Below are 54,356 nucleotides of genomic sequence, written 5' to 3'. Positions count from 1 at the left end.
CAGCGGACAGTCGCCGTCCTCGTACAACACCATCCCGATGCGCAGTTCATCGGCCCAGCGGCGATAGTGGCTGTCGTTCAGCCAGGCCGCGGTGCCGGCTGCGGCGAACAAGTAGCGGCGGCCATCACGCCGGTCATGCCGGGCAATGCGGGCGATGAGCTGCTGCTCGTGCTTCGGCTCGATGCGCGCCGGCAGCGCCTCGTCCATCACGGTCACCCACAGCTTCGACAGCAGCTCCGCGCGCAGGTCTTCGCCCTGGCCGCCGGCGATGAGGTCGTCGTGGTGCACGGCGTAGGCGCTGGCGATGTCGCTGGAGCGCGGCCTCGCCTGCAACAGGTTGGGCAGGTCCTCGACGGCGAAGTAGACCGCATCGGCGGTGCCGGGGAACCGGCAGGCGACGTGCAGGCGCATGGGATCGCGGTCGAGCTTGTCGAGCGCGTTCGCGTCGCCGGCATCGACGGCGAGCTTGAGCAGCTCGGAGATCAGCCGCAGCCCGCAGGTGCGCGCGCGGCCGAGCCGGTCCGGACCGCCGGCGCCGGTCCGCGCCTCGTCGAGCAGCTTGCGCGTCGCGACGAAGAGCCCGTCGATCAGCGCCGGCAGTTGCTCCGCCGGCTCGGCGTCCGCGCTGCCGCCGAGCGGGTCGCCGCCCCAGAGCCGCGTCATCTGCTCCGGGCAGTCGTCCCTGAGGATGGCGCGGATGCGCTCGCGCACGCGCCGGGCAAGCTCCAGCGAGGCACCCGAGCGGCGCATCCGCGGTGCCGACTCGGCGCCCGGCGCGCAGACCGGCGCCGGCGAGCGCAAGACATCGTCCAGCCAAGGCTGGAGCCGATGCATGGCAATGGCGCGGCAGAGCGGATCGGCGCTGGCCCGCTTCACGAGCAGGCCGATGGCGAGGCCGTCCACCTCCAGCACGCCGCCGCTGTGACCCCGGGCGTTCTCGGGCATCACGATGTACTCGTGCGCGTCGTGGTCGTAGCCGGCAACGCCGAAGCTCGGCGGGCTGACGCGTCGGTAAGTGTGCGGGTCGATGGCGCGCAACACCGCGGCGCGCCCCGTAAAGTCGAGATTCGCGCGCGTCAGCAGATTCGGCGGCGAGACGCCCGCAACGGCACTCGCCAGCTCCAGGATCGCCGCGTCCAGCTCTCGATGGCGCTGCAAGACCCTGGCCGCGACATCGTCGTCGACGCCGTCGATGAGCCGCACGTAGACCGGCGCGTCGGGCTGCATGCCCTCGAAGGCGTGCTTGACGGTCAGGATGTGTGCCGGGCCGAGCAGCAGACCCGAGCACAGGAAGCCGTTGCGGTCCGGGCGCTGCCATAGGCTCACGATCTGCGGTGCTGTCGCCATCGCCTCAGCGCCGCTTCGCCCGCCTCAGCCAGCCGCGCTCCCGCGGCGCTGGCTTGCTCCATGTCGCCGTCACCTTGACGGCGGCGTTGGCCTCGCCCTTGGCGACGAAGGGCACGCCGGTCTCGCCTTTGAAGCCCATCGTGATCTCCATGGTCCACTCCGCGGCGCCGGCGACCGCGAGCGAGCGGCGCACCGGGGCGGTGAGCACGGCGACCAAGCCGCTGATGCGCTCGCCCATGTCCGCGCCGTCGGCTGCGCTCAAGCCGCCCTTGCTGGTGTTCTCCCAGCGGCCGTCGCCGCCGGCCTCGATGTCGAGATCCGTCACCTCGACCAGGATGGGCTGCCCATCCACCTCGATCTGCTTCAGTGCCATGGTTGTCGCTGCTCCCGCCGTCTGCGCGTTGTCGCAGCGAGAGTATAGGGCACACCCGGGAGACGGTCGCAGCCCGAGCACGGATCGGCGGGACTTCGCGACGTGCCGAGTCAGGGTTGACGACTAGCAAGGCAGAGCCTCAGACCGACCAGGGCAAGGTGGCGTCGTCCTGCACAGCCCACTCGTTGTCGCAAGTGAAGCAAGGGCCAAGGCGGGCTCCCTTGGTCCTTGGTCCTTGGCCCTTTGTCCCTCAAAGCGCCTTGTCGTCGTAAAACTTGACTCACCTGCAAGCATTTGGCGCCGTCGAGCAAACTAGGACGACGGCAGCCAGCCGAGGCCGTGTGCCCGATCGGCTGGCTCGGCGTCGCCGAACAGCCTGTTCGCATTCCCACTGGCAAGCTGTTCCGCGACCTCCGGCGGCAACTGCGCGAGCCACGCGCGGATCTCCGCCGCCACGGCATCGAAGCCCTGCCAGCGCTTGGTCCAGTAGGTATCGACGCCCACCAGCACGCGGTCGGCGTGCGCGATGAAGAAGTCGCGCCAGAGCGGCTTGAGCCGGCCGCGAGCATCGACGAAGCGGCCGTCGCGCACGGAGGTATCGACATATAGGTTCGGATGCTGCGCCAACGCGGGCGCCAGCGCGTCCGGATGCGGCTTGGTGCCGAGGTGCGCCCACAGCACCGTCAGCCCGGGCTGGCGCGCAAAGAGGGCGTCAATCACTTCCACATCGCCGTGCACCTGGAGCAGCAGCCCGCGCTCGGCGGCGAGGTCCGCGAGCGCCATCAGCACGGCGCTCTCGGCATCCTTCGCGAAGATGTGCAGCTCGCCGATGCCGCGGTAGAGGCCGCCGGCGTCGAGCATGTCCCGCACCCGCGCCGGCAGCTCGGCGTCGTGCATCCAGTTGACCTTGGGGTCGGGGCCGCGGTAGACGTTGAGAAACGGAATGATCCGCGCGGGCGCCGCCGCGTGGAGCCGCTCTACTGCCCGGTTCGGCAGGCCGGAGACGACGGCCCGGGTGACGCCGTTGCGGTCTAGGATGCCGATGATCTCGATCGGTGACAGCGCCGCGGCATCGATGCCGGTGTAGTGCAGATGCGCATCGAAGATCGGCAGCACGGACTCGTCGGCGTGCAGCCAGGTGCCGCCGGCGCCGAGTGCGGCGAGCAGCAGGCACGCGAGGCGCCGGCGCAAGGCCAGCCAGTGGATCGCATCAGGCAATGTGACCTCCAAGTAATGCCGCAGCGTGTCGAGGGCGCAGAGAGACCCCGGTTGTGCCACGGCGGAGCGCCCGCGACAATCCTTCCATTCCACGCAAGCCCCACCGCACAACCGACACGATCCGGAGCAAGCCATGATCTTCAAACAACTGCTGGAGGCGGACTCCTGCACCTATACCTACCTCATCGGCTGCGAGGAGACGCGCCAGGCGATCCTCATCGACCCCGTGCTCGATACCGTCGAGCGCGACCTGCAACTGCTAAAAGACTTGGGCCTGAGCTTGCTGGCGACGCTGGAGACGCACGTCCATGCCGACCATCTCACCAGCGCCAAGCGCCTCAAGGGCCGCACCGGCTGCAAGACGGCCTACCCGAAGATGCTCGGCCTGCCCTGCGCCGACCTCGGCGTGCAGGAGGGCGAGCCCTTCCAGGTGGGCTCCGTCAGCCTGCATCCGCTGTTCACGCCCGGGCACACGGATCACCACCACGCCTACCTCATCGACACGCCGGTGCAGAAGCTCCTGTTCACCGGCGATGCGCTGCTGATCGAGGCCTGCGGGCGCACGGATTTTCAGTCTGGCAGCGCGGGCGACTTGTACAACAGCATCCATAACAAGCTCTTCTCGCTGCCCGATGAGACACTGGTCTACCCGGGCCACGACTATGAGCAGCGCTTCGTCACCAGCATCGCGCAGGAGAAGGCGCGCAACCCGCGCTTGGGCGGCGGACGCACCAAGGAGGACTTCGTGGCGCTGATGAACGGGCTCGACCTGCCCTACCCGCGCAAGATCGACTTCGCCGTGCCCGGCAACGAGGCCTGCGGCGAATGTCCGGCCAATGTGCCGGAGCAGTTCCGCGGGCCTTGTGCCGCGAGCGACCAAGGCTGACGTGGCAGGCCGCACGCGCTGCGCCGATCGCGTGACGCGTGGATGGCGTTTGCTAATGGGTCCAGGCGTCGAACAGCACCTGCGCCGCCGCTTGGCGCGTGAACATAGGGGCTCCTGATCGTCGTGTGCGATAGGGCAGAGCTTAGTCGATCGCGTGCACGGGCGCTTCAGGGCGCAGAGCGCCCGCAGATGCGTGACACCGCTGGAGCGGTGTCACGAGGGCCATCGCGCTGGCACGAGCGCCGGGGTGCTAGCACAAGCGCCGCCGCGGTGGGGGGCGCTCTGCGCCCCGCACGGGCGGCCGCCGGAGGCTCGGGCGGGCGCTTGGGCAACTGGCGGGCGGGCCGGCTGGAAGCCGGCCCCACTGCTGCTGCTACTCGAGCACCAGCTTGCGCCCGAAGGGCGGCTCCATGGGCTCGGCGCTCGCGGGCACGGCCCAGAGCACCGGGAAGGGCGGGCAGTAGTCCACGCGGCCGTCCAGGTCGGTCAGGAACACGGCCATGTCCGGGCCGTGGCGCGCGGCCTCGGTGAGCAGCGGCGTGAAGTCGGTGCCGCCGCCGCCGTGGAATTCGATGTCGCGCAGGTTGGAGCGGCCGGGCTCGAAGAACCGCACGTCGCGCACCTTGTCGTCGCCGATGACGACCAGCACGCGCGCCTCCAAGCGCCGGCTGATGGACTGAAGCTCCGCGGCGAAGCGGTGCATCAGCGCGTCGTCCACGGAGCCCGACACGTCCACGAGCACCGCGAGCCGCGCGACGGCGCGGGACGACGCCCGCCCCGGCTCCCAGGGCATGCGCATGCCGCCGCCCTGCCCATCCCGACCGCCGACCCGGCCGCGATTGGCCAGATACGAGCGCGACGGCCGCGACCACGACAGCTCCGGCTGCATGGACAGCCCGCGGGCGAGTTGCGTGCGGAGCAATTGCTCCCAGGGCGTGCGGACCTTCGGCAGGTCCGCGAGCAGCGCGCGCAGCATGGAGTGCACGCCGTCGCCGGCGTGGGCGCGGGTGATGCGCTCGCGCCAGTCGCGGGCGTGCTCGGCCTCTGCCTCCGGGTGCTCGGCGTCGGCGGCCGGCAGCAGGTCGCGGATGATGGCGCCGGCGATGTGCCGCGCCCGGGCCGCCCGCGGGCCGTCTTCCTTGGCCTCGGTGCCGCCCTGCTCGGACTCGCCGCTGCGCCGGCTGCGGCCCTGGTCGTGGTCGCGCTGGCCCTTGCCGCCGCGGCGGGTGCCGCTGCCGCCGCTGCCGGCGGCGCGATCGTCCACGGCGCGATAGAGCCGCTCCACGTCCCAGTCCAGCAGCGCCTTGTCCGGCGACTCCAGGCGCATCAGCGAGCCGGCCAGCAGCTCCTCCAGCAGCACCGAGCCCTCCGGGAGCCGAAGCCAGGTCAGGTGCGACAGCGTGCTGTTGACGATGGCGTCCGCGCAGATGTTGAACAGCTCCGGGTCGACGTCGCCGATGAGCCGTTGCAGCTCGGCTTGGCGCTGCGGGTGGCGGAGCGCCACGTGCAGCACCTGATGCGCGACGACGCCGGTCTGCACCGAGAGCGGCAGTGCCTCGAAGCCCGGGCCGTAGTAGATGGTTGCGCCGTCGTTGGCGGCGATGAGTCGGCCGTCGCTTTCGGACTCGGCATCGACGTGCCGGATCCAGAGCGCGAGCCCGCCCGTGGACGGCGCGTACTCCACCATCCGCTGCACGGCGCGGGTGCCGCGGTGCTCGTAGACGGCGCTGCGGCGGGGGGCGTGCTCGGCTTGCCCGGACATGGCGGTTGGTGCGGCCTGATGACCGGCGCGGCTCAAGCCGCCGCCCGCGCCTCGCTGTAGCGCCGATAGGCCGGGCTCGCCAGCACGGCGCCCTCCAGCCCGCGCTCCAACGCACGCTGGAACAACAGCTCCATGCCCAGCGTCTGCACCTCGCGGATCGGCAGCGGCGCGTCGCTCTGCACGTCCGGGAGCTGGTCCAGGATGGCCAGCGCGCGCGCCATGCGCGGCGCGTCCGTCGCCATGGCGACCAGCGCGTAGAGCATGCCGTAGAGGCCGTCCAGGCTCGTCGGCAGGAGCGCCGCGGTGGCCTCGCCGGGCTCGGCGTCCAGCAGCGCGAGCACGTCCGTGCCGGCCTGGATCTCCCGCAGCACGCCGAAGAATTCCGCCGCATTGGGCGCCCCGATACGCCCCTGCACGAAGACGCGCTTGCCGGCCTCGGACAACAGGTCCGACTTCAGCACGCTCGACACGTCCTCCCAGCCGCGCGGGCTCGCGCCGACCAGATGATCATTCGCGAGCTGGCTCGCGGTGTCGTCGAGCTTGTCCGGGCGGACCTTCAGATACGCCATCACCTCCGGTGCCAGGTCATTGGCCAGGGCGTAGGCCAGAAAGGCGTCGATGACCGACTGCACGTTGAAGTGGAACATGCGGTCCGCCAGCGCCGTGCCCATGTCGTGGCTCACGGCGCCGTGGAAGGCCGCATTGCCCGCGACGACGATCTGCCAGCCGTCCGGCAGCCGGTAGTTGCCGACGCGCCGGTCCAGGATCAGCGAGTAGGCCGAAATCTGCAGCCGCTGATCGGCCGCCGTCAGCTCGTCCAGGAACAGGATGCCGTCCGGCGAGCCGGCCTCGGGCAGGAACTCCGGCGGGAACCAGACTGTCTTGGCCTGGCGCTCGTCGGCAAAGATCGCCCCGCGGATGTCTACGGGCTCGATCGTCGTGAGCCGCAGATCGATCAACGGCACGTCGAAGTGCGCCGCCACCTGCCGCACGATGGACGACTTGCCCACCCCGCGGGTGCCCCAGAGCATGGACGCCCGCCGACGCAGCACCGGGTCCGCGAACTGCTCGATGAGCGCGTCCTTCACCGCCGCGATGGAGACGGGCGGGATGTTCATCGGGTTGCCTTGCAAGCGTCGCTCCTATGGGTTTGGTTGTCTTGCAGGACCAGGCCAATGCCTGGTTATCGACCCAGCGTACCGGATTTTGGACGGCAGAAGGGCCAAGGGCCAAGGCAGCCATCCTCGGCCCTCGGCCCTCGGCCCCAAGTGTACTTGCGTCCACGAGCGGGTTGCTCGACACGGCACACCCCGCCCGCGCCGGTGTAAGGCTTCGCTAGCCCTCGGCCTCGGCCGCCGCCGGCCGCTCCAAGCCCGCGAATCGCTCTGCGCCGCCCGGCTCGGGCGGCGCCGCCTTTTTCTCCGTCACGCGCTCGACCCAGGCCCGCTGCATCAGCGCCCGCGGCAGCGGCGGAAACTCGAAGCGGGGCATCTCGCGCATCAAAAAGAACGACACCAGCATCAGCGGCGGGGCGTGGAAGATCAGGAGCCGCAGCATGGAGTGGTCGGCCAGCTCCACCCAGCGGATGGCCGGCGACGCGGCCATGATGCCGAGCAGCATCAGCATCGGCAGTGCCCGCTGATAGGCCACCCGCCAGCGCGCGCCGGCATGGCGCTCGTGGAAGCTCTGCGGCGCCTCGGCGAGGGTCGCCGCGAGGTGCGCCACCATCGCGCCGAGCTTCGTTTCGATATCGGCCGTGCGCGCGGGCTCATGGGTCGCGACACGGATGGCGCTGCGCCAATAGGTCACGATCTGGCGCAGCGGCCGGAAGTCCCAGGCAATGACGGCAATGAGGTCCTCCGGCACCTTGAGCTTCACCCCGGGGTCCGGCGTCAGCTTCACCTCCGCCGGCATGCCGCTGAAGCGATCCGCCTTGAGATTCAGGTGGATCGGGTCGATGCGGGCGTTGGCCTCGGTCAGCACGGCCCGAAGCGCGCCGTCGGCGTCGCCGATCAACAGCTCATCGGCCGGCGCGGGGTCCGGCGCGGCCGCCGGCTTGCGGCGCAGCCACGCGACGCGTTCGCCCAACAGCGCCTCCGCCCGGCTCCGCGCCGCCTGCCAGAGCCGCCCGCCGACGGTGGCCGCAGCGCGCCGCGCGTCGGCGCCGGCCCGCTGCGAGAAGGCCAGCGACGCCGGCATCAGCACATAGCTGCGCGCCACCGGCACCCCGCCGTGCACGCCGAAGTGCCGGCGCACCGACACCTGCTCCAGTTGCGCGAGCAGGGTATCGAGCTCCGCCCCTTCGGCGGTGAGCGTTGCCATCAGGCCGGACCCGTCGCGCACCTCCCGCACCAGGCGATGCTTGCCGCTGGCGGCGCCGGCCTCCAGGCGCAGTCGTGCAGTCAGCGCGATGGGGCAGTCGGCATCCGCCGGTATCTCAGTCGCCGTGAACGCGAGCACCCGCGCCTCGCGCCGGCTCGCGGCCATGTCCGCGTGCAGCCCGCGGGCGGTAAAGGGGCCCATCAGGGTCAGGATCTCGTGGTGGGTCAGCGGGTGCTGTGGACCCTGCGGGCGCAGCGGCCGCGGCGGCTTCGGCTTCGGCAACAGCCGTGGGCCCTTGCTTTTGATCCGCACTTGTTGCATCGCTGGTTCTCCCATGGGTTGGTGCCGCGGGGCGCGGTCGCGGTCAGCGGTGCGCCGCGCAGAGCCGAAGCGCGGCGGTCAGGGTTCGGGCGCTGTCGACGTCGAGCTTGACCGAGGCCAAGTCCTCCGCGCGGGCGCGCCCGTGGTTCACGAGCGCGATGGGGATGCCCGCCCCCACCTCCCGCAGGTAGAAACGGTATCCGAAAAGACGCCGAGCGACGACCCTACGACGAGCATTCCGGAGCAGCGCACGATCTGCGCGGGGGCATGCCGCTGGATGTAGCGCGCGAGCGCCGCTGCCGCATCGGACCCGATCGCAGCGTCCGCCGGGGGCGCAGGCGCATCCGGGCGTGGTAGATTCCGCCGGCCGCGCGGGCGAGCCGGCCCTGGCGCCGGTCCGTTGCACTATCCGCCTCGTCGGCGTAGCGCACCATTGATACCGATCGGCCTTGTCCAGATCTTCCATCCACCCTCCCGGACGAAACCTGTACAACGCATCCGCATGAGAGATCGAGTCTGTGTCATCGGCAGCGGCATCGCCGGCTTGGCGTCTGCGTGGTTGCTGTCTCAGCGCCACGACGTGACGCTGATCGAAAAGAACGGCTACTTCGGTGGCCATACCAACACCATTGATGTCGACGAAGACGGCTCCCGGATACCGGTGGACACGGGCTTCATCGTCTACAACACGCGCAACTATCCGCTGTTCGTCCGGTTCTTGGCGCGCTTAAGCGTGCCGACCCGCGCCTCGGACATGTCCTTTGCCGCCTCCATCGGCCCAGGCCGCGTCGAGTATGGCGGCGACGGCCCCCACACGATCTTTGCACAGCGCCGCAATCTGGTAAGCCCGCGTTTTCTACGGATGCTCGTGGACATCCTGCGCTTCGGTGCCGTCTGCCGGCGCTGCCTGCGCGATTCGAGCTTCAACGGCCGCAGCCTCGGACGATTCCTGGCCGACGCGCGCTTGGGCGACGGCTTCCGCGACCATTACCTGTTGCCGATGGCGGCGGCCATCTGGTCCTGCCCGCCGGCGACGATGCTGGAGTTTCCGGCCGAGAGCCTGGCGCGTTTCTTCGACAATCACCGGCTACTGAACCCGCTGGAGCGGCCCGCGTGGCGCACCGTCGCCGACGGCTCGCAGTCCTACGTGAAGCGCATCGCAGCGGACCTGGGTCCTGCGCGCATGGTGCAGGATGGTGCCGTGTCCGTGCAGCGGCGCGAGGCCGGCGCGCGCGTGCAGCTCGCCTCGGGGCGCAGCATCGACTGCGACCGCGTCGTGCTCGCCTGCCACGCGGACCATGCGCTCGCGCTCATCGAGCAGCCGACCGAGCTGGAGGCGGACCTGCTGGCGCGCTTCCGCTATCAGCCGAATCGCACCTTCCTGCACACGGACGCGCGGCTGATGCCGGCGCGTCGCGTGGTGTGGTCGGCGTGGAACTACCTGGCCGCCGACGGCGCCGATGGCGACAAATCCGTGTCCGTGACCTACTGGATGAACCGGCTCCAAGGCCTGACCAGCCGCCGCGACTACTTCGTGTCCCTGAACCCGCTGACGGACCCCGACCCCGCCACGGTCATCCGCGAGATGACCTACGACCACCCGGTGTACGACCAGGCCGCGATGGACGCGCAGCCCGAGCTGCACCGGCTGCAGGGCGCCGACCGCCTCTACTTTTGCGGCAGCTATCACGGCTACGGCTTCCATGAGGACGCGCTGCGCGCCGCCGTAGACGTGGCGGATCGGCTCGGCGCCGACACCGGCTGGCTCACCGGCGACGCGGCCGAGCCCGCCCCGGACGCGCTGCCGCTGCCGACCCCGGTGGGGGTGCCCGCGTGACGGCGGCGGAGCTGCCGGCGGACGCTGTGGCCAACGCGCCGCACCGCATCTTTTTCACCCGCGTCATGCACCGACGGCTGTTCCCGGTGCAGTACCGGTTCGAGTACCGGGTGTTCAGCGTCCTGCTGGACGTCGACCGGCTCGATGCGGCGCCCGGACTGCTCGCCGTCGCGCCCGCGTCGGCGGCCGGGAGCCGCCGGCGCGGCCTGCGCCCGTTCCGCTTCGACCTGCGCGACCACGGCCCGCGCGACGGCTCGCCGCTGCGACCCTGGGCGGAGCAGGTGCTCGGCCGGCGCGGCATCGACCTGGCCGGCGGGCGCATCCGGGTCTTGTGCTTTCCGCGCGTGCTGGGCCTGGGCTTCAACCCCTTGAGCCTCTGGTACTGCGAGCACGCGGACGGGCGGCTGCGCGCCGTCATCGCCGAGGTCAGCAACACCTTCGGGCAGCATCACAGCTATCTCTTGCACGACGACGGCCGGCCCCTCGACTGGCCGGTGCGGGCCGAGAAGATCAAGTGTTTCTACGTCTCGCCGTTGATGGACATGCTGGGCGGCTACCGCTTCCGTCTGTCCGAGCCCGGCGCGCAGCTTGCCGTGCTAATCCGCCAGTTCGACGAGCACGGCCGGCTCAAGCTCGTCGCCAGCCAGACCGGCCCCGGCGAGCCGCTGACCGACGCGGCGCTGTGGCGCGCCTTCCGGGCGATGCCGGTGATGACCTACAAGGTGCTGTTCGCCATCCATTGGCAGGCGCTCAAGATCTGGCTCCGCGGCGCGCGCTTCTTCCCGAAACCCCAGCCACCCGAGCAGGAGGTCACCTGATGTCCAACCACGAGAGCGCACAGGCGTCCCCAATGCCGGTCGGCGGCCAGCGCGCCGCGCTGAAGCCGTTCCGGCACCTGTTCGACCGCATCCTGCGCGGCCACCTGCGCATCCGCATCGGCGAGCATGGCCATGACATGCACGGCGCCGAGGCGGGCCCGAGCGGCGAGATCCGGCTGTTGAAGCCCGTCAGCTTCGCCCGGCGCATCGCCCTGCGCGGCCACGTCGGCTTGGGCGAGTCCTACATGGCCGGCGACTGGGACACGCCGGACCTAACCGCGCTGCTGCACTGCTTTGCGGCCAATCAGCACGCGCTGGTGGAAGTGTACGACGGCAGTCTGCTGCACCGGCTCGCATCGCTGTTCCGCCACCGCCGCCGCGCCAACACCCGGGCCGGCAGCCGGCGCAACATCGAGGCCCACTACGATCTCGGCAACGATTTCTACCGGCTCTGGCTCGACCCGAGCATGACCTATTCCAGCGCCGTGTACGAGCGCGAGGCAGACACGCTGGAGCAGGCCCAGGCGAACAAGTACATCCGCCTCTTGGAGCTATTGGACGCCGAGCCCGGCCAGCACGTACTGGAGGTGGGCTGCGGCTGGGGCAGCTTCGCGCGCACCGCGGCCACGGCGGGGCTCAAGGTCACCGGCCTCACGCTCTCGCGCGAGCAGCTCGCCTGGGCCGAGGCCGCCGTGGCCGGTACCCCGCTCGCCGAGCGCCTGGCGTTTCGGCTCCAGGATTACCGCGACGTCACCGAGCGCTTCGACCACATCGTCTCCATCGAGATGTTCGAGGCCGTCGGCGAGGCCTACTGGCCCGCCTACATGGCCATGCTCAAGCGCTGCCTGAAACCGGGCGGGCGCGCGGCGCTCCAGATCATCACCATCGCGGACTCCGAGTTCGACGGCTACAAGGCGAGCCCGGACTTCATCCAGCGCTACATCTTCCCCGGCGGCATGCTGCCGACGGTCGGCCGCTTCGACGCCGCGGCGGCCGACGCCGGGCTCCGGGTGGTCGAGCGCAGCTTCCATGGCCTCGACTATGCCCGCACGCTGGCCGAATGGCGCGAGCGCTTCGACGCCGAGCTGCCCGCCGTGCGCGCGCTCGGCTACGACGAGCGCTTCGTCCGCATGTGGCGCTATTACCTCTGCTACTGCGAGGCCGGCTTCCGCGACGAGCGCATCGACGTGATGCAGGTGGCGCTGGCCGCGGATTGACGCCACGTTTCGACGGGGCGTCGGACCGGGCAGGCGCGTCGGGAGCGGGAGCGGGAGCGGGATCGGTTGTCACTTTTGCACAAGGGCCGAGGGCCAAGGGCCAAGGGAGCCCTCCTTGGCCCTTGGCCCTTGGCCCAGCTCCGCCTCTCTACCGCTCCCCGGTGATCCGTCGCATGGCCCGCTGCGCGCGGTTGCCGGGCACGGCGAAGCCGATGCCGACGTTGCCGCCGGACGGTCCGATGAGGGCCGTGTTGATGCCGACGATGCGCCCGGCCAAGTCGATGAGCGGGCCGCCGGAATTGCCGGGATTGATCGATGCGTCGGTCTGGATCAGCTCGCCCAAGCTGTCGTCGGCGATGCCGGTGCGCCCGACGGCGCTGACGATGCCGGACGTCACGGTCTGCCCAAGCCCGAACGGATTGCCAATGGCAATGACGAAGTCGCCGACCTCGAGCCGGCTCGAGTCCGCGAAGCCGAGCCGCGGCGCGTCCACCGGCGAAATCCGGAGCACCGCGATGTCGGTGCCCAGGTCGCGGCCGATGAGCCGGGCCTTGAAGCTGCGGCGGTCCTTCAGCGTCACGGTGATGTCGCGGGCGTCCTCAATGACGTGTGCGTTGGTCAGCACCAGCCCGCGGCGGCCGTCGATGATGACCCCGGAGCCGACGCTCTGGCGCCGACGCAGCTCGTCCACGTTCGGCGGCTCGATGCCGAACTGTTCCAGAAAGCGCCGGAACGCCGGGTCGTTCAGAAAGGGATGATCTTCGAGGTTGATGTCGGAGATCACCGCGACGTTGACCACCGCCGGTGTCACCCGCCGCAGCAGCGGAGCCAGGGTCGGATAGCCGCCCTCCGCGTTCCAGTACAGGGCGGTGCGCTGTGGTGCAGGCAGGGGCACCGCCGGCGCCGCCGCCGGACCTTCCGCCCGCGGCAGGAGCCCCGGCGCGCAGCCCCAGAGCACCGCGGCGGCGAGCAGCAGCGTGGCCCACGCGCAGGCGCGCCCACCGGGGCGCGATCGCGCTTGCGGCGGTTGCGGGCTCAATAGCGCGCCAGCCTGGGCGTGCTCGCCAGCGCGCTCGCCACCTGATTGCGGAAACCGTAGGCGACGGGCTGGTTGATGAGCAGGCTGAAGGGCGCCCATTCGCCGCCGCGCCGCACCCAGCCGGCGTAGGTGCTGACGCCCCGGAGCGTGCCGGTCTTGGCGCGGACGTTGGGGTTGCCGTCCTGCTGCGGCACCAGGTTGCGGTAAGGCTCCATGGCGTCCAGCACATCGATAAGCTGGCGACCGCTCAGCCGGTTGCCGCGGGAGAGACCGGCGCCATCCTCAATGGCGAAGTCCCGCCAGCCGAACTTGCGCCGCGCCCAGTCCTCCATCCAGCGCTGCGACAGCGCCATGCTGCTCTGCCCGCCCCGCTCGCCGAGCAGCAGGAACAGATTGTTGGCGACGAAGTTCGTCGAATATTCCAGCATGTTCTCGACCACGGTGGACAGCGGCCGGCTGTTCGGATGCGCCAGCAGCAGGGTGCTCGATCCAGGCGCACGCCCCACCTGCACGTCGCCGTTGACGCGGATGCCGGCGGCCTTGAGCTTGAGCTCGATGAGCTCGCCGAAATGCCGGAGCGCATTGTCCCGGGTCTTGAGGTTGACCCGCTGATTGCCAGCCCCCGCGCCGGCGGCCATGCGGCGCGCGGTGGCCGTGAGCGCTGTCTGCGCCTCGGCGCTGCGCACGCTGCCGCCGGAGATGCTGACGTTCACGGTGTTGAAGTTCACGGCCAGTGCCGTTACCGGTGCGTCGTAAGGGTTGTTCGTCGCGGAGCGGCCGGGGATGCGATCGTCGGCGACGAACAGCGTGTCGTCCAGCCCGATGCCGTTGACGCTGGTGATGCCGCGCCCGCGCAGCCCCCGGATCGCTTGGTCCAGCTCTTCGGACACGAGATACGGGTCGCCCTTGCCGACCACCCAGAGCCGGCCGTCGCTGCCCTGGCGAAACTCCGTCGTGAAGCGGTGGTTGAGACCCCAGCGCTCAATGGCCGCGAGCGCGGTGACGAGCTTCATGGTCGAGGCCGGCACCATGCCGCGTTCCGCGTTCTGCGCGATGGCGAGCTTGCCGCCCTCCTCCACCACGAGGCTCGCGTTGCCGAGCGCGATGGTCTGGCTGATGGGGTCCGCCGAGAGCGCAGCGCTGGCGGCGAACAGGTACAGGCTGAGCAGGACAAGCAGGGCGCGGGCGGCCCAGTGGCGGACAGGCATGAATCGGCTCCTTTCAGTGTCGGCTGGCACGGGGGCAATGCGGACTCCGGCGGTCCCGTCGAACGCGGCCCGCCGGATCGCGCGGAGCTTAGCATGCGGCATCGCCGGCCCGGCGGCGGCCGATCGGCGCGCCCACCCGTGTCAAGCCGACGCCCGTCGGGTCAGCGCAAGAGCGGTTCCAGGTTGAGGTATTCCGCGATCACCTCGGGTGTCGGCGGCAGCAGCCGCGGCACCACGCCGAGCGTCGGCGCGTCGATGAGGGCGGCGAGGGTCGCGATGTTCTCGTCGCGCGCGAGCATGTCCGGGTCGATCTCGTTGGCGATCCAGCCCACCAGCCGCACGCCTCGGGCGCGGACGCTCTCCGCCGTGAGCAGGCTATGGTTCAGACAGCCGAGGCGCAGCCCCACCACCATCACCACCGGCAGACCCAGCGCGGACGGTAGATCGCTCAGCGACAAGGCCGGACCGAGCGGTACCCGCCAGCCGCCGACGCCCTCGACGATGACCCGTTCCGCCCGCTGCGACAGCGCCTGGTAGGCGTCGCGGATGCGCCCGAGCTTGATGTCGACGCCGGCCAGCCCCGCGGCCACGTGCGGCGCAATGGGCTCCGCCAGCGCGTAGGGGTTGACCTCGCGGTAGGGCACGTCGATTCCGCCAGCCGCGATCAGCTTGATGGCATCGTTGGACTGCAGGCCGTCGTCGCCGGGCACACAGCCGGCGGCGATGGGCTTCATGCCGATGGCGCTGACCCCGCGCGTCCGGAAGGCCGCAATCAGCCCGGCGGCGATCTCGGTCTTGCCGACGCCGGTGTCGGTGCCGATGACGATGAGCCCGTTCACGGCTCACCCCCCGCGGCACTGCGCCGCCGCAGCCGGCCCGCGACCGCCTCCAGCGGGATCGCGATCCCGTCGGCGGTGGCGAGCTGCGGCTGGGCCTTGGCCGTGACCCAGGCGTGCCCGTGCACGACCTCGTAGGTGGCCGGCAGCCGGCCGCCTTGGCGCTGCGATTCGTAAGCCTGCTCCAGCGCCGCCAGCCGTCGGCGCCCGGTGAGCCCGCGCGCCCGGCCGGTCAGCGCGTTGTGGGCGCCGAGCTGCTTCAAGTCCCGCATCAGGCCGCGGAGGTCGGCGTAGGTCAGGGTCATGCGCTCCACGTCCATCACCGGGTCGGCGAAGCGCGCGCGCACCAGCGCGTCGCCGATGTCGTGCATGTCGAGAAACGGCGACACGTGGGCGCCTTGGTCCACGGCCGCCCAGGCGGTGCGCAGCTCGCGCAGCGTGTCGGGGCCGAAGGTGCTGAACAGGAGAAGTCCACCGGGGCGCAGCACCCGCAGCAGCTCGCGAAAGGTGGCGTCCAGGTCGTTGACCCATTGCAGGGTCGCGTTGGAGAAGACTAGATCCACCGAGTCGTCCGCCAGCGGCAGCGCTTCGGCATCAGCGCAGATCAGCCGCGGGCGGTTCAGCCAATGGCCGCGGCGCCGGGCCCGGCGCAGCATGCTCAGCGCGAAATCGAGTGCCAGGATCTCGGCGCCGCGGTAGCGCCGCGCCAGGCCGTCGAGGGTGAATCCGGGGCCGCAGCCGAGATCAAGCACGCGCTTGGGCGCGAGCCGAATGTAGCCGAGCCGCTCCAGCATCCGATTGCCGATCTCGCGCTGCAGCACCGCGACGGCCTCGTAGCCGTTGGCGGCGGCATCGAAGGCGCGGCGTGCGGCGGCCTTGTCGATGGGCTTGTCGATGATGGGCTTGCCGATGGCGTGGTCGATGACCTGATTCATAGGCCGATTTCGTCCAGAAAGGTATTCAATGCCCCGGCCGCCGCCTCGCCATGGGACAGCCAGGGCGCGTGGGCGGCACCGGCGATGACGCGCGCCCGCGCTGCGGGCATCAGCAGCGCGATACGCGCTGCTGCAGCCGCGGGCACCAGCGTGTCGCGCTCGCCGAAGAGCCAGAGCGCGGGCGGGCGGATGTCCGGCAGCGGACCTCGCAGGTCTTCCTCTTGGAGAAACAGCAAGCCCTGCCCCAATGCAGCAGGGTCCGGCGCCGGCCGTGCCGCGAGCGCCGCCCTGAGGCGCCGCAGCAGCCCGCGCGCGTCCTCTTGACCCCTGACCTGCAACGCGAGAAAGCGTTCCAACGTGCCAGCAGGATCGGCCAGGAGCCCGTCGTGGAACGCGGCCAGCGTCGCCTCCGGCATCGCCACCTGCCAGTCCGCGGCGCGCGTGAAGCGCGGCGTGGCGGCCACCAGCACCAGCGCCCGCACCCGCTTCGGCGCGAGCCGCGCCGCCTGCATGGCCACCAGCCCGCCCAGCGACCAGCCGAGCCAGACGGCCTGCTCCGCCCCCAACGCCGCGGCCTGCTCCAGGCAGGCACGCGCCCAGTGGTCCAGCGACCATTGCTCCGCCGTGAAGGGCGCGCCGCCATGCCCCGGCAGGTCCAGCGCCAGCGGCTCAAAACGTTCGGTGAGCGCCGCCGGCAGCCCGGCCCAGACGCCCGCGTTCATGCCCCAGCCGTGCACCAGCACCAGGGGCGGCTTCGCGCTGCGCAACGCGCTCATCGGCCCGCACCGGCAGCGGCGTCCGACGCTTCCACCTCGGCCCTCGGCCCTCGGCCCTCCCGCCGCGGCAACTGCGCCAGCAGCTCCAGCAGCCGATCCACGTCCTCTTCCCGATGCGCTGCGGACAGCGTGATGCGAAGCCGCGCCTGCCCCTTCGGCACCGTCGGCGGCCGGATCGCGGTCACCAGCACGCCCTGGTCCTCCAGGAACAGGCTCCACTCCAGCGCCAGCAGCGAGTGGCCGGCCAGCAGCGGCTGGATCGGCGTGTGCGACTCCAGCAGCGGCAGCTCCAGCGCGGCGGCACCGTGGCGAAAGCGGGCGATGAGGGCCTTGAGGTGCTCGCGCCGCCAGTCCTCGCGCACCGAGAGCGCGAGCGCCGCGGACGCGGCATGCGCCACCGCCGGTGGCAGCGCCGTGGTGTAGATGTAGCTGCGGGCACGCTGGATCAGCGTCTCGATGAGCGTCTCGCTGCCGGCGACGAAGGCGCCGAAGGTGCCGAAGGCCTTGCCCAGCGTGCCCACCAGCACCGGCACCTGCCGGTCGTCCTGCCGCAGCACGTCCAGCGTGCCGCGGCCGGCGCGGCCGATGACGCCGAGCCCGTGCGCGTCGTCCACCATGAGCCGGGCACCGGCGGCGGCGGCGATCCGCGCCAGCTCCGGCACTGGCGCCAGGTCGCCGTCCATGCTGAAGACGCCGTCGGTGATGAGCATGCTGGCGCCGGCGTCCGCGAGCATGCGCTCCAGCGCGTCGACGTCGCGGTGCGGATAGCGCTTCAAGCGCACCTGCGCCAGCCTGGCCCCATCGTTCAGCGAGGCATGGTTCAGCCGGTCCGCAAACACATGCTCGCCGCGCACGCAGAGCGCGCTGATGACGCCCAAGTTGGCCATGTAGCCGGTGGAGAAGAGCAGCGCCCGGGGCCGGCCGGTAAAGTCCGCGAGATCCTGCTCAAGCTGCCGGTGCGCCTCGCTGTGGCCGGACACCAGATGCGCCGCACCGCTGCCGACGCCGTAGCGCGTCACGCCCTCGCGCAGCGCGTCGGTAACGACGGGATGCGCGGCCAAGCCAAGGTAGTCATTGCTGCAGAACGACAGCATGCGGCGTCCGTCCACGACGGGCCGCACGCCCTGGGGGCCCTCCAGCACGCGGCGCACGCGATAGAGGTTCTCGCGGCGCAGGCGCTCCAGGTCGGCACGCAGCGCGGCGTCGTCGGAGGGCGGTGTCGCCGAGGCATCGAGCGGGCGCGATGCCGAGGACTCGGGGTTCCAGCCGTCCGGTGCTCCGCCGCCGTCGGCGCCGCGGCTGTGCGAGTGTGTCATCGCGCGGCGGCCGGGCTCAGCGGCCGACGGCGGCAGCGCCGGCCTCGGCAGCCTCGTGTCGATGGCAGGCGCCTGGCTCCTCGCGCCCCGGCGGCTCGGCCTCCTCGAAGCGGATGCCGAGCCGCGCGAACAGCGCCAGATCGCGCTCGGCGCCGGCGTTCGGCGTGGTCAGCAGCCGCTCGCCGTAAAACACCGAGTTGGCGCCGGCAAGAAAGCACAGGGCTTGTAGCTCGTCGGTCATGTCGTCGCGGCCGGCGGAGAGGCGCACCCAGCTTGCCGGCATCATGACCCGCGCCGCGGCGACGGTGCGCACCAGCTCGAAGGGGTCGAGCTGCTCGGTGCCGAACAGCCGCGTCCCCTCCACCTGCACCAGCAGGTTGATCGGCACGGACTCCGGATGCGCCGGCAGGTTCGCGAGCTGGCACAGCATCGCCGCCCGGTCGCGCCGGCCCTCGCCCATGCCGAGGATGCCGCCGGAGCAGGTCTTGAGCCCCGCGGCGCGCACGTGCTCCAGCGTGTCGAGGCGGTCCTGATAGGTCCGCGTCGAGATCACCCGGCCGTAGAATTCGGGTGAGGTATCCAGGTTGTGGTTGTAGTAGTCGAGCCCCGCGTCCTTCAGCCGCTGCGCCTGGCCGCCGGTCAGCATGCCCAGCGTGACGCAGGTCTCCAGACCCAGCGCCTTCACGCCCTCGACCATGGCCAGCACCGTATCGAGGTTCTTGTCCGTCGGGTTGCGCCAAGCGGCGCCCATGCAGAAGCGCGTCGCCCCGGCCGCGCGCGCGCGGCGGGCGGCGTCGAGCACCTCATCGAGCGGCAGCAGACGCTCGCGGGTCAGCTCCGTCTCGTGCTGCGCGCTCTGGGAACAGTAGCCGCAGTCCTCCGGGCAGCCGCCGGTCTTGATGCTCAAGAGCGTGCTGAGCTGGATGCGGTTCGGGTCGAAATGCCCGCGATGCGCCGTCTGCGCCGCGAACACGAGATCATTAAACGGCAGCCCGAGCAACGCCTCGGCCTCGTCGGCGGTCCAGTCGTGGCGGATGGCGTCGTGCTGCGACGACGCGGGGGCGAAGGCTTGATGCATGGGCTCGGCTGCTTGGTCGCGGACGGAATCGATACGAACGCGGGATGACGACCACCCCGCCGCGCATCGTCCACGTCGGTCGCGGCGCTGTCAACCAAAGTCGTCCATGGCGGTTGACACGCGTCGGCCAACCGGGTGCGCCGGATTCATCCGGCCCGAAGCAGCACCCATCCTGGGTGCGCCGGATTCATCCGGCTCCCAAGGAAGGGCGACTTCCGGTCACCCGCACCGCCGCGAGGTGCGTAAACCGCGGCGCGAAGGCCAGGTCGCGGACGCCGTCCGATCCAAGTTCTTGACCTGGATCAAACACACTGCGCGAGCGACCACAACCCGACGATCGGGCCTTGCCGCCGCGGCGGGGATGGCATAGCGTCCTGTGCCTATAGGCTGATAGAGGATCTGCGAGGGTTGAGTGTGGCGACGTTCGGCCTGAGCTGGTCGCTGGACTGGCTACAGCGCGCCTATTTCAGGAGCAGCACATTGTGGGATTCGTCTGATCTTTCTGATTCCGTGGATTACACGTTAGGTGCTAGAAAAGAACAAGTACGGACGATGATTAATACGAAAGAAATCAAGAATATCGCGAGAGCTCGACTTCAAGATGCCGAGGTGCTCGTTGCGTCACGGCGTTATGAAGGGGCTATTTATCTTTGCGGCTACGCGGTTGAACTTGGATTAAAGGCGCGCATATGTAGAACGTTGAAATGGTCTGGGTTTCCGTCCACAAGGAAGGAGCTCGAAGGGTATCATAGCTTCAAAACTCATAATCTCGATGTGTTGCTCCACCTTACTGGAATGGAGGACCGCATAAAAACACGGTTGTTTGCTGAATGGTCGGCTGTTGCGGAGTGGGATCCGGAATCAAGGTATAACCCTATAGGTAACGCGTCTCCTACTGACGCGAATCTAATGGTTTCCGCAGCGAAGTCCCTTTTGGCCAGACTATGATAGAGTTACTAGAAAAACTCAAAGAACAAGAAGTTGTTATGGCCAACGAGAAAGGGCCATTTGAGTTCTTTGCACTATTCCTTAGAGAAGATGCTCCGGGCAAGTGGGATCTCGTTGTTGCTGCAGAGTGGATTGATAAAAATAAAGAAGCATCTCTAAAATACATTGCAGGCATCGTGCAAAAGACCTTATCCAAGGAAGAGCTGCTGAAACTTTCTCGCATCGTACTTATTGATGAAAAAAATCCCGCGCTAGAAGCACTACACATAGCAATGAGAGTTGAGCATAGCATTGCGGAAATTCAAGATAGCGACTTTTTTGGCATGCAAATAAAGCATGCGTATTTAATTACATCGCGCAGGCGCGAGAATCCAGCACCTAACACCTAACACCTAACGAATAAGGTTGGATCGCGGGAGCGAAGCGAGCCGCGATCTGAACCGGTCGTTGGACGAGCCCGGGGTCGAGGAATCACGGGGAGGGCATAGAAAACATCTTCCATGAAGCCGGTGGTGCGCCGGCCGCGGGGACCCGCGGCCGGCGCACCACCGGCTGTCTTCGTCGCCGCTTCGGCGACGGCGGCAGGCCGAAGCGGGGATCTCGCGCCGTGTGGCCCGATAAGCCGCTACGGCGTCGCATTGGGTTCTTGCGACAGAGTGACTCCGAGACGATCGCAGCTCAGGTGAAGGACGCCGGTCTTGCAATCAATCATCGGCGGCGTGCTTCCGCGCCTTAAGGCGCTGGATCTCGGGCGCCATCAGCCCGAGGCCCGCTCCACCGGCTGGGCCGGCACCATCGCCGAGCAGCGCGACCAGCTCGACACCTTGCTGCGGCAGAGTCCGTCGCTCTGCCGGCTAGTGCCGGAATACATCGGTTACGCCTATCCAAAGGCACGCCGGGCCGCGGCGCTGGAGACCGGGCTGGCGCGGGAGGCCTTCCCGGTGAGCTGCCCGTTCACCGCGGAGCAGGCACTGGACCCGGACTTTCTGCCCGGCGCCGTCTAGCCTGGCGCGAGCTGGCCTCGCCCGGCCTCCGGAGCCGAGTCAAGCCGGTGTACCCGGGCGGCCGGCGCGACAGCGGGCAGCGCCGCGGCTATGCTTGCCGCCGCCATGAACCGCGCCAAACGCACTGAAATCTTCGAGCGCCTTAAGGCCGCGAACCCGGCACCGACGACGGAGCTGGTGTACAGCAGCACCTTTGAGCTGTTGATCGCCGTGATCCTGTCCGCGCAGGCGACGGACAAGGGCGTGAACAAGGCCACCGCGCGGCTCTTTCCGGTGGCCAACACGCCGCAGGCGATCCTGGATCTGGGCGAAGACGGGCTGAAGGCGCACATCAAGACCATCGGACTCTTCAACAGCAAGGCGAAGAACATCATCGCCGCGTGCCGCATGCTGGTGGACGCGCACGGCGGCGAGGTGCCGCGGGAGCGCAAGGCGCTGGAGGCCCTGCCCGGCGTCGGCCGCAAGACCGCGAACGTCGTGCTGAACACGGCCTTCGGCGAGCCGGCCATGGCGGTGGACACGCACATCTTTCGCGTCGCGAACCGCACCCGCCTCGCGCCCGGCAAGACGCCGCTCGCGGTGGAGCTTGGGCTGCTCAAATTCATCCCGAAGGCCTTTCTCCAGGACGCCCACCACTGGCTGATCCTGCACGGGCGCTATGTCTGCACGGCGCGCAAGCCGCACTGCCCGGACTGCATCATCCGGGACCTGTGCGAGTACCAGGACAAGACGCCCGCCGCGAACAGTGAAAAGCCCGCGGCAGACGCCACCTCCTGAGCCCAGACGAGCCGGCGGAGCACCCACGGAGCACCCCCCCATGTTCGGCCCCCAGCGCGACCCTTACCGCCGCCAGTTCATCGACGCCTGGCAGAAGGCCCAGTCCGGCGCCCCGTTGACGGCGCTGGAGCAGCGCATCGCGGAGGTGGCAGGTCTGCACCCCGAGTACCACGCGCTGCTCGCCGACGCGGACAAGGCGCTCGGCAGGGACTGGCTGCCGGAGCATGGCGAGACCAATCCCTTTCTGCACATGGCCCTGCACTTAGCGCTGCTGGAGCAGGTGGGCGCGGACCTTCCGCCCGGCATCCGCGCGCTCTACGCTCAGGCGCTCCGCGCCCGCGGCGGCGAGCGCCACGACGCCGAGCACCGCATCATCGACTGCCTCGCTGAGGCCCTGTGGCGCCAGCAACGCGACGGCCGCGAGGACGACCCGCGGGTGTACCTGGACTGCGTGCGCCGGCAGCTCGGGCTCGGCCTGGGCGACCGGCGCTGACGGCCGAGAACCCACCACGCTGCGGCCGAATCTTGCCGCCGCCGGGCCGCCCTGAAAGAACTCGATACGGCCCCCGGTCTTGGCCTGCGATGACAACGGTAGCGGTCGCTCGACCCGCGGCCTGCGACGAGGTAACGCCCCACCGGCGGTTCCCCCATGCAGGCTCCGTGTTTCCGCGCCGCCTTCCGTGTTATCCAAGCGGACGTGTCGGTTACTCTGCGGATCGAGAGCATCCGCCCGCGCCCGACGCGACCACTGAACCCAATCGACTCCGAATTTCCAAGCTCAAGAGGCAAACCCCATGTCCAAGCAGACCATCACCCCAGTCGTTGCCATTGTCGGTGCCGCGCTCGCCGGCGGCCTGACCGCGGCCCAGGCCGCCACCACCGAGCTCAGCGCGGACCAGCTCTTCAGCGCCACCGAGATCGGCAGCGGCTACCTGCAGGTGGCCGAAGAGGGCAAGTGCGGCGAAGGCAAGTGCGGCGGCGATAAGGGCGAAGGCGAAGGCAAGTGCGGTGAAGGCAAGTGCGGCGAGGGCAAGTGCGGCGACGATAAGGGCTGAGCACCGCCCGTCCGCGGCACGCTGACGGCGTGCCCGCGGATGCCTTGACGCCCGGCGCCCGGGCCACTGTCCGGGCCTGTTTCGCAAGACCTTCACGGCTCAGCCGACGACTCCGATGCTCACGCCAAGCCAATCACCGGCTCCGCGACCACCGCTGCAGGGAGCGGGGCTCGGCCTGCGCCGCAGCTTCATTGCGAACGCGACCGAGGCGCCGCCGAGGGAAGTAGATTTCTGGGAGGTCGCCCCCGAGAACTGGATCGGCGTCGGCGGGCGCTTCGGCCGGCTGTTTCGGTCCATGACCGAGCGCCACACCTTCGTCTGCCACGGGCTGTCGCTCTCTATCGGCGGGCCGGCACCGCTCAATGAGGACCTGGTGCGCCGCATCAAGGGCTTTCTCGACACCCACGGCATCGAGATCTACAGCGAGCACCTGAGCTACACCACCGACGACGGCCAGCTCTACGACCTGATGCCGATCCCCTTCACCGAGGAGGCGGTGCACTACGTCGCCGAGCGCGTGCGGCGGGTGCAGGACATGCTTGGGCGGCGCATCGCGCTCGAGAACGTGTCGTACTACGCCGCGCCCGGCCGGGAGATGCGCGAGATCGACTTTATCAACGCCGTCCTCGCGGAGGCGGACTGCGAGCTGCTCCTGGACGTGAACAACATCCACGTCAACAGCATCAACCACGGCTACGACGCCGTCGAATTCCTGGAGAGCCTGACCGGCGAGCGCATCCGCTACGGCCATATCGCCGGCCACTACGTGGAGGCGCCGGATCTGCGCGTGGACACCCACGGCGCCGACGTCATCGACCCGGTGTGGCGCCTGCTGGAGCATGCCTACCGCTGCTACGGCGTGTTTCCGACGCTGCTGGAGCGGGACTTCAACATCCCGCCGCTGGAGCGGCTCGCCGGCGAGGTCGGCCGCATCGCGGACATCCAGCGCCGTCACGGCCCGCGCGCACGGGTGGCCGCCCATGCCTGAGCCGGCGTCTCACGCAAGCACGGACGGCTTCCGCGCCGTGCAGCTCGCCTTCGCGGCCCACCTCCGCGACCCGGAGCACGCGCCGGCGCCCGCCGACGTCGAAGACCGGCGCATGGGCATCTACCGGGAGCTGTTCTTCAAGAACATCTCGGGCCTGCTCGAAGGCGCCTTTCCGGTGCTGCGCAAGCTCCTAGGCGATGAGCGCTGGAACACCTTGGTGCGGGACTTCATGGTCGAGCATCACGCGCGCACGCCGCTGTTCCTGGAGCTGTCGCAGGAGTTTCTGGATTATCTAGGCACCACCCGCGCCGCCCGCGACGCGGGCGACCCGCCCTTTCTGCTGGAGCTCGCGCACTACGAATGGGTGGAGCTGGCGCTGGGCGTCAGCGACGACGAGCCGGACCCGAGCCATGCGGACCCGAACGGCGACCTGCTCGACGGCTGCCCCGTGGTCTCGCCGCTGGCCTGGAACCTGAGCTATCGGTATCCCGTGCACCGCATCGGGCCGGACTGTCAGCCGAGCGCGCCGCCGGCCGCGCCGACGCACTTGGTCGTCTACCGCAACCGCGCCGAGCGCATCGAGTTTCTGGAGATCAACGCCATCACCCAGCGGCTCTTAACCCTGCTGCAACAGGACCCGCCGCGCACCGGCCGCGCGGCGCTGTTGGCCATCGCGGCGGAGCTGACGCATCCGGCACCGGAGCAGGTGGTCGCCGCCGGTGCCGGCATGCTCGCGGACCTGCGCCGGCGCGACGTCATCCTCGGCACGCGTTGGCCGGCAGCCGCGGACGGCTGAACGCGCCGGGCTTCCCGGCCCAGCCGCCCGCGGCCCAGCCGCCGCTCGGACTTTCGGTTAGACTGCGCGCCGTCCAAGCAGTCCCGCAGGAGCCCGGAGCATGCCCCAACTCCCCACGCTGGCGAAGAGCAAGGCCGTGCGCAACACCGCCATCGGCATCGGCGTCGCCGTGCTCGTGCCGGTGGCCGTGACCTTTCTCGCACCCTACGTGCGCCCGGCGGCGCGCTCGGTCATCAAGGCCGGGCTGCTCGCGCTGGAGAAGACGAAGGAGGTCGCGGCGGAGGTCGGCGAGGTGATGGAGGACTTGGTGGCCGAGGTGCGCGACGAGCTGCGCGCGGAGCGCGAGGCGGCGCTCGCCGCGCTGCACGAGACGGCGGCTCGCCACGACGAGGATGGCTGACGCGCCCGCTTCCCGGACCCGAGGCCCGCGCCCGCAATCGCATCGATGACTGCCGACGCCGACAGCACCCTGCCCCGCGAGCCGGCTCGCGTGGTGCACCAAAGCCATGGGCGGCTCAGGCTCCGCCTGCCGCAGCGCCGGCACGACCTGCCGTTCTTTCTGTCGCTCTACGAAGAGCTCAACGCGCAGCCCGAGATCGACGAGGTCAGCATCAACCCGGCCACCGGCAGCGTGCTGCTGTGGTTCGACCCGGTCCAGGCGCCCGCGCTCCCCAAGGCGCTGACCCGCGGCGGCCTGCTGCGGCTCGATGGCAGCGACCTGCACCCCGAGCACGCCGAGCGCCACCTGTTCCACGTGTCGCTGAACGACATGCGCATCATCGTGTTCCTGATCATGACGGCGCTGTCCATCCACCAGTTGCTGAAGGGCCAGCTCCTGGCCCCGGCGCTGACCATGCTGCTGTACGTCATCGACCTCGCGGTGGGCATGCGGCTGGAGCGGGATGCGGCGGCGGGGCATGGGCATGCGGCAGATGACGCGGTGGTGGATAGCGGCGGCTAATATTGGTCAAGTCATACAGCGTCACCGTCCAGTCGAGCCCGAACAGCTCGCTCACGCGGGCGAACACGGCCTTCTCCAGCGCCGCGCGATGGCGCATGAGCACATCGCCGGCCCGGTAGAGCTGCATGAGGCTCATGGCCTCGAAGTCCACATCCAGCAGCTCGCCCAAGGCACTGCGCTCGCACAACCACCGTTGCGTGGCCAGCTCCGAGCCCGGCGCGGCCATGCGCCCCACGATCACGCCCACGACGGCGGCGCGTTGCGGCCCGGTCAGCCCCAGCCGCTCCAGCAGGGCGACGAAGTCCACCTGTGCCAGCGCCCACAGCCCGAGCGCCTCGACCCCCACGGTGCGCGGGCGCGCGAGCGTCAGGGAATCGATCTCGACGCTGTGCACCTCGGCACTCGGCTGCGCGCCCGGCGCCGGCTCGGCGCTCGGCGCCTGCGCGCGCGCCAACAACTGCGCCGCCAGGCGTTGCGCCTCGCGCTCGATCAGCAGCGAGCCGCAGCCGCCGAGCAGGACCTCTTGGCCGCTCTGGATCTCCTCCACGCGCGCGCACAACGTTGGCCAATCCGCCTGCGGTATCGCGAAATGCCGGCCCAGGTTCAACAACGTGACTTGCCGGACCTTCCCCCCCACGCGCTGCGAGCGCACCAATCGATACCTGTAGTAGCGCTCGCCCGTGGCGGTGTTGCGCGTGTGGGTGCGGCGGATATACACGCCCCAAACGCTAGACCACGGCACGCCGCAAGGCAACCGGCCCCTTTGAATGTTATGGCACTACTTCGCCTGCCGAGGCACCTGTGTACAAAGGAATCGGGCACTTACCCGCCAGGAACGGCGAATATCAATGGGGCCAGGTTAAACATGGGCTAACCGCTTTCCTCACCCCCGGATCCTCGTCGTCGCGCGCTTGCGCGATCATCGCGATCGCTTCCGTTCCGCGGACTTGGTCCGGCGCCTCGACCGCGGCCATACGCACCATGGCCCGACCGTCATGGAGCCCTCGTTCGAGTGCCGCCGTTTGCAGATGAGTCTGATTTCATCTAGGCGTCGGACTTGGCGAGGCGCGTCGGGATCGGGATCGGGATCGGTTGCCGCTCGGTTCGAACTCGAAAGCGATCCCGATAGCGATAGCGATGAGCACGACTCGTGGGTCTGCGGCGAAGCCTCCCTAGGTGTCGCCGAGCACGACGCCCAGGTCCAGCTCCACGGCCTCGAACGGCGGCACGCGCGCTCGGTCCCGGCCGGTCAGCGTCGCGATGACGCGCCAGCCATCGGCGTCCAGGGCATGGGCGACGAGAGTGCGGCGCTCGGGCCAGATGAGCCAGTAGTAAGGCACCTGGTGGCGGCGCAGCAAGAGCGGGATCTGCACGGTGTCCTTTTTCTCGTGCCCCGGCGAGACGATCTCGCAGACCCAGTCCGGCGGCAGCTCGACCGGGCCGTCGGGCAGCCGCGGCAACCGCTCGCGGCGCCAGCCCGCGAGGTCGTGGCTCGGGCATTCGTGGGGCTCGTAGGCGACGCTGATGTCGGTGAGTATCCACCAGCCACCGGGGCCGGAGCCGTCATCGAACGGACCCAGGCGGCGGTCGATGCTGCTCTGGGCTCGGGCATGGCGCGCCCGCGTCATGGGCCGGCGGACGATCTCGCCGCCGATCAGCTCGACGCGCTCCTCCGGCGTCATCAGCAGGTCATGCACGGTCTGTAGCTGCACCGCCTCCATGGATCACCTCGCGACTCGTTGTGGCGTGAGTCGGCATGATGGAACAGCGCCCCGGGGCGTCTCAAGCCGTCGGGGGGCGAGCCCTTGCCGGACAGGGTCCGAGATCGGCTGCCCTTCGTTGTCGTTGTCGTTGTCCTGGCCGTTGTCATGGCCGTTGTCGTGGCCGTTGTCATGGCCGTTGTCATGGCCGTTGTCGTGGCCGTTGTCATGGCCGTTGTCGTGGCCGTTGTCGTTGTCGTGAGAGTCCACGCCTAAAGCCCTAGTGCAGCAGCGCGGAAGTCCCGAGACCGTTCCCGGGTACGCCGACTTTAGTCGGCCCCTGGGGACGGCGGACTTCAGTCCGCCAAAGGCACGCAATCGAATGGTCTCGGGATCTCCGCAGCGAAGCACTAGTGAGGGCCCGATCCCGATCCCGATCCCGATCCCGACGAAAGAGACGCCAGTGTGGCGCCTTGATTGCCGTGTTTCACTTGTTATTGAACCGTTCCTTCACCGTGCCCGCGGCGCACCGAAGTCCGCCTTCCCCAGGGTTGCCGACTGAAGTCGGCGTACCCGGGGAATGGACTCGCCATTTTCGAGCACGACCCCGGTGCGACGATTGGCGTCCAGGTCGGTGAGCCTGTCGCCAGCCGGGGGTTTCGCACCGCATGGGCGCATCCGCCCCGGCCGGCGCCGGGGCCTGCGGAACGCCTGTGCTATCTTTCGGCAGGCAGCCAACACGAACAGGAGGGCACCGCCCCGTGGGCAATCTCATCGTCACCGGCATCACCTTCGGCGTCTTCATGACCGAGGCCCTGATCCACTACAACATGGGCCAGACCAAGAGCCGCGGCAAGTTCGAGCTGACCATCCCGCCGGCCGGCGAGCTGGCGAAGATCGCCGCCGTTACGCTGACCTTCTCCGTCGTCACGGGCCTGCTCGTGAAGGCGTTGCCGAAGAACGTGCAGCCGAAAATCTAACCGGCCCGGCCCGGCCCGCCGAGCCCGGCCGTCAGCGGCTCAGAAGCCACCCGGTCAGGCTGAAGCGCTCGCGGCGCGCCGGCAGCACCTCGTGCAGAAAGCGCGCACTCAGGAAGGTCACGAAGCGCCCGCCGAGCGGCAGCACCTCGACACAGTCGCCGGAGGCCACGCCCGCCTCGCCCCGGTCCGCGTCCACGGGCTCGGTGTAGATCCGCAGCGCCCCGCCGTCGGCGGCCTGCCAGTCGTCGTTGAGGTACAGGATGCAGCTCAGCCTGCGCCGACCGATGCCGCGGAACTGATCGAGATGCCGGCGGTAATAGCTGCCCGGCGGATAGACGGCGAAGTGCGCCTCCAGCTCGTGCAGCCCCAGGTACATCGCCTGATTCACGGCCAGGCGCACGGCCTCCAGCGCATCCCAGTAGCATCGCTGCGCGCCGGTCAGCGCCGCGGGGTCGAGCCACAGCACCCGGTCGGTGCGCACCTCCGGGCGCACCTCCAGGTCCGCACCGCGGCCGACGCCGGCGCGGCGAAACTCGCCTTTCTGCCAGCGCGCTTGGGCCTCGTGGCGGAGCTGGCTCACCAGCAGCGGGGAGACGAAGCCATCGGTGACGCACCAGCCCTGCTCGGTGAGGGCGGCGGCGATGTCGGCGGCGGCGCCGGGTGGCTCCTGCGGGGGGTCTTGGGGCGGACCCGCGGGCGGGTCCGGGATGAAGCCTGCGGATGGGTTCAAGCAGATGCGCTCGACAGATGGGGTTGCGCATTCTGCGCCCGCCACCCGCGCCGATCCAGCACTGCGCAAGGGGGCGCACGAGCATCGGCCTTGCGCCGACCATCCGCTCCGAGCGTTCCAGGAATCCGACCAGGCATCCGACGGCGCGGGCCGGCGATCGCGCACGGCAGCCGCCGCTGCTGCAAGGCCACCGCGACGCACATGGCGCCCTCGCCACCGCGCGGCCACGGCAGCCGTTCCGAGCAGCCATCGGTGCGGCACGATGCGCGACACTGCGCCCCCGACAACGCTGCCGTCAGGCGACAATAGCCCCCGGTCGATGGATATCCGCACAGCCCAGCCAGCATGAGCCCGCAACACACCACGCCGCACAGCGGCCCCCGCACCTTGTCCGGCCGCGGGCGCCTGCGCCGATAATGGCGCCGGCTGCAGCCTGGGGACTGGCGGGCCTATTGCTGCTGGTGGCCGGTTTCTGTCTCGTCGAGCGGCAGCTATGGCGCGCCTGCCAGGGCTTCGTGGCATTCGGGCTGCTGATGGCGCTGGCCTGGCTGCTGCTCGGGGCGCCCTGGCTGGCGCTGGCCGAGGCGCTGCTCGGGGCGGTGCTGACCGGCGGCACGCTGCTCTGGACGCTGCGCGGCCGCGGGGCACTGCCGCGCCTGGCGCTGCGGGATGAGACGCCGCGGCGCGCGCGCGTCACGGCACCGCTGCGCTGGCTGCTGATGCTGGCTTGGCTGGGCTTGACGGGCTTCGCGCTGCTGCGGCTGCTCGGGTTGGAGGCGCTGACGCCGCCCGCGTCGGCAACCACGCTGTCGGCCGCGACCGGCGTGCTGATCATGGGCCCGGCGGTCTGGGGCTTCGCGACGCAGCGGCATCTGCTGCGCCGGCTCTTGGCCTTCAACCTGCTCGGCTCCGGGGTGTTTTTGCTGCTGGCCGGACTCGCCGGGCCGGTGGCCGAGGTCCAGGGGCTGATCCTGGTCGGGCTGGTCGTCGCGCTGCTCGGCTCCGTGCTCGGCGCCGCCTTGCTGTTGCGCCTGCATGCCGCGGCGGGTCTGGTCAGCCTGGAGCCCGCCGCGGGCGCCGATCCATGAACCCGACATCCTTCCACGTGCTATGGCTGTTGTGCGCGCCGCCGGCGCTCGGCCTGCTGACCCTGGTGCGCCCGCCGCGCCACGGCGCCCTAGTCTTGCTCGCGGGCCTGCCCTTGCCGCTGGTGGCGCTGTGGCTGCTGCTCGGGCTCGACACGGGGCCGCTCGCGGGACAGCTCGCGCTCGGGCCACTGCTGCTGCACTGGCGCCTAGACGGACTCGCCGCGCTGTTGTGGCTCTTGACGATGGTGCTGCTGCTGGCCAGCGCCCTGTATGCCGCAGGCTACGCCCGCGCCGCGCCACTCGACGCGCGCGCCTATGCCTGGCTCTGGCCGCTGCTGGGCGGCCTGGCGACGGGGCTCGGGCTGATCTGGATCGCGGCCGATCTGCTGCTCCTCTACGCTGGCCTGGAGCTGATGGGTCTGTGCGCCGTCGGCATGCTGCTGCTGCCCGGCAGCGTGGCTGCGCTGACCGCGGGCCTGCGCTATCTGCTCTTCGCGTTGGTGGGCTCGCTGACCTGGCTGCTCGGCATCGCGCTGCTGCTCGGCGCCTGGGGCCGGCTCGATCTGGCCGGGCTGGCGGCGGTGGCCCAGCCCGATCCGGTCACCGCCATCGCCGTTGCGCTGCTGGCGAGCGGGCTGCTGCTGAAGGCGTCGATCTTCCCGCTGCACGGCTGGCTGGTGCCGGTCCACGGCAGCGCTTGGACGCCGGTGAGCGCGATCCATGGCGCGCTGGTGGTCAAGGCGTCCTTTTTCATCCTGCTCTTGCTCTGGCGACTGCTGCTGCCGGATGCCATCGCCGGCGCGCTGGCGCTGGGCGCCCTCGGCAGCCTGGCGGTGCTGTGGGGCGGCGTGCAGGCCTGGCGCGCGGCGGGGCTCAAGGAGCTGGTCGCCTGGTCCACGGTCGGCCAGTTGGGCTATCTGATGCTGGCCTTTCCGTTGCTCGCCGGCACCGGCGCCGCCGTCGCGGCGCTGGCCTGGCAGGCGACCTGGCTGCAGCTTGCCGGCCATGCGCTCGCGAAGTCGGCGATGTTCATGGCCGCGGGCAATCTGCTGCTCGCCACCGGCGCGACTCGTCTGGAGGGCCTGACGGGGACGAGCCGGCGGCTGCCGCTGTCGCTGCTGACCTTCGGGCTCGCGGCGGTCACGCTGATGGGGCTGCCGCCGAGCGCCGGCTTCACCGCCAAGTGGCTGTGGCTGCAGGCGTCGCTGGCGGCGGGCCAGTGGGCCTGGGTGGCGGTGCTCGGGCTCGGCACGCTGCTCAGCGCCGCCTATGTGTTCCGCGTACTGCGGTGCTCCTTTGTCGAGGATGCGCCGGAGCCCGTGCTGCGCGGGCTCCCGCTGGGTATGGAGCTGGTCGCCCTGGCGCTCGCGCTGGCGGCCATTGGGCTGGGCCTGGCGGCGGCGTGGCCGCTGGCGTTGCTGCCGCCGGTGAGCGTGCCATGAGTGCGCTGCTGCCGCTGGCGACCCTGGCCAGCTCGCTCATCACCGCGGCCGTCATCTTCATGCTGCCGGAGCAGGCCGTGCGCACCCGCACCGCGCTCAACCTCGGCGCCGCGCTGGTGAAGCTGGTGCTGGTGCTCTGGATGGCGCGGGGCCTGGTGGCGGGCGAGACCTACGCGGTGGAGTTTCCGGTAGTGCCGGGCCTCGGCTTCGTGCTGCACGTGGATGAGCTCGGGCTCACCTTCGCGGCGCTGTCCTCGATCTTGTGGCTGTTCACGACGATGTATGCCATCGGCTACCTCGAAGGATCGCCCAATCGCCGGCGCTTCTTCGGTTTCTTCAGCCTCTGCGTCGCCAGTACCATCGGCATCAGCCTGGCCGGCAACCTGTTCACGCTGCTGATCTTCTACGAGGTGCTGACGCTCTCCACCTATCCGCTGGTGGCGCACCGCGGCACGCCGCAGGCCTTGGCCGCGGCGACGGTCTACCTGCGCTATACGCTCACCGCCGGCCTGGTGCTGATGGTCGGCATGGTGGCCTTGCATGTCGTGGCCGGGGATCTGCGCTTCGGCCAGCAGGAGACCCTGGCCCGGCTCGCCGACGGGCAGGAGGCCTTGCTGATCGGCCTGTTCTGGGTGCTGCTCTTGGGCTTCGGCGTCAAGGCGGCGCTGGTGCCGCTGCACGGCTGGCTGCCGCGGGCGATGGTGGCGCCGGCGCCGGTGAGCGCCCTGCTGCACGCGGTGGCGGTGGTCAAGGCCGGCGCCTTCGGCATCGTGCGGCTGGTGTACGACATCTACGGCATCGGCTTCAGCGCGGCGCTCGGCGTGCTCGACGGCCTGGTGGTGATCGCGTCCGTCACCATCGTCTACGGCTCGGTGCGCGCGCTGGCACAGCAGGAGCTGAAACCCCGCCTGGCCTTCTCCACGGTCAGCCAGGTGTCCTACATCGTGCTCGGCATCGGCCTGTTCGGCCCGCTCGGCACCATCGCCGCGCTCGCGCACCTGCTGCATCAGGGGCTGATGAAGGTGACGCTGTTCTTCTGCGCGGGCAATTATGCCGAGGAGCTCGGCATTCACCGCATCGACGAGCTGGACGGCGTCGGCCGGCGCATGCCGCTCAGCAGCCTCGCCTTCACCATCGGCGCGCTCGGCATGATCGGCATGCCGCCGGTGGCCGGCTTCATCACGAAGTGGACGCTGGGCCTGGGGGCGGTGCAGGCGGACATGCCCTGGGTGATCGCGGTGTTGATTGCAAGCACCCTACTCAACGCGGCCTATTTCCTGCCCATCCTGAATCGCCTCTGGTTCCGCCGCGGACCGGCGCAGGGCATCGGCACCTGGCCGGATGAACGCCCGCCGAGCCGCTTCGAGACCAGCGCCTGGCTCTTGGTGCCGGCCCTGGCGACGGCGCTGCTGAGCCTGCTGGCCGGGATGCTGGCGGGGCTGCCGTTCAGCCCGCTGCAATGGGCGACCCGGGTGGTGCAGCAGACCTATCAGGTGATTCCGCTGTGAGTGGTCCCGCTATGACCGCTCTGCCGCTCGCGCCCCTGCTCTACACGGCGCTGCTGTGGCCCCTGCTGCTGGCGCTGCGGCCCCTGCTGTTGGCACTGATCGCAGCCGACCAGTCGCGCCCGCGGCTGGACCTGCTCTGGATCAGCGCGCCCTTGCCGGCGCTCGCGCTGGCCGTGCTGGGCGCCGACGGTGCCGTGCGGCTCGACGCCTGGCTGCTGGGCGGACGCTGGGAGCTGGACGGCGCGCGGCGTCTGCTCTTGGCCTTTACGGCGCTGCTGTGGGGGCTCGCGGGCTGGTACGCGCGCGGCTACCTCGGCGCCGAGCAGGCACGCGCCGCCGCCGGCGATGCGCTGAGCCGCTCGCGCCTGCTGCGCTTTGCGCTGTTCTGGCCGCTGACCCTCTGCGGCAATCTGCTGCTGCTCGTGGCCGAGGACATCGGCAGCTTCTACTTGGGCTTCGCGCTGATGACCTTCGCGGCCTATCCGCTGGTGATCCACAGCGGCAGCCCCGAGGCGCGCACCGGCGGCCTGGCCTATCTGATCATGGCGGTGCTCGGCGAGGGCGTGCTGCTGGCCGGTCTGCTGTGGGCCGCCGGCAGCGGCTCGGCGCTGACGCTGTCGCAGTTGCGCGCCACGCTGGCAACGGCCGACGCGGGGCCGTGGATGGGGCTCCTGCTCTGGCTCGGCTTCGGCGTCAAGGCCGGGGTGATCGGCCTGCACCTGTGGCTGCCGCTGGCGCATCCGGTGGCGCCGACGCCGGCCAGCGCCGTGCTCAGCGGCGCGATGATCAAGGCCGGCCTGGTGGGCTGGCTCGGCACGCTGCCGCTCGGGGTGGCCGGCGTGGAGGCATCTTTCCGGGGGCTCGGGCTCGCGATGTTGTGGGCGGGTCTCGCCGGCGCCTTCGCGGCGGCGCTGCTGGGCGCGGTGCAGCGCCACCCGAAGGCCGTGCTCGCCTATTCCAGCGTCAGCCAGATGGGCATGATCACGGCCCTGGTCGCCATCGGGCTACTGCATCCGGAGAGCTGGCCGGCGCTCGGCGCGCTGGTGATGCTGTTTGCCGCGCACCATGGCTTGAGCAAGGGCGCGCTCTTCCTCGGCGTCGGCATCAGCGAGCAAGCGCCGCCCTGGCCGGCCTGGCTGCTGTGGACGCTGCTCGCGTTGCCGGCGCTGTCGCTGGCCGGCGTGCTGGGCTCGGGGCTGATGATCAAGTCGGACACCAAGACCCTGCTCTACGCGGCCGGCGCGCCTGACTTGGCCTTGTGGCTGAGCCTGGCGGCGGCGGGTACCACGGTGCTGATGGCGCGCACGCTATGGCGCCAATGGTGCCGGCGGGCGCCGGCGGGCATTGCCGCCCATCGGCACCTGCTCGCGCCCATGCCGCTGGCCTGGCTGCTCTGCGTGCTGGCCGCGCTCAGCTTGCCGCTCTGGGCCGGCTGGCCGGCGGGTGGGACCGGGGATGCTTTTGACGAGCTTGCGCTGAAGGCACTCCCTGCCCTGCTCTGGCCCCCGGCGCTCGGGCTCGCGTTGTCGATCGTGCTGGGCTGGACCCTGCGCCGCGTGGCGCCTTGGCTGAGCCGCCGGCTGCCCGCCGGCGACCTCTGGTGGCCGTTGGCGGCCGGCGCCCGTTGGCTGCGGCGCCCGGGTCAGGCGACGTTGCGCTGGCTCGCGGCCGTACAGGCAAGCTGGGTCGCCTGGTGGGTCGCGCGCGAGCACGGCGCCGTGGCGGGCCTGGACGCGCTGACGCGCGCCGAAGGCTGGCTCCGCCGGCAACTCGCGCTGCTGCTCTTGGCCGTGGCGCTGGGGTTGGCCGCCGTGCTGCTGATCGGTGCCGAGGGCATGCCGCTCTGGCGATGACCTGCCGGCCTGCATCCGATATGGACGGGATCGCGATCAAGGCCCGGCGTCGATGCCGCGCTGCGCTTCAGATCGCCTCCGGCGTCGGCTCCAGCGCGGGCTCCGGGGCCGGGCTCTCTGGCGCAGCGGCTGACGCGCGCTCGCCGGGCGCCTCCCCGCGCACGAACACCGACCCGGCCACGGCATCAAACTGCTGGTAGGCCCTGCGCATGAAGACCTTGACCCGCTGACGCTCCATCAGGCCGAGGCCCGCATCCCGGTTGTTGGCGGCGGCCCAGAAGCTCAGGTTGTCGTGGTCGAGCTTGCGCATGGTGGCGGCGTGCAGCTCGGGCAGATCGAGCACCGGGGCTCCCAGGGCGCTGGCCTGCGCGCGTGCACGGGACGCCTCGAAGGCGGAGAAGTCCTTGCCGCGGCCCAAGTTCTTGACCACGACGCAGCGGGCATTGCCCGGCAGTTGCGCCAAGAGCTGCTCCAGCAGCCCGATGCCGTCCGCGCCGTCGTCCATCACGTGCCACAGCACCAGGCCGACGCCTTCCTCCGCAGCCAGCCCGGGCAGGTCGTTCTCGTCCATCCACCGGAACAGGGGCCGCGTCGTCTGCGCCGCCAGATCCACCAGCACGTTCTGCGGGCGCTCCACCGCCGCCTCCATGAGCTGGTCCGCGCTGGCGAAGTCGTCCAGGGCGATGTGAGTTGTGTACGCGCCGTAGAAGCGCAGCATGGCGCCGTGGGAAAGGTCGGTGTCGAAGACCCGGAAGGGCAGCTCCCGGTCGATGTGATATTGCGACAACAACCGCGCCAGCACCGACTTGCCCACGCCGCCCTTCTCGCCGCCGATGAAATGCATCTGACTCATGCCGCTTAGCCCCGCAGGGTGATGAAACGTGAAAAAGAGCGGCGATCCTAGTGCGCGCGCGGCGCCTGTCAAGCGCGCCGTCGCCCGCGTCAGCCGCTGCCGCGCCCGATCAAGGCCGTCACCAGTGCCGCCACCACCGCGACGGCCAAGGCGGAGCCCACTTGCAGCAGCGCCAGCGCGTCGTGGCCGAGCGGCAGCGGCTCCAGCGCCTTCAGCCCGAGCAGCTCCTTTGCAATGGTGAAGGTCGTAAGCCAGCTAATGCCGAAGACGCCGAGCGCCGTCGCCAGGCGCCAGCGGCGCTCGCCGCGCTGCTCCCGCGCTTCGGCGCGCGCTGCCGCCGCGTGTCGCAGGTAGGCGTCAATCTGGGCGCTGTCGCGGTCGAGCTCGCCGAGCATCCCGTCCAGCCCCAGCGCCGCGCGCAGGGCCGCGTTCACGTCGTTGTGCATACCGATGCGGCTTACCCGCGTGAACCGAAAACCGAGCATGAACCGCGTCACGCCGAGCTTTACCCGCTCCAGGCAGGCAATGCGCGCGGCCTGCCGAGCGTCGGTCTCGACCTCCGGGTCCGGCCAGATGCCGGCCGCGTCGGTGGCGTGCAGCAGAAAGCAGAGCTCGTGATAGGCCAACAGCGCAATGGGCAGGTAGTGCCGGCGGAAGGTCTGCGCATCGAACTGCGCGAGCGACGCGGGCGGGCCGACATCAAGGGTTGGGCGACGGCGGTGTGTCTCGGCCCCTGCGGACCCTCAATCGGCCGCAGAGGCTCGTCGCAGCGCCCTCACCGCATCGGCGTCGAGGTCCGTGGCCGCGGCGATGGCCGCGTCGTCGAGGCTGGTCTGGCGCAGCAGGTTGAGGGCGGTTTGGCGCCGCGCCTCGTCGCGGCCTTCGTCACGGCCTTCGTCGCGGCCCTCCTCGCGGCCCTCCTCGCGGCCCTCCTCGCGGCCCTCCTCGCGGCCCTCCTCGCGGCCCTCCTCGCGGCCCTCCTCGCGGCCCTCCGCGAAGACTTCTTGGTAGAAGCGGGTCTGCTTCAGATCGGTGTCGGGCAAATGCAGCATGGCCTTGATCTCGTCACGGGACAGGGTAGGTAATTTATAGACCAAGATCGTCTCGATCAGGTCCAGCAGGGGCAAGGGGTCCGGCTCGGCGCGGGCGTCTGTCGCCAGCTCCCGCGCCGCCGCGGGCAGGTCGGCGGTGTCGAGCACTACCAGCCGCAGCAGACGCAGGCCCGGGCTGGCCCCGCGCATCGCGCCGCGCTGCAATAGGTCTTCGAGATACACCCGCCGCAGCAGGCCTGCTGGCTCCAGGGCGGTGAAGGCGGGCGCCAGGGGCGGGGCCAAGGCACGTGTCGGAAAAACGGCCACGGCGACCCAGGGCCGCTCGACCGCCTCGCGGTAGAGGAAAAGAAAGATCGCCGCGAGCCAACGGGGATAGAAGCTGTCGAGGGCCTGGAATTGGTTCTCCAGGAACAGCACGGGCTGGTGCGGGGGCGCCTCCTGCGGCGGCAGCAGCACCCCATCGAGGCGAAACGCGGTCTCCTTGACCTCGATGGCGGTCAGCCGGTAGCCGGCGGCATCGACCGCGAGCCCGGCCGCCTCGAAGAGGGTCGCCGGGCGCTCCTGAAACAGGCGATACAGCAGGGCGTCGGTATGCATGCGGGGCTCCGGGGGCGGCAGGGGTGGTGCGCCGTCCACCCATCCGGCAGTATGCCGCAACGTCGGTGCGGCGTCCGCGGCGTCTGGCCCATGGCGGCCGACCGGGAGCGGCGCCGTGATCGAGCGCCGGCTCCTCGGCCGGCCGCAACCGGACGCGCCTGTCGAACACGCTGGCAACGGGTCTTGCTCCCGCGACGCCCGCGCTCGCACGGCGCGCATGTCCGGTCTATCTTTGCCGCCATGACCGACCCGACCGACACCCAAAGCCCCGCCCCGGCGGCCGACTTCGACTCGCCCTGGAAGGAGGCCATCGACGCCTTCTTCCGGCCGTTCATGGCGCTGTTCTTCCCGGCGGTGCACGACCTGATCGACTGGTCGCGCCCGCACGAGTTTCTGGACGCCGAATTGCAGCGCATCACCAGAGACTCGACCATCGGCCGGCGCTACGCGGACCGGCTGGTGAAGGTCTGGAGCTTGGCCGGCGCCGAGGTCTGGCTGTTGCTGCACATCGAGGTGCAGGGGCGCGCCGACGCCGGCTTTCCGCTGCGGATGTTCCAATACTGGTACCGCATCTTCGACCGCCACGGTGAGGTCGAGATCATCAGCCTGGCCCTGCTGACCAACGAGCCGGCCGGCGGCGAGCTGCGCGAGTATCGTCGCGAGCGCGACGGCGCCGGCTTGCGCTTCCGCTTCCGCGTACATGGCCTGCCGGACCGGGACGAGGCGGAGCTCGCCGCCCGCGCCGCGGACAATCCCTTCGCCGTGGTCGCGCTGGCGCAACTGGCCGCGCACCGGCGCACCGGCGCACCGGCGACCCCGAGCGCAAGCTACGCAAGGGCGAGATCATCGCGCTGCTGTATCGTTACCGTTACCCCCGCGAGGATGCCATCAAGCTGCTGCGCTTCATCGACTGGCTGATCCGCCTGCCGCCGCCCCTGGAGCTGGCGCTGCGGCGGGAACTGGACCAACTGGAGGAGCAAACCAAGATGTCTTATGTCACGAGCTGGGAGCGGTTCGCCCGCGAGGAAGGGCTGCATGAGGGGGAGGCCCGCGCCCTGCTGCGCCTGCTGGAGGCGAAGTTCGGCCCGCCGCCGGCGGCGCTGGCGGAGCGCGTGCGCGCGGCGCCGCTTGAGCAGCTCGACGCCTGGCTCACGCGCATCCTGACCGCGGAGCGCATCGAGCAGGTCTTCGATCCGTCCTGAGCGACTCTGAGCGACGACGGCCCCGAGCGGGCCGGGCGCTGGGCCATGGGTCAGCCGCCGATGATTCCGGAGCGCTGGCGGCTGCGGACCCACCAGCGAACTTGCGCCGGTTTCGCATCGTCACGGCACTGCTGACGGCATGGCATGCATACCGAGCGCATCCTCTGCGCGACGGACGCCGGGCGCGACGGCGAGCTGAGTCTGTCGTGCGCGCGAGCCAATCCAGGTCGGAACCTCACCGCCGAAGGGGCGACTGCCGCCTTTCATCGGCGCAATTCCGCTAAGCCCGAAGTACAATCCGCCCATCGGCCCCCTGTGTCAGGCTGGTTGTCGTCGATGCGCGCCCGTCGCGCGTGCTTATCCCTCGCCTCTTGGGACGACCAAGGAGGTCCCATGGACTCGCTGCAAGGCCTCTTCAACGGCTTCGCCGGGCTCGCCGTCGTGCTCGGCCTGGTCTACTGCTTCGCGGGCTACCGCATCCGGCGTTTCATTTTGGCCGTCCCCGGTTACATCGCCGGCGCGGCCATTTTCGGTGCGCTGGCTTACCTGCTGTCGCAAGAGATGTGGGTTGCCGTGCTGGCCGGCGTCTTTGCCGGCGGACCGATCGGCGCCAGCATCGTGCTGGCGCTCTACAACGTGAAGGTCTTCTCCATTGGCCTGCTGCTCGGCGCCGTTATCGACGTGGCGCTGTACCTGCTCACCGACGGGCAGATCGAGCCCGCCGTGCTGCTGATCATTCCCATCGTCACCGGCATCCTCGCGCTGATCTACGACAAGTGGGTCATCGTCGCCGGCACCGCCTTCGGCGGTGCGGGGCTCGCCGTCGGCGGCATCGCCTACTTCGCGTTCGGCGGTGTCGGGCCGGCGGCGCTATTCGCGCTGTTGGAGGGCGATCCGAGCCTGCTCGCCGCGACGCTCGGGGGCTGGCTGGTGCTCGGCGCTGCCGGGGTGATCGTGCAGTATCAATCGCTGAAGCCGCGGGACGATGGGGATTGGTGGGGTGGACCAGACGGTGATTCCGAGCAGGGCTCCAGCCGTTCCATGACGCCGGAATCGAACAATCAAGGACGCTCATCAGGCCAGCCCCGGCTCAGCGCATCACCACAGATTCGCCGACAGGCGTTGACGGGGCATAGCGAGGTGAGCGCCATCATTTGGGACCCGCATGGTCGTTGGTTCGCAACTGCTGGCAAGTACGGTGAGGTCTATCTATGGGATCCGCAGACCGGCCGCCCGATGCTCCAGCTCTGGGGGAGTCATACCAATAACCCGCCTCGTAGCGAACCTAGCCTGGCGGTGGCGCAGGACGGGAGCTGGATTGCAGCCAATGGTGGGGCCGACAACCTGTGGTTCTGGGATACCGCGACGGGCCGTTTACTGTCTGGCCCCGATACCGAGCCCGCCGATGACCTATGCCCGCTTGCCATTGATTCTTCAGGGGACCTGTGGGATCGGACGACCTGGGTGAGAATCCGCCGGCGAGAGGACTGGGCATCGTCCGGCAGCGCGACTGATCCGAATCGCAGATGGATTGCTTCAAGAGCGAACAAAGGTAGGATCTACATTCGCGACATGCGGAATGAACGCCGCCTGAAACAATTGGCTTCCGGGCGGGATATTGAGAGTTTTGAGGAACTGATCGCTTCCGGTGATGGTCGCTGGCTGATCTCCCGGGAAGCATACGACCTTGATTTCTGGCTTGTTGACGGGCAGCGTTCCGCGCCAAGTCCCCGCTTTGAAGGTACTTCTGCAGTTGGCTATGAGTTTGCCGGAACCCGTGTTGGCCAACGCCGATTTGCCGTTACCAGCAAGAAATGGGATGGCAACGGCTATGTCCTAGAAATGTGGGAGCTGTCGGATTATCCGGAGCTGCTATGGGAAGAGAAGTTTCCTGACCCTCGCGGTAAGTACCCTATTCCCGTTACTGCAGCCCCGAATGGTCATTGGTTTGCATGCTTGACGGGCAGCATCGAGGTTTTTGATGCGGCATCGGGTCAACTGCTGCGCAGCTTTCCCAGCCACAACGAGAAGATCGGTGCGACAGCGTGTGCCGCATCCCCGGACGGGAGAGCACTGGCAGCAGGGTTTGGAGACGGCTCCGTTGCGCTGTTCGATGTCGAAACGGACATAACGCGTCACCGGATGCGCAGCCACCAGCGTTGCTTGAATGCGCTGGCGATCCCAGCCGACGGGAGGCTTGCCGCGGCGGGCACTTCAGGGATTGTCCATTTTTGGGATCCGACGACTGGGCGGCAGACGACCACGCTCAAGGGGTATCCCCGCAATCACTATGAGGGCGGCGATGAGGGTGGAGTGGGCGGTATGGCTGCTTCGATAGGGGGGGCGTGGCTGGCAGCGGTCGGCAAAGGGCGGGGGCCGATTGTCCTCTGGGATACACAGAGTAGACACCAGCAGCGAATAGAGTTCCCCGGGGGCACCGGACGCAACGCAACGCTTGCGTCCGCGCCGGATGGCCGGAGTTTGATTCTCGCCAACGAAAATCGCTACGTCTATTTGTTCGATAGCCAAAGCGGTGATCTGATATCCACCCATGACCCTGACTTTATGCGCACAGGCATCTGCTGTCTTTTTCACCGACCAATGGGACGACCGCTCGCTACCGGATTTCTATATGAGAATCTGTGCATCTGGAGGTCCTTTCATGAGCTAATGACTGGACGGGCGTCTGACGAGGATTGGTTAGAGTCTTGGAGCAGGTCGCTTGGCTGTGCTGCCCGTGTTCCGTTGCAGATACTTCGAGAATGGGGATTGCTGCCCGCCAAGGCTCCCCTTTCCGGAATCGCTCCATCACGTAATGCAACCTGGCTCGCCGCCCCCGGCGGTTCCGATGGCATCCTGGTCCGCAACCCACGCACCGGTAAAGAGTTGCACAGGCTTCATGGTCACGAAGGGTCAGTCAATTCGCTTGCGGTCCATCCCAACGGACGCTGGCTGTTCTCGGCCGGCGACGATGGCATCATCCGCCGCTGGGACATGTCGCGTCTACCCAACAAACCCGTCTGCGACCTCGCCATGGAAGCCCTACCGGATGACGACTGGGTCGTTTGGAAGGTCAATCCGGATGAGCCGAACGACCGCTACTGGACTGACTACAGCCCAGGCGCCAAGCGTTGGCTCGGCTGGCACGCACCCGTACCGGGCACGGATCGCTGGGCGCATCAGCCGATGGATGCCTTCCCCGATCCGCGCTGAGCGGGCGCGACATCCGGCCAGACTCAGCCTTGCGGGCTTTGCAGGGCGCAAACCTGATCGAAGATCACCAGCGCGAGTCGCGCGGCAGCGGCCTGCACGACGGGCCAGTCATGCCAGCGTGGGGCCAGCTTCTTGTATTCGGCGAGCTGCGTCTCCTCCAGGTCGTAGGGCATCGCATGCGCGAGCTGCGCGGCCAACTGCTGTAGCGGAGACTCGCCGTTGTCCTGCCGATAGAGCCGGTCGAAGGGCAGCATCGCGTCGGCCACCGCGGCATCACCCAAGGCATCCGCCAGCGCGACAAAGTCCAGATAGTCCCTGGTGGCGTTGCGCCGGAGGATCAGCACGCCCTCGATGCGCAGGATTTCGGCCGCGGTGGGCACGGTGATGGCTTGCCCCTGAAACCCGATGACCGTCGTTTCCAGCGGCTCGTCGCGAAGCAGTTGGCGCACGCCGGTATCGATGCCGTCCAGGCTGCCGAGGATCTGCACCGGCCGCTGCACCCGCGCCGTCCGCCAGCCAGCGACCGACTGCAGTTGGGCCAGCCCCTCGTTGAAACGCCCGCGCAGATCGGTCAGCACATGATCGGCGTCACGGGAGAAGCGATGCCCCGCGTGCAGCGCGGAGGCAGTCCCACCGAGCAGCACCGCCGCCGGCAAGGTGGCCTGCAAGTGCGCGGCGGCGGAGAGACCCCGCTCCCAGTCAGGCAGCGGTGCGATGCGCTTGGGCATAGTGCAACCAGAAATGGTGGCGCTGAGCATAGGGGTCCGCGACGCGTGCCCGGCAGACCTGTTCCACCTTGTCGAGCAGCGCGGGCTCCGTGAGCACCGCCTGGCGGAGCGCCGCCCAGTCATCCCGGCGCCCGCGGGCGATCAGATCGTCGATGGCGGCCAGGGTCAGGCGCTGGTGGTTCAGGTGGCGGTGTTGCATGGGGTGTGCGGGGTAGCAGGATCGCCAATCCGGTGGCCAATGTCGGCCACGAACGAAAGGCAGCAGGGGCGACAACGGGGGACGCGAGAACGGGAGACCTACCACGGCTTATGCCGCATGATCACCAGGCCGGCGTGGTCTCCCAGGACTGGCGAACGCCGGCTGCCTGTACGCGAGCAGTATTGCTTGCCCCAGAAAGTTTACGGCGCCCCGCACACGCCCACCCGACCCTGCGGACCCTCAATCGGCTGCCGATGCTCGTCGCAGCGCCCTCACCGCATCGGTGTCGAGGTCCGTGGCCGCGGCGATGGCCGCGTCGTCGAGGCTGGTCTGGCGCAGCAGGTTGAGGGCGGTTTGGCGCCGCGCCTCGTCGCGGCCTTCGTCACGGCCTTCGTCGCGGCCCTCCTCGCGGCCCTCCTCGCGGCCCTCCTCGCGGCCCTCCTCGCGGCCCTCCTCGCGGCCCTCCGCGAAGACTTCTTGGTAGAAGCGGGTCTGCTTTAGATCGGTGTCGGGCAAATGCAGCATGGCCTTGATCTCGTCACGGGACAGGGTAGGTAATTTATAGACCAAGATCGTCTCGATCAGGTCCAGCAGGGGCAAGGGGTCCGGCTCGGCGCGGGCGTCTGTCGCCAGCTCCCGCGCCGCCGCGGGCAGGTCGGCGGTGTCGAGCACTACCAGCCGCAGCAGACGCAGGCCCGGGCTGGCCCCGCGCATCGCGCCGCGCTGCAATAGGTCTTCGAGATACACCCGCCGCAGCAGGCCGGCCCGTGCGACAGCACGCACCCGCGCGAGGTCGCCGGCTATCCCCAAGGCCTCCGCCCCGACGGCGCTGTGGGACTGCTGCCGCCCTGACCGCGGCCTGCTGCCGGCGGGGGCGGACGGCGTCGCGCGGCCCTTGGCCGGGCACCGGCCCGAGTCCATCGACGCCACCGGCAAACCCCGGCTGCTGCTGCGCTGGCCGCGCCCCGCCGGCAGCGGCGCGCCGCCCGCCGCTGTTCTTGCGGCATATCACGGGCCGTTACCGTGCCCATCGCGCGCCTGGTCCGCGCCGTGCGCGGGCTGCGCCGGCGCTCGGGCTAGGCTTGGCCGCAAGCCGCTGATTTGATGGACAAGCGTTACTTTGCCCCTGCTGCCCGCTACACTCTCCAGCATTCAAGCCGAAGACGACGCCGAGAAACATCATGGCCGATCTCAAGCTCGCACCGGAAGGACTGGTGATCCCGCCGCAGTACCTTGCCGACCTCGGACCCGACCCGAGCGTACGCCGCATCAAGGGGGGGCTGATCATCGAGTCCCGCGATCAAGCCATGGCGCGCGCGCAGTTGCGCGATCTGGTCGCACGGCTCCGCGCGGCCGTCGGGACCGAGGCACCGGACGACGACGAGATCGCGGCGCTGGTCGACGAGGTGCGAGCCGAGCGTGCGTGTCATCGTTGATACCAACGTTTTCGTCTCGGGCCTGATCAATCCCGGCGGTGCGCCAGGCGTCGTCGTCGGTGCGGTGCTCGACGGGCGTGTGACGCCGGTCTTCGGCATCGAGACCCTGGCGGAGCTCCGGGATGTGCTGGTCTCAATTGCCGCTACTTGCGGGTTGGCCCGAGGCCTGAAACAGCGAGGTCCACATGCCTTTACTCCCGATCAGCCGCGACCCGGAGGTCATGAGCGGTGTGCTTTGCTTCAGCGGCACCCGCGTCCCGGTGCAGAACCTGTTCGATTACCTGGAGGGCAGCTCGTCGCTCGACGACTTTTTGACCGACTTCCCGTCGGTCACCCGGCCCGCTGCCGTTGCGGTGCTGGAGGCAGCCCGCGAGCGTTTGTTCCTCGATGCGGCTGCTGCTTGACGAGTCGCTGCCGCGGCGGTTGCGCGAGCACCTTCCAGGCCACCGGGTCGAGACTGTCGCGACGATGGGCTGGAGCGGCTACCGGAACGGGCGGCTGCTGGCCGTCGCGGCCGCGGAACTCGATGCGCTGATCAACGCCGACAAGAACATGCCGCATCAACAGAACCCGGCGACGTTACCGCTGTCGGTGGTCATCTTGGACGCGCCGTCCAATGAGCTGTCCAGGCTGCTGCCGTTGGTGCCGCAACTGCGGGCCGTTCTGGGCAATCTGCCTGTACGCCGATTCGTTCGCGTTGCGCCGTGAGCCACCGAGGCGCACGTCAGCGCTGCAAGGGCGCAAAGCACCGAGCGGATATAGACGTCCGCTTGCCAGGCGTTGCCGGGGCGCACCGGTCTTGGCGTGGCGTCGGCTCGGCCTTTTCGGGCCTGGGGATCCTGACATGACCATCCACCGCGACGACCAGGCCCAAGTGCTGCTGCTGCGCCACGCGGCGGAACAGGCGGGGCTGAGCCGCGATGCCTTCCTGGGGCAGGTCCAGGCCTGGCTGGAGGCCGCTGGAGCCGCCGCCGAGCGGCGCGAGCGCGTCTGGGACTTCGCCGCCGACTGCGCCGAGCGCAGCAACGCCTTGGCGCCGGACCTGACCGCGCCCGCGGACCTGGCCGCGGCCGGCGAGGCCCTGCGCGCGCTCGGCCGGCGCATGGCGGGCGTCGGCGCGGCGGGCGACGGCTGCCGCCGAGTCCGGTGGCGGCGCTGTTGCAGGCGCGGGACACGGCTGAGGTGCTGATCAAATTCTCCGCCTGCGTGCTGCTGCAGGGGCTGCTCGCGGCCGGCGGCGATGCCGCGGACTGGGCGCGGCGCGCGGCCTTCCAACGCGGGCTCTCCGTCGGCAACAGGGTGCAGACGCTGCGCGAGGCCATCGACCGGACAGCGCCCGCGCGGCAGACCCGGCGGATTGAGCCAGGGCTCTGGGTGCTGCGGGCGCTCGACCGGGCGCGGGTGGACCGCAACTACGACTCGCCGGCCTACCTACGCGCGGACCTGGCCGCCTTTCTGGCGGAGAACGCCAGCGGCGTCTACTGGCTGCAGGCCCCGGCCCATGTCGGCAAGACCACCTTCATCCAGGGCCTAGCCGGGGACTCGGACCTGAGCGACGCCCCCATCGAGGCGCGCTTCGACCCGCACGCGAATCGCACGGGGACGAGCCAAACCACCGGCGCCGCGGCACCGGGCGCCATCGTCGCCTACTACTGCCGCAAGGAGTACCGCCCCGGCGTCGGTGCCCTGCTGGCGCGGCTGGAGGAGCGCCTGGCCGCCGTCTACGACCCGAGCGACAACGTGAAGAACGACCGCCCGCTGCTGCTCACCCGCGACGGCCAGCCGACGCCGGGGCGCTTCGTGGCCTGGCTCCAGGTCTGGCGCGAATTCGCCGCGCGCCGCATCCACCTGACCCGCCACCTCGGCCCGCTGATCGTCTGCATCGACGGCCTGGACGAGTCCTGCCCGCCCGGCGAGGCCGACTGGCCCTTGCAGCTCCTACCGCCGCCGGACCTGCTGCCGGACGGGCTCTATCTGGTGCTGACCCCCCGCCCGCTCGACGACCCCACCGCGCCGGTCTTCCTGGGCACCCACATCGCGCCGCTGTATCGGGGTGAGATGGCGGAGTTGGCTTGAACGGGCGCGAGGCATCCCGGGGACGGGAAATAGGGGAACCTCGCGCCGGTCGGAGATGTGCCGGACGATGCACACAAGCACCACGGCAGCATTGGTGTCCGCTGTGCCGCCCCGGCCTTCCGCGCATCAATCGGCCGCGATGACTTGTCGCAGCGCCCTCACCGCATCGGCGTCGAGGTCCGTGGCCGCGGCGATGGCCGCGTCGTCGAGGCTGGTCTGGCGCAGCAGGTTGAGGGCGGTTTGGCGCCGCGCCTCGTCGCGGCCTTCGTCACGGCCTTCGTCGCGGCCCTCCTCGCGGCCCTCCTCGCGGCCCTCCTCGCGGCCCTCCGCGAAGACTTCTTGGTAGAAGCGGGTCTGCTTTAGATCAGTGTCGGGCAAATGCAGCATGGCCTTGATCTCGTCACGGGACAGGGTAGGTAATTTATAGACCAAGATCGTCTCGATCAGGTCCAGCAGGGGCAAGGGGTCCGGCTCGGCGCGGGCGTCTGTCGCCAGCTCCCGCGCCGCCGCGGGCAGGTCGGCGGTGTCGAGCACTACCAGCCGCAGCAGACGCAGGCCCGGGCTGGCCCCGCGCATCGCGCCGCGCTGCAATAGGTCTTCGAGATACACCCGTCGCAGCAGGCCTGCTGGCTCCAGGGCGGTGAAGGCGGGCGCCAGGGGCGGGGCCAAGGCACGTGTCGGAAAAACGGCCACGGCGACCCAGGGCCGCTCGACCGCCTCGCGGTAGAGGAAAAGAAAGATCGCCGCGAGCCAACGGGGATAGAAGCTGTCGAGGGCCTGGAATTGGTTCTCCAGGAACAGCACGGGCTGGTGCGGGGGCGCCTCCTGCGGCGGCAGCAGCACCCCATCGAGGCGAAACGCGGTCTCCTTGACCTCGATGGCGGTCAGCCGGTAGCCGGCGGCATCGACCGCGAGCCCGGCCGCCTCGAAGAGGGTCGCCGGGCGCTCCTGAAACAGGCGATACAGCAGGGCGTCGGTATGCATGCGGGGCTCCGGGGGCGGCAGGGGTGGTGCGCCGTCCACCCATCCGGCAGTATGCCGCAACGCCCGAGCGTGCGCCGCATCAAGGGGAGGGCTGATCGTCGAGTCCTGCGAGCAAGCCATGGCGCGCGCGCTTGCGCGAGCTGGTCGAACGGCTCCGCGCCGCCGTCGGGGCCGACGCACCGGAAGACGACGAAATCGCGGCGCTGGTCGATGACGTTGGAGGCTACGTGGCCTGGCTCCAGGCTTGGCGCGAATTCGCTCGGCCCGCTCATCGTCTGCGTCGACAGGCTGCACGAGTCCCGCCCGCCCGGTGACGCAGACTGGCCCGTGCAGGTCGTGCAACCGCCGGACCTGCTGCCTGAGGGGCTCTATCTGGTGCTGACCTCCCGCCCGCTCGACGACCCGACCGCGCGACCGGCCTTGTCGGGTCAGTTGTCCGCGACGGGCGCGACCGCCGACGGCGCGGGCTCCGAAAAGACCTGCTGCCAGTCCTGCTGCATGGACACCAGTAACCAGCCCTTGCCGGCCGCGTCGTCCAGGCCGCGGTCCAGCCGGCCCATGTGGCTGTCGCGGTCGTAGGCGTACTCGCGCTCGGCGTCGTCGTGGTGCAGCAGCACGCCCAAGCGCAGGCCGTCGCCGGCGGTGGTCCACTCCAGCATCTGGTAGTCGCCGTCGGAGTTGCCGAAGGCGAGCAGCGGGCGCCGCCCGATGTGCCGCCAGATGCCGACCGGCTTGCCGGCCTTGTCGTCGATGAAGGCGACCTCGGGCTCGCGCACTAGGGTCGGCACGCCGTCGCGCACCGCGTATTCCAGCGCGATCTGCGAGCCCACCACCTGCTCCGGCGGGATGCCGTAGACAGTCTCCGTCCAGGGCCGCATGAAGTCGACGCCGCCGCCGGAGACGATGAAGGTCTTGAAGCCGTTGGCACGCAGAAAGTCCAGCAGCTCCAGCATGGGCTGGTAGACGAGCTCGGTGTAGGGGCGCTCGAAGCGCGGATGGCGCGCCGCGGTGATCCAGTCCGAGGCGATGCGCGCGAAGGCATCGCTACTCATGCCGGCGTGGGTCGCCATCAGGAGCTGCATGAGCCCTGCCATGCCCGCGTCACCGAGCGTCGCCGTGTCGCCTTCGAGCGCCGCCTTGAACGGCTGCTGCTCGCGCCACTCCGGGTGCGCGTCGGCAAGCTCGGCGATGCGGTTCAGCACGAAGGCGAGCTGGGTGTACATCGGCTGCTCCACCCAGAGCGTGCCGTCGTTGTCGAACACAGCGATGCGCTCCGGCGCGGGCACGAAGTCCGGCGAGCCCGCATCGGTGACGGCGGCGACGAAGCCGGTGAGGGCGGCCTTGGTCGGGCCATCGCGCCAAGACGGCAGCGGGTCCGCGGCGGCGGACAGAGCAACAAGCAGCAACAAAAGGGTCAAAAAGCGCATAAGCCTTGCTCCGGGATGGTGATGCTGCTGCGAGTCGGGCTCGCGTGGCAGTGGCGCATGTGTACGCGATGCGTCTCCACGGCTGCCGGGTGCCGCGACGCCAGGCCGCGGCCGTCTTCGCGCAGGCGCAATGACCCGACCCCTATCGCGGCGCGTGCACTTGCGCGATGCTCCGCACCTGCCGGGCCACCCGTGGCTCCCGGCCACGAACGGTCCCTGTCTATAACCGATTCGCAGCCGATGCGCCAATCCAGATGCGCCAATCCAGATGCGCCAATCCAAATGCTGCCATCCACCGCAATGCACTGTCATCCCACCCTGCCCGGCCGCGCCGTCGCGCTCGCGCTCGTCGCCTGTGTCGGCCTGGTCGCGGCGGCACGGCCAAGCGCGGCAGCGGAAGCCGACTTCGCCGACACGGCGGCGCGCATCCGCGGGACGCTGGAGCGCGAGCTCTTCACGCTGTCGCCGTATCGGATGGCCCACTACGGGCTGCGGCTCTACCGGCAGACGGGGGATGCGCGCTACGCGAGCCTGATCTGGGTGGACATGGCGCACTGGGCGAGCGTGCTCGACGGGATCGGCGCGGAGGCGCGCACGCCGGCGGACCTGCGCGCCCTGGCGGAGCAGCGCCTCGCGGACTATGCCGCGCGCCCGGGCGAGCGCCGCCGGGAGCGGCTCGCAGCGGTGCGAGAGCGGCCGGAATACCTGGTGCTCGCGAGCCGCCTGCTGCCGGCGCTGGCCCGCATCGACGCCTACGGGCTCAGGCACGCGGACGATGCGCACCTGCGCGCACTGCTGCGCGGCTTCGACTGGCAGGACGCCGTTACCGATACGCAGATGGTCGAGAGCTGGGCGGCGCCGCTGGCCAACACCGTGTTCGCGCTGCGCCGGCTCGGCGAGGCGGACCACGTGGATGCCTTCGTGGCCGCCTTCCGCGCACGCTATCCCGAGCCGCCGCCGGCACCGCTGTCCGACCATGCCTTCCGCAACAAGCTCTACGGGCAGACGCACATCATCATCGCCGCCTCCGGCTATTACCGCCGGCCGGTGGCCGCGGACGCCTACGGCTGGCTGTTCGACAGCTTCCGCGCGCATGCCGACGAGATCGAGCGGCGCGCGACGCCGGACATGCTGGCGGAGGTGGGCATCGCCTTCCTGCTCGCCGGGCTCGACGACGAGCCGCTGCTGGCACGCATCCGCCGGCGCGTCGCTGCATCGGTGTCGCCGGTGCACGGGCTCATTCCTTCGACGAAAGGCGCAACCGACTTGCAGATGGTCGAGCACCGCAACAGCGTCGCCGTGCTGCTGCTCGACTGGCGCGGCGCGCATGACAGGCCGAACGTCATCACCGACCCCGAGCTGTTCGAGCGACTGCCGTTCGGGCTCGCGCCCATCACGCGCCCATCAAGTGAAGTGCGATAACCGGGGAGCGTGGGCGCAGTAGCCCCGCCGCAACCTGCCGCCGCATGACGGTCACGGCCCGAGGAGGCCGTTCCCACGACTCGACGCCGGCGCTCAGCCGCCCGGCGGAGCGAGCTTTCCCATGATCTTACTTTGCCGCTTGCCATCCAGCCGGTAACCCCCGGCCGGGTCTCCGAGCAACAACAAGACGTATAACCGTCGTGCTCGGACAGGCGGCGAGAAGGCACGAAACGTGGCAAGCGACAACCGACTGAGGCCGCGACTGCTGCGGTGCTTGCCAGTGTGCTTGCCCGTGCTTGCCCGTGTCAGATGAAGGCTTCGCTCAGCAGGAACACCAGTGCGGCTACGACCAGTACGCCGATGAACAACGAAATCAGAAGGTTCCACCACACCGAGCGGCCGACGCGGCGATTCATGATCTTGAGCTCCTGCTCAAGCTGCTCGGGCAGTTGCTGGAACCGCTGCTCTTGGGCTTCGGAACGCTTGTCGAGAGAATCGATCCGGCGGTCGAGCCGGCTTAGGCGCACCTCGATTTCGTCCCGGATGTTGGTCAAGCGGGTCTCGACGCCCTCCTGCTGGCGCTCGACCGCCTGCTGCACGGACGCGAAGCGCTTTTCGATCTGCTCGTTCTGGGCTTTCAGCAACCGGCGAAGCTGCTCCAGGGCGTCATCGATCGCATCGATGCGCTCCATCTGGTCCCGCCGGTCCCGGGCCGGTGCGATCAGGGAGAGCTCCTCTAACCAGGTACCGAGGTTGTCCTTGATGAACTCAATGTCGTTTTTGCGGAGAGTCATAGCACGTCTTGTGTGTCTTCGGCGGCGGAGGAAGGCGAAATTCTACCAGGACGCGGCGCGGCCTGTGTTGCGAGACCGCCCTCACCGGGGGCTGGCCGCTGCACCACGCCGCTCTGGGCGCCGCACCGCTGTGCAGCCCGCACGGCGCGCGCGCTGGAGCGCGAGCTTGTCACGTTGTCGCCGTATCGGATGGGCCACTACGGTCTCAGGCTCTTCCGGCAAACGGGCGATATGCGCTACGCAAGCCTGATCGGGTGGACAGGGCTCATTGGGCCAGCCTGGTGGAGCGGTTCAGCGCGGAAGTCGGCTCCGTGGCTGCGCTTCGCGTCGCAGCCGGGCGGCGCCTCGTGGCCTACGCCGAGCGCCCCGCCCGTCCACGAAGGGCTCAACGGAGCCTCAGGTCGTCGCGCATCGCAACAGCCTCGCCATCCTGCTGCTGGACTGGCAAGGCATCTATGATCGACCCAAGGTCGCGTCCGACCCCGCACTTGTTCGAGTGACTGCTGTTCGGACTGGAACCGAAGCGATAGACGCACCGTCGATAGCGATAGCGATAGCGATCGCCCAACGCGGGTTCCGCTGCGACGAGTGTACCGGTTGCTCTTTTGTTTTCACTCAATGCGCCTTGCCGGCGCGGTCCGGAGTGCGGTGCATCCGGACATCCATGTCCGCTGCGCGCGGACGCGTGCGCGCGCTGCGTGCCGCCAGTTGCGCTCGCGCACTACTCGCCAGTTGCCGAAGACCGGATTCCCGCGAACATCGATGCCCAACTCACCCAGCCAACCGGCTACGACGTGGTTCGAGTTATTCGACAGGGTGTACGGGTCCTGCCCCGGCACGAACTCCACGGCATAACCGGCGTTGTAATAGGCTTGATCCCGCAAGCGCTCGAAATACCCTTCCAGGCGGCTGTCGAGCCGGTCGATGCGCTGCCGCGCAGCCGGCAACCGATACAGCGCCAGAATCCGCATTCGCACTTGATCGCGGATCGCGGCATCCGTCGAGGGACCGCTCAGGATTTGCCGTCCGAGTGCGGACGGCGTGGGGGCGAACAGGGTCGGCACGGCGCGCAGGATGCCGGTGTCCCCTTCGGCATACCAGCGCCAGTCACCGTAGAGATAGCGGACCAGTGAGCCGTCGGCGCGGGACAGCAGCAGCGTTGAATGACGTCCGTGATCGAGCAGGAACACCGGACGCGTTTCCGGCCCGGCTTCATGGCTCGTCGCAATGGTCCCCACGCACCCGGCAAGGAGAGCGCTCGCCACCATCATGGTCAGGTAGAGCGATGCGCAGCGCAGACGCAACACCATCGACTGCACCAGCCAAGTGATGCTGGAATGCCGTCGCAATGCGGTTGCGCTCGCGTTTGCGTGGTGGCGGTCCCGCGCTGACTGGCCGGAGCGTGAGCCAGCGGGGAGTCCGCCTCGTCAGGCGGCGCGCTGCTTGTTCGCAACCAGGCCCTTGGTGTCAACCCGCCGCTCGCGCTGGCCGCGCTCGACAAGGTCGGCGAGGCTGATGTCGCTCAGGAAGGTGAAGATCTCATCGCTCAGTTGGTCCCAGAGCGAATGGGTCAGACAGCGCTGACCGTCGCGACAGTTCTCGCGCCCGCCACAGCGCGTAAACTCCACCCACTCGTCCACGGCGCAAATGATGTCGGCGATGGAGATCTCGTCGGCGGCCTTGCCGAGGTAGTAGCCACCACCGGGTCCGCGAATGCCGCGGACGAGCTGCTTGTTGCGCAGCGACGCGAACAACTGTTCCAGATACGACAGCGAAATCCCCTGGTTGACGGAGATATCGGACAAGGTCACCGGCCCTTTGCCCGAATGCAGGGCCAGGTCCAACATGGCGGTGACCGCATACCTACCTTTCGTCGAGAGTCTCATGGTGCGATGCCTTGAATGCGTTGGGCGTTGGGCTTTGGGCCTTGAACCGACTCGAAGGCGGGGTCCGTGCACAACATGGACGCCGCCGACGCTTGCGTAATATCCTAGCGCAGAGCTGGGTTTTGCGGTAGCGGTTGTCAACCCCTCGGCGTAGGATTTTCCGATGCGCCGAGACTCTGGGCTGGACAAAACCTGGATACCGTGGCTTTCGGCACGCAGAGGGCCGGATGGTTCCCCGGAGTGGCCGCGGCTGCGGCTGGGGTCAGGCTGGGACCGAGGGCGTCGATGCAGTCGCGGGCGCGGAAGGCCGCGCCGGACCCGGTGGCGCGGCTAGACGAGCGAGGGGGACGGCAGGCAGTGCGTGATGCTGCCGCTGCGCTGCGGCTCAAGGATGCGATGGCCGTCGTGCAGGCACCAGCCGAGCCACTTGGCCATGAACAGGTTGGCCTTCCACTTGGCCCGCAGGGCGGGTGAGCTGTAGGTGGAGAAGATCGGCAGCGCCGTTTGCCGCAGGTCCAGGACCTCGACCTGCGCGGCGTCGTGGTAGGCCTTCAGCGTCGCATCCGGCTCGGGCAGCCATTCGGCGCGCGCGCCGACGCCGTCGAAGACGTGCGTCAGCCTGAAGGTTGTGGTGTACGGCGCCTGGTCGAGAATGGTCAGTTGCAGGCGCGCATCGCCCGGGCGGCGGGAGGAGACCGTGCCCGTCATGCTCGCAAGCCGTGGGGCGAGGCGCATGACGCTCTGGTAGTTCTCCTCGCACAGCGCCATCAGCCCGCCCACGGTGGGTCGCTCGCCGGTGAGGTCGAGCTGCGCGAGGATCGGGCTCGGGGCCTGCATGGGCTCAGGCAGCGCCGTCCGGCTGATCGCTGGCGATCTGGGCGCGAACCTCGTCCATGTCCAGATCGCCGGCCTTGGCCAGGAGCTCGCGGAACGAGGATTCCGGCAGTGCCCCGGGCTGCGAAAAGATGATGACCTGATCGCGGAAGATCATGAGCGTCGGAATGGAACGGATCTGGAAATGCGACGCGATCTGCTGCTCGTCCTCGGTATTGACCTTGGCGAAGACGATATTGTCGTGATCTTCGGACACCTTCTCGAATACGGGCGCGAAGCTGCGGCAGGGGCCACACCAGGGTGCCCAGAAATCCACTACCACAAAGGGGTTGCTGGACACGGTGGATTCGAAGTCGGCTTCGGTCAGTTGTACGACGGCCATGACAGTCTCGCTGGTCGATTTCGGATGGGCGGGGAGCATAACAGATCGATCCAGCCCCCGCAGTTTCCTCCCCCCGCGCTGCGGTATTGCCCGCGGTGCCTACGGAGCTCTGTCCATGGCTGCATCCGGGTTTCAGTAGTCGAAGCGCCAGC

General features: G+C 69.4%; 61 protein-coding genes and 1 pseudogene (2 of these 62 cut by a window edge). 30 read left to right on the top strand and 32 right to left on the bottom strand.

All coding sequences use genetic code 11. From position 1 onward, the window contains the following. The 3 genes from ML01_RS06415 to ML01_RS06405 all read right to left on the bottom strand — a co-directional run. On the bottom strand, positions 1-1,347 hold the 5' portion of the coding sequence (locus ML01_RS06415) for a serine protease (protein ID WP_058554569.1). 69 nt of this gene lie to the left of the window's left edge; the window shows 1,347 of its 1,416 coding nt (coding positions 1-1,347); the start codon lies at positions 1,345-1,347; its stop codon lies beyond the left edge, outside the window. A gap of 4 nt (positions 1,348-1,351) precedes the next feature. Then, a complete protein-coding gene (locus ML01_RS06410) occupies positions 1,352-1,720 on the bottom strand; it encodes a CU044_2847 family protein (RefSeq protein WP_058554568.1) in 369 nt (122 codons plus the stop codon). Between the two features lie 312 nt (positions 1,721-2,032). Beyond that, positions 2,033-2,938 (bottom strand): amidohydrolase family protein, encoded by a 906-nt coding sequence (locus ML01_RS06405; protein ID WP_058554567.1) that lies wholly within the window; start codon positions 2,936-2,938, stop codon positions 2,033-2,035. A gap of 133 nt (positions 2,939-3,071) precedes the next feature. Between ML01_RS06405 and ML01_RS06400 the strand changes: the two genes are divergently transcribed. After that, a complete protein-coding gene (locus tag ML01_RS06400; RefSeq protein ID WP_058554566.1) occupies positions 3,072-3,824 on the top strand; it encodes an MBL fold metallo-hydrolase in 753 nt (250 codons plus the stop codon). 373 nt (positions 3,825-4,197) lie between these two features. On the opposite strand, the gene ML01_RS06395 is transcribed toward ML01_RS06400, so the two are convergent. From ML01_RS06395 to ML01_RS30995, 4 genes are all read right to left on the bottom strand, one after another. Continuing rightward, positions 4,198-5,586 (bottom strand): VWA-like domain-containing protein, encoded by a 1,389-nt coding sequence (locus ML01_RS06395; RefSeq protein ID WP_058554565.1) that lies wholly within the window; start codon positions 5,584-5,586, stop codon positions 4,198-4,200. Positions 5,587-5,618: 32 nt separating this feature from the next. Further along, a complete protein-coding gene (locus ML01_RS06390) occupies positions 5,619-6,704 on the bottom strand; it encodes an AAA family ATPase (RefSeq protein WP_216819119.1) in 1,086 nt (361 codons plus the stop codon). A gap of 217 nt (positions 6,705-6,921) precedes the next feature. Beyond that, positions 6,922-8,229: a hypothetical protein gene (locus ML01_RS06385; protein WP_058554563.1), complete on the bottom strand. Its 1,308-nt coding sequence runs from the start codon at positions 8,227-8,229 to the stop codon at positions 6,922-6,924. Between the two features lie 43 nt (positions 8,230-8,272). Next, positions 8,273-8,407 carry a hypothetical protein gene (locus ML01_RS30995; protein ID WP_256363619.1) on the bottom strand — a complete coding sequence of 45 codons (135 nt, stop codon included), beginning with the start codon at positions 8,405-8,407 and terminating at the stop codon, positions 8,273-8,275. 324 nt (positions 8,408-8,731) lie between these two features. Here ML01_RS30995 and ML01_RS06380 point away from each other — a divergent pair, with 324 nt between their 5' ends. From ML01_RS06380 to ML01_RS06370, 3 genes are read left to right on the top strand one after another with little or no spacing between them, the layout of a single operon-like run. Next, the gene (locus ML01_RS06380; protein ID WP_058554562.1) at positions 8,732-10,066 is read left to right on the top strand and encodes an NAD(P)/FAD-dependent oxidoreductase; all 1,335 of its coding nucleotides are present in this window, start codon (positions 8,732-8,734) and stop codon (positions 10,064-10,066) included. 47 nt (positions 10,067-10,113) lie between these two features. Next, a complete protein-coding gene (locus ML01_RS06375; RefSeq protein ID WP_256363620.1) occupies positions 10,114-10,884 on the top strand; it encodes a DUF1365 domain-containing protein in 771 nt (256 codons plus the stop codon). Beyond that, positions 10,884-12,101: a cyclopropane-fatty-acyl-phospholipid synthase family protein gene (locus ML01_RS06370; RefSeq protein ID WP_082674013.1), complete on the top strand. Its 1,218-nt coding sequence runs from the start codon at positions 10,884-10,886 to the stop codon at positions 12,099-12,101. The genes ML01_RS06375 and ML01_RS06370 overlap by 1 nt, the downstream gene beginning before the upstream one ends. A 148-nt stretch (positions 12,102-12,249) precedes the next feature. Here the strand turns inward: ML01_RS06370 and ML01_RS06365 are convergent, their stop codons facing one another. From ML01_RS06365 to bioB, 7 genes are all read right to left on the bottom strand, one after another. Then, positions 12,250-13,140, bottom strand: coding sequence for a trypsin-like peptidase domain-containing protein (locus tag ML01_RS06365; RefSeq protein ID WP_371258184.1), 891 nt, complete (start codon positions 13,138-13,140; stop codon positions 12,250-12,252). After that, positions 13,137-14,348 carry a D-alanyl-D-alanine carboxypeptidase/D-alanyl-D-alanine-endopeptidase gene (locus ML01_RS06360; protein WP_058554561.1) on the bottom strand — a complete coding sequence of 404 codons (1,212 nt, stop codon included), beginning with the start codon at positions 14,346-14,348 and terminating at the stop codon, positions 13,137-13,139. Before ML01_RS06360 ends, ML01_RS06365 begins: the two co-directional genes overlap by 4 nt. A gap of 161 nt (positions 14,349-14,509) precedes the next feature. After that, entirely contained in the window at positions 14,510-15,187 is a 678-nt protein-coding gene (bioD, locus tag ML01_RS06355) for a dethiobiotin synthase (protein ID WP_058554560.1), read from the bottom strand. Beyond that, positions 15,184-16,119, bottom strand: a complete 936-nt coding sequence (gene bioC / locus ML01_RS06350; RefSeq protein ID WP_058554559.1) for a malonyl-ACP O-methyltransferase BioC — start codon at positions 16,117-16,119, stop codon at positions 15,184-15,186. Before bioC ends, bioD begins: the two co-directional genes overlap by 4 nt. After that, on the bottom strand, positions 16,116-16,895 hold the full coding sequence (gene bioH, locus ML01_RS06345; protein WP_058554558.1) for a pimeloyl-ACP methyl ester esterase BioH: 780 nt from the start codon (positions 16,893-16,895) through the stop codon (positions 16,116-16,118). Before bioH ends, bioC begins: the two co-directional genes overlap by 4 nt. Further along, entirely contained in the window at positions 16,892-18,211 is a 1,320-nt protein-coding gene (bioF, locus tag ML01_RS06340; RefSeq protein WP_082674011.1) for an 8-amino-7-oxononanoate synthase, read from the bottom strand. Before bioF ends, bioH begins: the two co-directional genes overlap by 4 nt. A 16-nt stretch (positions 18,212-18,227) precedes the next feature. Continuing rightward, positions 18,228-19,289: a biotin synthase BioB gene (gene bioB / locus ML01_RS06335; RefSeq protein ID WP_058554557.1), complete on the bottom strand. Its 1,062-nt coding sequence runs from the start codon at positions 19,287-19,289 to the stop codon at positions 18,228-18,230. A gap of 414 nt (positions 19,290-19,703) precedes the next feature. Here bioB and ML01_RS26950 point away from each other — a divergent pair, with 414 nt between their 5' ends. From ML01_RS26950 to ML01_RS28435, 10 genes are all read left to right on the top strand, one after another. Then, positions 19,704-20,237: a HEPN domain-containing protein gene (locus ML01_RS26950; protein WP_082674010.1), complete on the top strand. Its 534-nt coding sequence runs from the start codon at positions 19,704-19,706 to the stop codon at positions 20,235-20,237. Positions 20,238-20,275: 38 nt separating this feature from the next. After that, positions 20,276-20,626 carry a hypothetical protein gene (locus ML01_RS28440; protein ID WP_156427582.1) on the top strand — a complete coding sequence of 117 codons (351 nt, stop codon included), beginning with the start codon at positions 20,276-20,278 and terminating at the stop codon, positions 20,624-20,626. Positions 20,627-20,935: 309 nt separating this feature from the next. Continuing rightward, positions 20,936-21,241, top strand: coding sequence for a DUF29 domain-containing protein (locus ML01_RS06330; RefSeq protein WP_058554556.1), 306 nt, complete (start codon positions 20,936-20,938; stop codon positions 21,239-21,241). 105 nt (positions 21,242-21,346) lie between these two features. Further along, positions 21,347-22,018 (top strand): endonuclease III, encoded by a 672-nt coding sequence (gene nth, locus ML01_RS06325; RefSeq protein ID WP_058554610.1) that lies wholly within the window; start codon positions 21,347-21,349, stop codon positions 22,016-22,018. 40 nt (positions 22,019-22,058) lie between these two features. Next, positions 22,059-22,511, top strand: a complete 453-nt coding sequence (locus ML01_RS06320; RefSeq protein WP_058554555.1) for a DUF1841 family protein — start codon at positions 22,059-22,061, stop codon at positions 22,509-22,511. A gap of 301 nt (positions 22,512-22,812) precedes the next feature. Next, positions 22,813-23,073 (top strand): hypothetical protein, encoded by a 261-nt coding sequence (locus tag ML01_RS06315; RefSeq protein WP_058554554.1) that lies wholly within the window; start codon positions 22,813-22,815, stop codon positions 23,071-23,073. A 115-nt stretch (positions 23,074-23,188) separates the two neighbouring features. Next, positions 23,189-24,061, top strand: a complete 873-nt coding sequence (locus tag ML01_RS06310; RefSeq protein ID WP_058554553.1) for a DUF692 domain-containing protein — start codon at positions 23,189-23,191, stop codon at positions 24,059-24,061. After that, positions 24,054-24,857, top strand: a complete 804-nt coding sequence (locus ML01_RS06305) for a DUF2063 domain-containing protein (protein ID WP_058554552.1) — start codon at positions 24,054-24,056, stop codon at positions 24,855-24,857. Before ML01_RS06310 ends, ML01_RS06305 begins: the two co-directional genes overlap by 8 nt. Before the next feature lie 100 nt (positions 24,858-24,957). After that, positions 24,958-25,257 carry a DUF5132 domain-containing protein gene (locus tag ML01_RS06300; RefSeq protein ID WP_058554551.1) on the top strand — a complete coding sequence of 100 codons (300 nt, stop codon included), beginning with the start codon at positions 24,958-24,960 and terminating at the stop codon, positions 25,255-25,257. Between the two features lie 45 nt (positions 25,258-25,302). Then, positions 25,303-25,818 (top strand): hypothetical protein, encoded by a 516-nt coding sequence (locus ML01_RS28435; RefSeq protein ID WP_058554550.1) that lies wholly within the window; start codon positions 25,303-25,305, stop codon positions 25,816-25,818. Here the strand turns inward: ML01_RS28435 and ML01_RS26940 are convergent. The 3 genes from ML01_RS26940 to ML01_RS29535 all read right to left on the bottom strand — a co-directional run bounded on the left by ML01_RS26940 (position 25,724) and on the right by ML01_RS29535 (position 27,788). Further along, positions 25,724-26,536 carry a hypothetical protein gene (locus tag ML01_RS26940; protein WP_371258183.1) on the bottom strand — a complete coding sequence of 271 codons (813 nt, stop codon included), beginning with the start codon at positions 26,534-26,536 and terminating at the stop codon, positions 25,724-25,726. The two genes, ML01_RS28435 and ML01_RS26940, sit on opposite strands and share 95 nt — an antisense overlap. Positions 26,537-26,990: 454 nt before the next feature. Next, complete coding sequence (locus ML01_RS06290) at positions 26,991-27,539, bottom strand: Uma2 family endonuclease (protein WP_058554549.1); 549 nt, start codon at positions 27,537-27,539, stop codon at positions 26,991-26,993. A 3-nt stretch (positions 27,540-27,542) separates the two neighbouring features. Continuing rightward, positions 27,543-27,788 (bottom strand): hypothetical protein, encoded by a 246-nt coding sequence (locus tag ML01_RS29535; protein WP_162267977.1) that lies wholly within the window; start codon positions 27,786-27,788, stop codon positions 27,543-27,545. A gap of 491 nt (positions 27,789-28,279) precedes the next feature. Here ML01_RS29535 and ML01_RS06285 point away from each other — a divergent pair, with 491 nt between their 5' ends. Beyond that, positions 28,280-28,498, top strand: coding sequence for a hypothetical protein (locus ML01_RS06285; RefSeq protein WP_058554548.1), 219 nt, complete (start codon positions 28,280-28,282; stop codon positions 28,496-28,498). Positions 28,499-28,529: 31 nt separating this feature from the next. Here the strand turns inward: ML01_RS06285 and ML01_RS30455 are convergent, their stop codons facing one another. Then, on the bottom strand, positions 28,530-29,228 hold the full coding sequence (locus ML01_RS30455; protein ID WP_254045150.1) for a 2OG-Fe(II) oxygenase: 699 nt from the start codon (positions 29,226-29,228) through the stop codon (positions 28,530-28,532). 416 nt (positions 29,229-29,644) lie between these two features. Here ML01_RS30455 and ML01_RS06275 point away from each other — a divergent pair, with 416 nt between their 5' ends. Genes ML01_RS06275 through ML01_RS06260 form a run of 4 tightly spaced genes read left to right on the top strand, consistent with a single transcriptional unit; the run spans position 29,645 to position 35,119 of the window. Next, positions 29,645-30,316 (top strand): hydrogenase subunit MbhD domain-containing protein, encoded by a 672-nt coding sequence (locus ML01_RS06275; protein ID WP_058554547.1) that lies wholly within the window; start codon positions 29,645-29,647, stop codon positions 30,314-30,316. Next, positions 30,313-31,758 carry a complex I subunit 5 family protein gene (locus tag ML01_RS06270; RefSeq protein WP_058554546.1) on the top strand — a complete coding sequence of 482 codons (1,446 nt, stop codon included), beginning with the start codon at positions 30,313-30,315 and terminating at the stop codon, positions 31,756-31,758. Before ML01_RS06275 ends, ML01_RS06270 begins: the two co-directional genes overlap by 4 nt. Next, a complete protein-coding gene (locus ML01_RS06265) occupies positions 31,755-33,266 on the top strand; it encodes a complex I subunit 5 family protein (RefSeq protein ID WP_058554545.1) in 1,512 nt (503 codons plus the stop codon). Before ML01_RS06270 ends, ML01_RS06265 begins: the two co-directional genes overlap by 4 nt. 11 nt (positions 33,267-33,277) lie before the next feature. After that, the gene (locus ML01_RS06260; RefSeq protein ID WP_058554544.1) at positions 33,278-35,119 is read left to right on the top strand and encodes a proton-conducting transporter membrane subunit; all 1,842 of its coding nucleotides are present in this window, start codon (positions 33,278-33,280) and stop codon (positions 35,117-35,119) included. Positions 35,120-35,186: 67 nt separating this feature from the next. Here ML01_RS06260 and ML01_RS06255 read toward each other — a convergent pair whose 3' ends face one another. The 3 genes from ML01_RS06255 to ML01_RS06245 form a co-directional block, all read right to left on the bottom strand. After that, entirely contained in the window at positions 35,187-35,972 is a 786-nt protein-coding gene (locus tag ML01_RS06255) for a mobilization protein (protein ID WP_216819118.1), read from the bottom strand. Positions 35,973-36,061: 89 nt separating this feature from the next. After that, positions 36,062-36,598: a hypothetical protein gene (locus tag ML01_RS06250; protein ID WP_058554543.1), complete on the bottom strand. Its 537-nt coding sequence runs from the start codon at positions 36,596-36,598 to the stop codon at positions 36,062-36,064. A 117-nt stretch (positions 36,599-36,715) separates the two neighbouring features. Then, complete coding sequence (locus ML01_RS06245) at positions 36,716-37,621, bottom strand: DUF2887 domain-containing protein (RefSeq protein WP_058554542.1); 906 nt, start codon at positions 37,619-37,621, stop codon at positions 36,716-36,718. Between the two features lie 240 nt (positions 37,622-37,861). Between ML01_RS06245 and ML01_RS30100 the strand changes: the two genes are divergently transcribed. The 3 genes from ML01_RS30100 (at position 37,862) to ML01_RS06230 (ending at position 42,036) form a co-directional block, all read left to right on the top strand. Next, entirely contained in the window at positions 37,862-38,539 is a 678-nt protein-coding gene (locus ML01_RS30100) for a hypothetical protein (protein WP_058554541.1), read from the top strand. Between the two features lie 68 nt (positions 38,540-38,607). Further along, positions 38,608-38,823 (top strand): DUF4351 domain-containing protein, encoded by a 216-nt coding sequence (locus tag ML01_RS06235; protein ID WP_058554540.1) that lies wholly within the window; start codon positions 38,608-38,610, stop codon positions 38,821-38,823. A 393-nt stretch (positions 38,824-39,216) separates the two neighbouring features. Then, a complete protein-coding gene (locus ML01_RS06230) occupies positions 39,217-42,036 on the top strand; it encodes a DUF4203 domain-containing protein (RefSeq protein ID WP_058554539.1) in 2,820 nt (939 codons plus the stop codon). A 23-nt stretch (positions 42,037-42,059) separates the two neighbouring features. Here the strand turns inward: ML01_RS06230 and ML01_RS06225 are convergent, their stop codons facing one another. The 3 genes from ML01_RS06225 to ML01_RS06215 all read right to left on the bottom strand — a co-directional run bounded on the left by ML01_RS06225 (position 42,060) and on the right by ML01_RS06215 (position 43,773). After that, positions 42,060-42,764 carry a hypothetical protein gene (locus tag ML01_RS06225; RefSeq protein ID WP_254045149.1) on the bottom strand — a complete coding sequence of 235 codons (705 nt, stop codon included), beginning with the start codon at positions 42,762-42,764 and terminating at the stop codon, positions 42,060-42,062. Then, positions 42,736-42,963, bottom strand: a complete 228-nt coding sequence (locus tag ML01_RS06220) for a hypothetical protein (RefSeq protein ID WP_058554537.1) — start codon at positions 42,961-42,963, stop codon at positions 42,736-42,738. The genes ML01_RS06225 and ML01_RS06220 overlap by 29 nt, the downstream gene beginning before the upstream one ends. A 240-nt stretch (positions 42,964-43,203) precedes the next feature. Continuing rightward, positions 43,204-43,773: a DUF2887 domain-containing protein gene (locus ML01_RS06215; protein ID WP_162267976.1), complete on the bottom strand. Its 570-nt coding sequence runs from the start codon at positions 43,771-43,773 to the stop codon at positions 43,204-43,206. Positions 43,774-44,144: 371 nt separating this feature from the next. On the opposite strand from ML01_RS06215, the gene ML01_RS30450 reads away from it, so the two are divergent. The 6 genes and pseudogenes from ML01_RS30450 (at position 44,145) to ML01_RS06190 (ending at position 46,475) form a co-directional block, all read left to right on the top strand. Continuing rightward, positions 44,145-44,399, top strand: coding sequence for a hypothetical protein (locus tag ML01_RS30450; protein ID WP_058554535.1), 255 nt, complete (start codon positions 44,145-44,147; stop codon positions 44,397-44,399). Then, positions 44,383-44,496: pseudogene (locus ML01_RS31275) on the top strand (PIN domain-containing protein); the annotation flags it as partial. The gene ML01_RS30450 and the pseudogene ML01_RS31275, both read left to right, overlap by 17 nt. 88 nt (positions 44,497-44,584) lie before the next feature. Continuing rightward, positions 44,585-44,803: a DUF433 domain-containing protein gene (locus ML01_RS06205; RefSeq protein WP_058554534.1), complete on the top strand. Its 219-nt coding sequence runs from the start codon at positions 44,585-44,587 to the stop codon at positions 44,801-44,803. Next, positions 44,787-45,107: a DUF5615 family PIN-like protein gene (locus tag ML01_RS06200; RefSeq protein ID WP_058554533.1), complete on the top strand. Its 321-nt coding sequence runs from the start codon at positions 44,787-44,789 to the stop codon at positions 45,105-45,107. Before ML01_RS06205 ends, ML01_RS06200 begins: the two co-directional genes overlap by 17 nt. A 136-nt stretch (positions 45,108-45,243) precedes the next feature. Beyond that, on the top strand, positions 45,244-45,588 hold the full coding sequence (locus ML01_RS06195) for a hypothetical protein (protein ID WP_058554532.1): 345 nt from the start codon (positions 45,244-45,246) through the stop codon (positions 45,586-45,588). Next, the gene (locus ML01_RS06190; protein WP_156427581.1) at positions 45,582-46,475 is read left to right on the top strand and encodes a hypothetical protein; all 894 of its coding nucleotides are present in this window, start codon (positions 45,582-45,584) and stop codon (positions 46,473-46,475) included. The genes ML01_RS06195 and ML01_RS06190 overlap by 7 nt, the downstream gene beginning before the upstream one ends. Positions 46,476-46,601: 126 nt before the next feature. Here the strand turns inward: ML01_RS06190 and ML01_RS06185 are convergent, their stop codons facing one another. Further along, entirely contained in the window at positions 46,602-47,459 is an 858-nt protein-coding gene (locus ML01_RS06185) for a DUF2887 domain-containing protein (protein ID WP_058554530.1), read from the bottom strand. A gap of 428 nt (positions 47,460-47,887) precedes the next feature. Further along, on the bottom strand, positions 47,888-48,886 hold the full coding sequence (locus ML01_RS06180) for an HAD family phosphatase (RefSeq protein ID WP_058554529.1): 999 nt from the start codon (positions 48,884-48,886) through the stop codon (positions 47,888-47,890). Between the two features lie 300 nt (positions 48,887-49,186). Here ML01_RS06180 and ML01_RS06175 point away from each other — a divergent pair, with 300 nt between their 5' ends. Next, positions 49,187-50,308, top strand: a complete 1,122-nt coding sequence (locus ML01_RS06175; RefSeq protein ID WP_216819117.1) for a DUF3541 domain-containing protein — start codon at positions 49,187-49,189, stop codon at positions 50,306-50,308. Positions 50,309-50,613: 305 nt separating this feature from the next. On the opposite strand, the gene ML01_RS06170 is transcribed toward ML01_RS06175, so the two are convergent. Beyond that, the gene (locus ML01_RS06170) at positions 50,614-51,000 is read right to left on the bottom strand and encodes a hypothetical protein (protein ID WP_162267975.1); all 387 of its coding nucleotides are present in this window, start codon (positions 50,998-51,000) and stop codon (positions 50,614-50,616) included. Positions 51,001-51,114: 114 nt separating this feature from the next. Here ML01_RS06170 and ML01_RS31270 point away from each other — a divergent pair, with 114 nt between their 5' ends. Beyond that, positions 51,115-51,561 (top strand): DUF3541 domain-containing protein, encoded by a 447-nt coding sequence (locus ML01_RS31270; protein ID WP_156427580.1) that lies wholly within the window; start codon positions 51,115-51,117, stop codon positions 51,559-51,561. Between the two features lie 152 nt (positions 51,562-51,713). Here ML01_RS31270 and ML01_RS06165 read toward each other — a convergent pair whose 3' ends face one another. The 5 genes from ML01_RS06165 to ML01_RS06145 form a co-directional block, all read right to left on the bottom strand. Further along, entirely contained in the window at positions 51,714-52,451 is a 738-nt protein-coding gene (locus tag ML01_RS06165) for a hypothetical protein (protein WP_162267973.1), read from the bottom strand. A 78-nt stretch (positions 52,452-52,529) separates the two neighbouring features. Beyond that, entirely contained in the window at positions 52,530-52,988 is a 459-nt protein-coding gene (locus tag ML01_RS06160) for an Rrf2 family transcriptional regulator (RefSeq protein ID WP_058554525.1), read from the bottom strand. A 330-nt stretch (positions 52,989-53,318) separates the two neighbouring features. Beyond that, on the bottom strand, positions 53,319-53,825 hold the full coding sequence (locus tag ML01_RS06155; RefSeq protein WP_058554524.1) for a DUF1249 domain-containing protein: 507 nt from the start codon (positions 53,823-53,825) through the stop codon (positions 53,319-53,321). A 4-nt stretch (positions 53,826-53,829) separates the two neighbouring features. Then, the gene (trxA, locus tag ML01_RS06150) at positions 53,830-54,204 is read right to left on the bottom strand and encodes a thioredoxin (RefSeq protein ID WP_058554608.1); all 375 of its coding nucleotides are present in this window, start codon (positions 54,202-54,204) and stop codon (positions 53,830-53,832) included. Positions 54,205-54,336: 132 nt separating this feature from the next. Further along, a protein-coding gene (locus tag ML01_RS06145) for a RyR domain-containing protein (protein ID WP_058554523.1) crosses the window boundary here: on the bottom strand, positions 54,337-54,356 show its final stretch. Its footprint extends 1,705 nt past the window's final position; the window shows 20 of its 1,725 coding nt (coding positions 1,706-1,725); its start codon lies beyond the right edge, outside the window — the gene reads right to left on this strand; the stop codon is at positions 54,337-54,339.

Origin of the sequence: Thiohalocapsa sp. ML1 (assembly GCF_001469165.1) — a bacterium.
Lineage (GTDB): Bacteria > Pseudomonadota > Gammaproteobacteria > Chromatiales > Chromatiaceae > Thiohalocapsa.
This window is presented reverse-complemented; position numbering and strand designations above follow the sequence as displayed.

Excerpts from the sequence above, each read along its gene's own strand:
- ML01_RS06410 (WP_058554568.1), bottom strand. The coding sequence starts at position 1,720 with ATGGCACTGAAGCAGATCGAGGTGGATGGGCAGCCCATCCTGGTCGAG.
- ML01_RS06400 (WP_058554566.1), top strand. The coding sequence starts at position 3,072 with ATGATCTTCAAACAACTGCTGGAGGCGGACTCCTGCACCTATACCTAC.
- ML01_RS06395 (WP_058554565.1), bottom strand. The coding sequence starts at position 5,586 with ATGTCCGGGCAAGCCGAGCACGCCCCCCGCCGCAGCGCCGTCTACGAG.
- ML01_RS06390 (WP_216819119.1), bottom strand. The coding sequence starts at position 6,704 with ATGAACATCCCGCCCGTCTCCATCGCGGCGGTGAAGGACGCGCTCATC.
- ML01_RS06385 (WP_058554563.1), bottom strand. The coding sequence starts at position 8,229 with ATGCAACAAGTGCGGATCAAAAGCAAGGGCCCACGGCTGTTGCCGAAG.
- ML01_RS06380 (WP_058554562.1), top strand. The coding sequence starts at position 8,732 with ATGAGAGATCGAGTCTGTGTCATCGGCAGCGGCATCGCCGGCTTGGCG.
- ML01_RS06370 (WP_082674013.1), top strand. The coding sequence starts at position 10,884 with ATGTCCAACCACGAGAGCGCACAGGCGTCCCCAATGCCGGTCGGCGGC.
- ML01_RS06360 (WP_058554561.1), bottom strand. The coding sequence starts at position 14,348 with ATGCCTGTCCGCCACTGGGCCGCCCGCGCCCTGCTTGTCCTGCTCAGC.
- bioC (WP_058554559.1), bottom strand. The coding sequence starts at position 16,119 with ATGAATCAGGTCATCGACCACGCCATCGGCAAGCCCATCATCGACAAG.
- bioH (WP_058554558.1), bottom strand. The coding sequence starts at position 16,895 with ATGAGCGCGTTGCGCAGCGCGAAGCCGCCCCTGGTGCTGGTGCACGGC.
- bioF (WP_082674011.1), bottom strand. The coding sequence starts at position 18,211 with ATGACACACTCGCACAGCCGCGGCGCCGACGGCGGCGGAGCACCGGAC.
- bioB (WP_058554557.1), bottom strand. The coding sequence starts at position 19,289 with ATGCATCAAGCCTTCGCCCCCGCGTCGTCGCAGCACGACGCCATCCGC.
- ML01_RS28440 (WP_156427582.1), top strand. The coding sequence starts at position 20,276 with ATGGCCAACGAGAAAGGGCCATTTGAGTTCTTTGCACTATTCCTTAGA.
- nth (WP_058554610.1), top strand. The coding sequence starts at position 21,347 with ATGAACCGCGCCAAACGCACTGAAATCTTCGAGCGCCTTAAGGCCGCG.
- ML01_RS06320 (WP_058554555.1), top strand. The coding sequence starts at position 22,059 with ATGTTCGGCCCCCAGCGCGACCCTTACCGCCGCCAGTTCATCGACGCC.
- ML01_RS06315 (WP_058554554.1), top strand. The coding sequence starts at position 22,813 with ATGTCCAAGCAGACCATCACCCCAGTCGTTGCCATTGTCGGTGCCGCG.
- ML01_RS06310 (WP_058554553.1), top strand. The coding sequence starts at position 23,189 with ATGCTCACGCCAAGCCAATCACCGGCTCCGCGACCACCGCTGCAGGGA.
- ML01_RS06305 (WP_058554552.1), top strand. The coding sequence starts at position 24,054 with ATGCCTGAGCCGGCGTCTCACGCAAGCACGGACGGCTTCCGCGCCGTG.
- ML01_RS06300 (WP_058554551.1), top strand. The coding sequence starts at position 24,958 with ATGCCCCAACTCCCCACGCTGGCGAAGAGCAAGGCCGTGCGCAACACC.
- ML01_RS28435 (WP_058554550.1), top strand. The coding sequence starts at position 25,303 with ATGACTGCCGACGCCGACAGCACCCTGCCCCGCGAGCCGGCTCGCGTG.
- ML01_RS06290 (WP_058554549.1), bottom strand. The coding sequence starts at position 27,539 with ATGGAGGCGGTGCAGCTACAGACCGTGCATGACCTGCTGATGACGCCG.
- ML01_RS06275 (WP_058554547.1), top strand. The coding sequence starts at position 29,645 with ATGGCGCCGGCTGCAGCCTGGGGACTGGCGGGCCTATTGCTGCTGGTG.
- ML01_RS06270 (WP_058554546.1), top strand. The coding sequence starts at position 30,313 with ATGAACCCGACATCCTTCCACGTGCTATGGCTGTTGTGCGCGCCGCCG.
- ML01_RS06265 (WP_058554545.1), top strand. The coding sequence starts at position 31,755 with ATGAGTGCGCTGCTGCCGCTGGCGACCCTGGCCAGCTCGCTCATCACC.
- ML01_RS06260 (WP_058554544.1), top strand. The coding sequence starts at position 33,278 with ATGACCGCTCTGCCGCTCGCGCCCCTGCTCTACACGGCGCTGCTGTGG.
- ML01_RS06255 (WP_216819118.1), bottom strand. The coding sequence starts at position 35,972 with ATGAGTCAGATGCATTTCATCGGCGGCGAGAAGGGCGGCGTGGGCAAG.
- ML01_RS06245 (WP_058554542.1), bottom strand. The coding sequence starts at position 37,621 with ATGCATACCGACGCCCTGCTGTATCGCCTGTTTCAGGAGCGCCCGGCG.
- ML01_RS30100 (WP_058554541.1), top strand. The coding sequence starts at position 37,862 with ATGACCGACCCGACCGACACCCAAAGCCCCGCCCCGGCGGCCGACTTC.
- ML01_RS06235 (WP_058554540.1), top strand. The coding sequence starts at position 38,608 with ATGTCTTATGTCACGAGCTGGGAGCGGTTCGCCCGCGAGGAAGGGCTG.
- ML01_RS06230 (WP_058554539.1), top strand. The coding sequence starts at position 39,217 with ATGGACTCGCTGCAAGGCCTCTTCAACGGCTTCGCCGGGCTCGCCGTC.
- ML01_RS06225 (WP_254045149.1), bottom strand. The coding sequence starts at position 42,764 with ATGCCCAAGCGCATCGCACCGCTGCCTGACTGGGAGCGGGGTCTCTCC.
- ML01_RS06220 (WP_058554537.1), bottom strand. The coding sequence starts at position 42,963 with ATGCAACACCGCCACCTGAACCACCAGCGCCTGACCCTGGCCGCCATC.
- ML01_RS30450 (WP_058554535.1), top strand. The coding sequence starts at position 44,145 with ATGGCCGATCTCAAGCTCGCACCGGAAGGACTGGTGATCCCGCCGCAG.
- ML01_RS06205 (WP_058554534.1), top strand. The coding sequence starts at position 44,585 with ATGCCTTTACTCCCGATCAGCCGCGACCCGGAGGTCATGAGCGGTGTG.
- ML01_RS06200 (WP_058554533.1), top strand. The coding sequence starts at position 44,787 with ATGCGGCTGCTGCTTGACGAGTCGCTGCCGCGGCGGTTGCGCGAGCAC.
- ML01_RS06195 (WP_058554532.1), top strand. The coding sequence starts at position 45,244 with ATGACCATCCACCGCGACGACCAGGCCCAAGTGCTGCTGCTGCGCCAC.
- ML01_RS06185 (WP_058554530.1), bottom strand. The coding sequence starts at position 47,459 with ATGCATACCGACGCCCTGCTGTATCGCCTGTTTCAGGAGCGCCCGGCG.
- ML01_RS06180 (WP_058554529.1), bottom strand. The coding sequence starts at position 48,886 with ATGCGCTTTTTGACCCTTTTGTTGCTGCTTGTTGCTCTGTCCGCCGCC.
- ML01_RS06175 (WP_216819117.1), top strand. The coding sequence starts at position 49,187 with ATGCACTGTCATCCCACCCTGCCCGGCCGCGCCGTCGCGCTCGCGCTC.
- ML01_RS06170 (WP_162267975.1), bottom strand. The coding sequence starts at position 51,000 with ATGGAGCGCATCGATGCGATCGATGACGCCCTGGAGCAGCTTCGCCGG.
- ML01_RS06160 (WP_058554525.1), bottom strand. The coding sequence starts at position 52,988 with ATGAGACTCTCGACGAAAGGTAGGTATGCGGTCACCGCCATGTTGGAC.
- ML01_RS06155 (WP_058554524.1), bottom strand. The coding sequence starts at position 53,825 with ATGCAGGCCCCGAGCCCGATCCTCGCGCAGCTCGACCTCACCGGCGAG.
- trxA (WP_058554608.1), bottom strand. The coding sequence starts at position 54,204 with ATGGCCGTCGTACAACTGACCGAAGCCGACTTCGAATCCACCGTGTCC.